The 56598-nt window shown below is 68.7% G+C and carries 54 protein-coding genes (1 of these 54 only partly in view); 36 read left to right on the top strand and 18 right to left on the bottom strand.

Annotated features, from left to right (window positions below; all coding sequences use genetic code 11):
- The 24 genes from V6D00_11210 to V6D00_11095 form a co-directional block, all read left to right on the top strand.
- Positions 1-1002 carry the 3' portion of a flagellar hook-length control protein FliK gene (locus V6D00_11210; protein HEY9899740.1) on the top strand. It extends 477 nt beyond the left edge of the window, so 1002 of the gene's 1479 nt are visible here — the last part of the coding sequence; its start codon lies off the left edge, out of view; its stop codon occupies positions 1000-1002.
- Between the two features lie 28 nt (positions 1003-1030).
- A complete protein-coding gene (locus V6D00_11205; protein ID HEY9899739.1) occupies positions 1031-1459 on the top strand; it encodes a flagellar hook capping FlgD N-terminal domain-containing protein in 429 nt (142 codons plus the stop codon).
- 128 nt (positions 1460-1587) lie between these two features.
- Positions 1588-2904 (top strand): flagellar hook protein FlgE, encoded by a 1317-nt coding sequence (locus V6D00_11200; protein ID HEY9899738.1) that lies wholly within the window; start codon positions 1588-1590, stop codon positions 2902-2904.
- 119 nt (positions 2905-3023) lie between these two features.
- A complete protein-coding gene (locus tag V6D00_11195) occupies positions 3024-4595 on the top strand; it encodes a flagellar hook-length control protein FliK (GenBank protein ID HEY9899737.1) in 1572 nt (523 codons plus the stop codon).
- A gap of 8 nt (positions 4596-4603) precedes the next feature.
- Complete coding sequence (locus V6D00_11190; GenBank protein HEY9899736.1) at positions 4604-4891, top strand: EscU/YscU/HrcU family type III secretion system export apparatus switch protein; 288 nt, start codon at positions 4604-4606, stop codon at positions 4889-4891.
- Complete coding sequence (locus V6D00_11185) at positions 4888-5124, top strand: flagellar FlbD family protein (GenBank protein HEY9899735.1); 237 nt, start codon at positions 4888-4890, stop codon at positions 5122-5124. Before V6D00_11190 ends, V6D00_11185 begins: the two co-directional genes overlap by 4 nt.
- The gene (locus V6D00_11180; GenBank protein ID HEY9899734.1) at positions 5124-5912 is read left to right on the top strand and encodes a flagellar motor protein; all 789 of its coding nucleotides are present in this window, start codon (positions 5124-5126) and stop codon (positions 5910-5912) included. The genes V6D00_11185 and V6D00_11180 overlap by 1 nt, the downstream gene beginning before the upstream one ends.
- Before the next feature lies 1 nt (position 5913).
- Positions 5914-6708 (top strand): flagellar motor protein MotB, encoded by a 795-nt coding sequence (locus V6D00_11175; protein HEY9899733.1) that lies wholly within the window; start codon positions 5914-5916, stop codon positions 6706-6708.
- Between the two features lie 17 nt (positions 6709-6725).
- Positions 6726-7310 (top strand): flagellar basal body-associated FliL family protein, encoded by a 585-nt coding sequence (locus tag V6D00_11170; GenBank protein HEY9899732.1) that lies wholly within the window; start codon positions 6726-6728, stop codon positions 7308-7310.
- A gap of 9 nt (positions 7311-7319) precedes the next feature.
- Complete coding sequence (fliM, locus tag V6D00_11165) at positions 7320-8336, top strand: flagellar motor switch protein FliM (GenBank protein ID HEY9899731.1); 1017 nt, start codon at positions 7320-7322, stop codon at positions 8334-8336.
- Positions 8333-9439 (top strand): flagellar motor switch phosphatase FliY, encoded by a 1107-nt coding sequence (fliY, locus tag V6D00_11160; GenBank protein ID HEY9899730.1) that lies wholly within the window; start codon positions 8333-8335, stop codon positions 9437-9439. Before fliM ends, fliY begins: the two co-directional genes overlap by 4 nt.
- A gap of 10 nt (positions 9440-9449) precedes the next feature.
- Positions 9450-10055 carry a flagellar biosynthetic protein FliO gene (locus V6D00_11155; GenBank protein HEY9899729.1) on the top strand — a complete coding sequence of 202 codons (606 nt, stop codon included), beginning with the start codon at positions 9450-9452 and terminating at the stop codon, positions 10053-10055.
- On the top strand, positions 10052-10789 hold the full coding sequence (gene fliP, locus V6D00_11150) for a flagellar type III secretion system pore protein FliP (GenBank protein HEY9899728.1): 738 nt from the start codon (positions 10052-10054) through the stop codon (positions 10787-10789). The genes V6D00_11155 and fliP overlap by 4 nt, the downstream gene beginning before the upstream one ends.
- A complete protein-coding gene (gene fliQ / locus V6D00_11145) occupies positions 10786-11055 on the top strand; it encodes a flagellar biosynthesis protein FliQ (protein ID HEY9899727.1) in 270 nt (89 codons plus the stop codon). The genes fliP and fliQ overlap by 4 nt, the downstream gene beginning before the upstream one ends.
- 4 nt (positions 11056-11059) lie before the next feature.
- The gene (gene fliR, locus V6D00_11140) at positions 11060-11839 is read left to right on the top strand and encodes a flagellar biosynthetic protein FliR (protein ID HEY9899726.1); all 780 of its coding nucleotides are present in this window, start codon (positions 11060-11062) and stop codon (positions 11837-11839) included.
- Positions 11836-12903, top strand: a complete 1068-nt coding sequence (flhB, locus tag V6D00_11135) for a flagellar biosynthesis protein FlhB (GenBank protein HEY9899725.1) — start codon at positions 11836-11838, stop codon at positions 12901-12903. The genes fliR and flhB overlap by 4 nt, the downstream gene beginning before the upstream one ends.
- A 115-nt stretch (positions 12904-13018) precedes the next feature.
- On the top strand, positions 13019-15436 hold the full coding sequence (locus V6D00_11130) for a methyl-accepting chemotaxis protein (GenBank protein HEY9899724.1): 2418 nt from the start codon (positions 13019-13021) through the stop codon (positions 15434-15436).
- Positions 15437-15723: 287 nt separating this feature from the next.
- Positions 15724-16212 carry a chemotaxis protein CheW gene (locus V6D00_11125; GenBank protein ID HEY9899723.1) on the top strand — a complete coding sequence of 163 codons (489 nt, stop codon included), beginning with the start codon at positions 15724-15726 and terminating at the stop codon, positions 16210-16212.
- 5 nt (positions 16213-16217) lie between these two features.
- Positions 16218-18050: a hypothetical protein gene (locus V6D00_11120; protein ID HEY9899722.1), complete on the top strand. Its 1833-nt coding sequence runs from the start codon at positions 16218-16220 to the stop codon at positions 18048-18050.
- A 4-nt stretch (positions 18051-18054) separates the two neighbouring features.
- The gene (locus tag V6D00_11115) at positions 18055-18546 is read left to right on the top strand and encodes a chemotaxis protein CheX (protein ID HEY9899721.1); all 492 of its coding nucleotides are present in this window, start codon (positions 18055-18057) and stop codon (positions 18544-18546) included.
- A gap of 6 nt (positions 18547-18552) precedes the next feature.
- Positions 18553-18918, top strand: coding sequence for a response regulator (locus V6D00_11110; protein HEY9899720.1), 366 nt, complete (start codon positions 18553-18555; stop codon positions 18916-18918).
- A gap of 27 nt (positions 18919-18945) precedes the next feature.
- Positions 18946-21057, top strand: a complete 2112-nt coding sequence (locus V6D00_11105) for a chemotaxis protein CheA (protein ID HEY9899719.1) — start codon at positions 18946-18948, stop codon at positions 21055-21057.
- Positions 21058-21072: 15 nt separating this feature from the next.
- Positions 21073-21936, top strand: coding sequence for a protein-glutamate O-methyltransferase CheR (locus V6D00_11100; GenBank protein HEY9899718.1), 864 nt, complete (start codon positions 21073-21075; stop codon positions 21934-21936).
- Positions 21933-23051, top strand: coding sequence for a chemotaxis response regulator protein-glutamate methylesterase (locus V6D00_11095; protein ID HEY9899717.1), 1119 nt, complete (start codon positions 21933-21935; stop codon positions 23049-23051). Before V6D00_11100 ends, V6D00_11095 begins: the two co-directional genes overlap by 4 nt.
- 61 nt (positions 23052-23112) lie before the next feature.
- Here V6D00_11095 and V6D00_11090 read toward each other — a convergent pair whose 3' ends face one another.
- Both V6D00_11090 and V6D00_11085 read right to left on the bottom strand, forming a co-directional pair.
- Positions 23113-24123 carry a hypothetical protein gene (locus tag V6D00_11090; GenBank protein ID HEY9899716.1) on the bottom strand — a complete coding sequence of 337 codons (1011 nt, stop codon included), beginning with the start codon at positions 24121-24123 and terminating at the stop codon, positions 23113-23115.
- A 9-nt stretch (positions 24124-24132) separates the two neighbouring features.
- Positions 24133-26190 (bottom strand): methyl-accepting chemotaxis protein, encoded by a 2058-nt coding sequence (locus V6D00_11085; GenBank protein ID HEY9899715.1) that lies wholly within the window; start codon positions 26188-26190, stop codon positions 24133-24135.
- A 188-nt stretch (positions 26191-26378) separates the two neighbouring features.
- On the opposite strand from V6D00_11085, the gene flhA reads away from it, so the two are divergent.
- The 6 genes from flhA to V6D00_11055 all read left to right on the top strand — a co-directional run bounded on the left by flhA (position 26379) and on the right by V6D00_11055 (position 31746).
- The gene (gene flhA / locus V6D00_11080; protein HEY9899714.1) at positions 26379-28472 is read left to right on the top strand and encodes a flagellar biosynthesis protein FlhA; all 2094 of its coding nucleotides are present in this window, start codon (positions 26379-26381) and stop codon (positions 28470-28472) included.
- Positions 28473-28484: 12 nt separating this feature from the next.
- Complete coding sequence (locus tag V6D00_11075; protein ID HEY9899713.1) at positions 28485-29198, top strand: PilZ domain-containing protein; 714 nt, start codon at positions 28485-28487, stop codon at positions 29196-29198.
- Positions 29195-29527 (top strand): hypothetical protein, encoded by a 333-nt coding sequence (locus V6D00_11070; protein HEY9899712.1) that lies wholly within the window; start codon positions 29195-29197, stop codon positions 29525-29527. Before V6D00_11075 ends, V6D00_11070 begins: the two co-directional genes overlap by 4 nt.
- Before the next feature lie 133 nt (positions 29528-29660).
- Positions 29661-30464, top strand: coding sequence for a FliA/WhiG family RNA polymerase sigma factor (locus tag V6D00_11065; protein HEY9899711.1), 804 nt, complete (start codon positions 29661-29663; stop codon positions 30462-30464).
- 2 nt (positions 30465-30466) lie between these two features.
- The gene (locus V6D00_11060) at positions 30467-30631 is read left to right on the top strand and encodes a hypothetical protein (GenBank protein ID HEY9899710.1); all 165 of its coding nucleotides are present in this window, start codon (positions 30467-30469) and stop codon (positions 30629-30631) included.
- Positions 30628-31746 (top strand): DUF3326 domain-containing protein, encoded by a 1119-nt coding sequence (locus V6D00_11055; protein ID HEY9899709.1) that lies wholly within the window; start codon positions 30628-30630, stop codon positions 31744-31746. Before V6D00_11060 ends, V6D00_11055 begins: the two co-directional genes overlap by 4 nt.
- A 166-nt stretch (positions 31747-31912) precedes the next feature.
- Here the strand turns inward: V6D00_11055 and V6D00_11050 are convergent, their stop codons facing one another.
- From V6D00_11050 to ruvC, 6 genes are all read right to left on the bottom strand, one after another.
- The gene (locus V6D00_11050) at positions 31913-32809 is read right to left on the bottom strand and encodes a C1 family peptidase (protein HEY9899708.1); all 897 of its coding nucleotides are present in this window, start codon (positions 32807-32809) and stop codon (positions 31913-31915) included.
- 251 nt (positions 32810-33060) lie between these two features.
- A complete protein-coding gene (locus tag V6D00_11045; protein HEY9899707.1) occupies positions 33061-34416 on the bottom strand; it encodes a carboxypeptidase regulatory-like domain-containing protein in 1356 nt (451 codons plus the stop codon).
- Positions 34417-34605: 189 nt separating this feature from the next.
- A complete protein-coding gene (locus V6D00_11040; GenBank protein HEY9899706.1) occupies positions 34606-35568 on the bottom strand; it encodes a branched-chain amino acid transaminase in 963 nt (320 codons plus the stop codon).
- Between the two features lie 151 nt (positions 35569-35719).
- On the bottom strand, positions 35720-36811 hold the full coding sequence (gene ruvB / locus V6D00_11035; protein ID HEY9899705.1) for a Holliday junction branch migration DNA helicase RuvB: 1092 nt from the start codon (positions 36809-36811) through the stop codon (positions 35720-35722).
- Positions 36812-36853: 42 nt separating this feature from the next.
- On the bottom strand, positions 36854-37462 hold the full coding sequence (gene ruvA / locus V6D00_11030) for a Holliday junction branch migration protein RuvA (protein HEY9899704.1): 609 nt from the start codon (positions 37460-37462) through the stop codon (positions 36854-36856).
- A 1-nt stretch (position 37463) separates the two neighbouring features.
- Positions 37464-37973, bottom strand: a complete 510-nt coding sequence (gene ruvC / locus V6D00_11025; GenBank protein HEY9899703.1) for a crossover junction endodeoxyribonuclease RuvC — start codon at positions 37971-37973, stop codon at positions 37464-37466.
- Between the two features lie 338 nt (positions 37974-38311).
- Here ruvC and V6D00_11020 point away from each other — a divergent pair, with 338 nt between their 5' ends.
- Together V6D00_11020 and V6D00_11015 are read left to right on the top strand one after the other, a co-directional pair.
- Complete coding sequence (locus tag V6D00_11020) at positions 38312-40762, top strand: Rne/Rng family ribonuclease (protein HEY9899702.1); 2451 nt, start codon at positions 38312-38314, stop codon at positions 40760-40762.
- Positions 40763-40764: 2 nt separating this feature from the next.
- Positions 40765-41685, top strand: coding sequence for an RluA family pseudouridine synthase (locus V6D00_11015; GenBank protein HEY9899701.1), 921 nt, complete (start codon positions 40765-40767; stop codon positions 41683-41685).
- A gap of 6 nt (positions 41686-41691) precedes the next feature.
- Here V6D00_11015 and V6D00_11010 read toward each other — a convergent pair whose 3' ends face one another.
- Genes V6D00_11010 through V6D00_11000 form a run of 3 tightly spaced genes read right to left on the bottom strand, consistent with a single transcriptional unit; the run spans position 41692 to position 44419 of the window.
- Positions 41692-43116: an N-acetylmuramoyl-L-alanine amidase gene (locus tag V6D00_11010; protein ID HEY9899700.1), complete on the bottom strand. Its 1425-nt coding sequence runs from the start codon at positions 43114-43116 to the stop codon at positions 41692-41694.
- A gap of 18 nt (positions 43117-43134) precedes the next feature.
- Positions 43135-44166, bottom strand: coding sequence for a GerMN domain-containing protein (locus V6D00_11005; GenBank protein HEY9899699.1), 1032 nt, complete (start codon positions 44164-44166; stop codon positions 43135-43137).
- A gap of 4 nt (positions 44167-44170) precedes the next feature.
- The gene (locus V6D00_11000) at positions 44171-44419 is read right to left on the bottom strand and encodes a hypothetical protein (GenBank protein ID HEY9899698.1); all 249 of its coding nucleotides are present in this window, start codon (positions 44417-44419) and stop codon (positions 44171-44173) included.
- Between the two features lie 306 nt (positions 44420-44725).
- Between V6D00_11000 and V6D00_10995 the strand changes: the two genes are divergently transcribed.
- Positions 44726-45037 (top strand): HU family DNA-binding protein, encoded by a 312-nt coding sequence (locus V6D00_10995; protein ID HEY9899697.1) that lies wholly within the window; start codon positions 44726-44728, stop codon positions 45035-45037.
- Between the two features lie 125 nt (positions 45038-45162).
- Here the strand turns inward: V6D00_10995 and fusA are convergent, their stop codons facing one another.
- The 7 genes from fusA to V6D00_10960 form a co-directional block, all read right to left on the bottom strand.
- Complete coding sequence (gene fusA, locus V6D00_10990; GenBank protein HEY9899696.1) at positions 45163-47244, bottom strand: elongation factor G; 2082 nt, start codon at positions 47242-47244, stop codon at positions 45163-45165.
- A 152-nt stretch (positions 47245-47396) separates the two neighbouring features.
- Positions 47397-50981: an ATP-binding protein gene (locus V6D00_10985; GenBank protein ID HEY9899695.1), complete on the bottom strand. Its 3585-nt coding sequence runs from the start codon at positions 50979-50981 to the stop codon at positions 47397-47399.
- Positions 50982-50985: 4 nt separating this feature from the next.
- Entirely contained in the window at positions 50986-51141 is a 156-nt protein-coding gene (locus tag V6D00_10980; GenBank protein HEY9899694.1) for a hypothetical protein, read from the bottom strand.
- Between the two features lie 291 nt (positions 51142-51432).
- Positions 51433-51699 (bottom strand): 50S ribosomal protein L27, encoded by a 267-nt coding sequence (gene rpmA / locus V6D00_10975; GenBank protein ID HEY9899693.1) that lies wholly within the window; start codon positions 51697-51699, stop codon positions 51433-51435.
- Positions 51700-51725: 26 nt separating this feature from the next.
- A complete protein-coding gene (gene rplU, locus V6D00_10970) occupies positions 51726-52037 on the bottom strand; it encodes a 50S ribosomal protein L21 (protein ID HEY9899692.1) in 312 nt (103 codons plus the stop codon).
- A 181-nt stretch (positions 52038-52218) separates the two neighbouring features.
- Positions 52219-52506, bottom strand: coding sequence for a stage V sporulation protein S (locus V6D00_10965; GenBank protein ID HEY9899691.1), 288 nt, complete (start codon positions 52504-52506; stop codon positions 52219-52221).
- Positions 52507-52674: 168 nt separating this feature from the next.
- Positions 52675-53520, bottom strand: a complete 846-nt coding sequence (locus V6D00_10960; protein HEY9899690.1) for a transporter — start codon at positions 53518-53520, stop codon at positions 52675-52677.
- A gap of 70 nt (positions 53521-53590) precedes the next feature.
- Here V6D00_10960 and ribD point away from each other — a divergent pair, with 70 nt between their 5' ends.
- The 3 genes from ribD to V6D00_10945 form a co-directional block, all read left to right on the top strand.
- The gene (gene ribD / locus V6D00_10955) at positions 53591-54697 is read left to right on the top strand and encodes a bifunctional diaminohydroxyphosphoribosylaminopyrimidine deaminase/5-amino-6-(5-phosphoribosylamino)uracil reductase RibD (protein ID HEY9899689.1); all 1107 of its coding nucleotides are present in this window, start codon (positions 53591-53593) and stop codon (positions 54695-54697) included.
- A gap of 56 nt (positions 54698-54753) precedes the next feature.
- Positions 54754-56253, top strand: coding sequence for an aldehyde dehydrogenase family protein (locus tag V6D00_10950; protein HEY9899688.1), 1500 nt, complete (start codon positions 54754-54756; stop codon positions 56251-56253).
- A gap of 152 nt (positions 56254-56405) precedes the next feature.
- Positions 56406-56598 (top strand): hypothetical protein (locus V6D00_10945; GenBank protein ID HEY9899687.1); only part of this gene is annotated, 193 nt, incomplete at its 3' end.

Below are 56598 nucleotides of genomic sequence, written 5' to 3'. Positions count from 1 at the left end.
GCTCCCGTGACGCCTGCCCAGCCCCAGGTCGCCGAGGCCGCCCTGAACCCACTCGCGGCGGCGACCGTTGTCGCGCAGGCCGTCTCGGAGGCCGTCGATGCCCCTACTGCCGAGGCGTTGCCCGAGGAGGCCTCCGAGGGCGAGGAGCCGGCGGCCGGCGATCAGATGCCCAGGGTTCCCGTGAGCCCGGTGGCGCGCCAGCACGTGCCCGAATCCCTCGAGACCGTCAAGGCGACCATGAGCCTGACGGCCCACGACGCCCCCCTGAACCGCAAGCACCAGGAGGCCGCGGCGCGCGCCACGGCGCAGGCGCCGATCCCCACCGAGTCGAAGCCGGTCGCGGCCGAGGCCTTGACCAAGGCGCTCGAGACGCAGAACGTCCCCGCCGGCCCCGCAGCGAGCGCTCAGGCGAGCCCCGCGCCGGAGGCTGCGGTCCAGCCGTGGGAGCTGCACCACCCCGTTCAGGCGGCGGAGGTCGCCGTGCCCCAGGCGCGGGTTCTCGATGGCGATGCCCCTCGCGCGGAGGCCATGCCCATGCGCGAGGCCCTCAAGACCTCCTTCGAGCAGGCGGCCCGCGAGCCCGGCAAGCCGACCGAGCTGCGCCTGCAGCTCAGCCCCGAGCATCTCGGCCGGATGCAGATCCGCGTCGTCTCCCACCAGGGCACGCTCAGCGCCTCGATCCGGGTCGAGCAGAGCGCGACGCGCGACATGATGCAGGTCCAGATGGCCGAGCTGCGCCAGACGCTCGCCGATCAGGGCATCAAGATCGACCGCCTCGAGGTCAGCGTGGGGCAGGATCAGCGTCGCCCCGAGCAGGGCTTCGATCTCTCGGGCGGTTACCAGCAGCAGTCCCAGCAGCAGTCGCAGCAGGACGCGCAGGCGTCCGGCCGCCCTCGTTCCCTCGGCTTCGACGACGCGGGCGAGCCCGTCGCGGAAATGACCCCGGAGGAGGCGGCGGGCGAAGCGTCCGCCGTCGCCGAGCGCATCGATTACCAGGCTTAGACGCCCTTAGTTCAGGAGGCGAATCCCCATGGCAGAGACCGGAGCCGTTTCGGGCAGCAGCAACAACAACCCCGTCCAGACGACCACCAAGAAGAACTCGGATCTCGGCAAGAACGACTTCCTCAAGCTGCTGGTCACCCAGCTGCGCTTCCAGGACCCCATGAACCCCATGGAGGACAAGGAGTTCATCGCCCAGATGGCGCAGTTCAGCTCGCTCGAGGAGATGCAGAACCTGAGCAAGACCCTTTCCCAGCAGGCCGAGCTCGGTCAGCTGAGCCAGGCCTCCGGCCTGATCGGCAAGAAGGTGGCCGTGCGCACCGACGACGCCCACTTCGCCGGCCAGGTCGTCGAGGCGCGTCGCGTGGACGGCGCGATCAAGCTCATGGTCAAGCCCGACGGGGAGGCCGACGGCGCCCTGGTGCCGGTCGAGATCCAGCACATCGAGCAGATCGCCTAAGCGGCCACAGCCGCCCCTAAAGGTCTCGCTTGCGTGGCCGATACCAATACTAGTCGGAAGGTTTCGCCTTCCTGGCGGCCGAAATTTTCCCCGATTGCCTCGCGGTGACCCCATAAGGAGGAGTCCAGATGCTTCGTTCACTCAACTCCGGCGTGTCCGGTCTGCGCAACCAGCAGATCCGCTTGGATGTCATCGGCAACAACATCGCCAACGTGAACACCATCGGCTACAAGGCGCAGCGGGTGAACTTCCAGGAGCAGTTCCTGCAGACCCTGCGCGGCGGCTCGGCTCCCAGCGGCGCTTTGGGCGGAACCAACCCCAGCCAGCTGGGCCTCGGCGTCACGGTGGGCTCCATCGACCTCCTCATGGGCCAGGGCTCGCTCAATCCGACCGGCAAGAGCACCGACATGGCCATCAGCGGCGAGGGTTTCTTCGTCGTCAGCGACGGCAAGCAGCAGGTCTTCACCCGCGACGGCTCCTTCGACTTCGACCGCGAGGGCAACCTGGTCAAGATCTCGAACGGCTTCAAGGTCATGGGCTGGAACGCCACCTCGCAGCCGGATGGCACCTACAAGGTCGAGACCGCCCGCCCCCCCGAGACCCTCAGGGTGCCCGCCGGCGTCACCCTGACCCCCCAGGCCACCCAGAACATCCGCATCGGCGCCAACCTCGAGGCCCTGACCCCGATCGATCCCGATCCCAACAGCAAGGCCAAGAGCTCGGTGACGATCTTCGACTCCAAGGGCAACGTCCACAAGGGCAACGTGGAGTTCACCAAGACCGCGACCAACACCTGGACGGTGGCCTTCGTGCCGGACAAGGCCGACTCCTTCCAGGGGGGCGCCACCTCCTACGACCTGGGCACCCTGACCTTCGACAACAAGGGCGTCTTCGCGAGCTACGACCAGCCGACCCTTACCCTGGACCCCGCCAACGCCGGCGACTTCGACCAGCTCAACATCAAGCTGAACCTGGGCAAGCCCGGCGACACCAGCTCCATGACCCAGTACAACGACCCCAGGACCGACGAGTCGAAGAGCTTCTACAACAGCACCGCGGTCATGACCGACCAGGACGGCTACTCGTCGGGTTCGCTGACGGGCGTGGCGGTGGACGCCGCGGGCTCCATCCAGGGCGTCTTCTCGAACGGCCGCACCCGCGTCCTCGGTCAGGTGTCGGTCGCGACCTTCACCAACCCCGTCGGTCTTCTGGTCAACGGCGACAACCTCTTCTCGGCGACGCCCAACTCGGGCGAGCCCCAGGTGGGCGTCGCGGGCGCGGGCTCGCGCGGGCTCATCGCCCCCGGCTCGCTCGAGAACTCGAACGTGGACCTGGCCTCGTCGTTCGCCGACATGATCGTGGCGCAGCGCGGCCTGCAGTCCAACTCCAAGATCATCACCACCTCGGACGAGGTGCTCCAGGAGCTGATGTCGCTCAAGCGCTAGCGCTCGCGACTCGGCTTCGCAGGACCTGACCCTTGGAGGTGCATGGCGTCGGCCCGGTGGTCCCGGGCGGAGTTTTCCCGGCTTCGGGGGGGATTTCCCCGGAGCCGGGCGCTTCGCTTGTGGGCGAGCACGTCCGGTCGCGCATCGAGGCCCTCAAGGGAATGGCGATCGACCTCATCGCGGACGTTCTCAGCGACGGTCATCTGGCCCAGGAGGTCGAGAAGCTCGGCCTCCCGCCCGAGCCCACCCGCCTACTGGCCGCCCGTGCCCTGGTGGCCGAGCAGGGGCGCCTGGACCCCATGCTGCTCAAGGAGGTCGAGCGAGGTCTCTCGCGCCTCGAGCGGCCCGAGCCTCGCGACGCGGCGGCGATCGCCTTTCTGGTGGTGAGGCGCTTGCCGGTGACCCCCGAGACGGCGCTGATGGTCCTCGGTCGCCACGACGCCCCCCAGACCTCGGGGGAGCGCCTCAAGCTCATGGTCGAGCAGGTCTCGCTCCAGTGGGGACCCGAGGACGAGTCGCGGCTGCCCTCGCGCGAGGCGCAGACCTCGCGCGTGCCCCATCTCGCCGAGGGCCTGGAGCGCCTCTTCGCCACCATCGCGCCCGAGCGCCGAGAGGCCCTCGCGGAGGCGGTGACACGCCTGCTCGCCGCCTTCGCGAGCCCGGCCGACGAGGCGCCAGAAGGGGAGGCTCACGATCCGAGCGCCAAGGCTCCGAGCGTCTCGATCCCGAGCGCCCCGGCCCAGCCCTCGGCCCCGGCGTCCCTGTCCCCGGCCCGGCCCTCGGCCCAGCCCCCGGCGTCCCTCTCCCCGGCGCCCCACCCGGGGACGATCGAGGCTGACGGCGCCCAGCCGTCGCTCCACGAGGCGATCGTCCGGGCTTATCGCGCCTTGCCTGCCGCCAGGCAACCCGCCTTCGAGGCCGCGCTCGATGCCCTCTTGTCGGACTTCCTGGCCGAAGCCGGCGCTCCGATCGAGGTCCGCCACGACGAGCCCCCCGCCCCGGCGCCGCTCGCCCCGAAGGCCGAGGCCCTCGCGAGGCTGCAGGGCCTGGCGCTGCCCGAGGGGGGACGCACCGAGGTCGAAGCGGCCCTTCGTCGCCTGGTGGCCGCCCTGGTGCCGCCCGAGGCGGACCTGGCCCGCATGGCCGAGCAAGCCCCCGAAGAGGCCTCTAAAGAGGCGGCCGTGCCGCGCGAGCGCCTGGCCGAGGTCCTGGAACGGGTGGTGGATCGTCACCCGGTGGACGCCGATGCCCGGGCCCTGCGCGACGAGATCCGCTTCGGCCAGCTGCGCGCGGCGGGCGACGAAGGGCTTGCCTTCACGATTCCTTTATGGTGGAGTAGGGGAAGCGGCGAGATCCGGGTACATGAGCGCCAGGGGGAGGGCGATTCCACGGCCAGCGGCCCCTCCGGGGCCACGCGCGTGGTCATCGCCCTCGATACGCCTCACTTGCACGGCATCCGGATCGATTTACTTTTGAATCAGCGCCAGGTAAACTGCCAAGTCTCCCTCCAGGATCCGGCCGCGGCGGCCTTCCTGGAAGCACGCCTCCCGGAGTTGCGAGACGCAATCGAGGGGGTCGGGGTCCGGGTCGGGACCATGGGCCTGCGCAAGGAGGCCCAGCGCCGCAAGGCGCCAGGGACGGCCCCCGCCTCGGGTGTCGCGGGTGCCTCGGGCGTGGACTTCTATGGCTAGGAGCCGTCATGACCACCGGTGAGGACGCCGAAAAGCGCGCCGTGGCGCTGCGCTACGAGACCGAGCACGACGAGGCCCCGACGGTGGTCGCGAGCGGCCGCGGGCTCACGGCCGAGAAGATCCTGGCGCTCGCCGCCGAGCACGGGGTCGCGGTCCACCACGACCCGCTTCTGGTCGAGAGCCTCTCGGTCCTGGAGCTGGGCGAGGCGATCCCCGCCGAGCTTTATCCGGTGGTGGCGGAGGTCCTGGTGTTCGTGCAGCGGATGAACCGCGAGAAGGGAGAGGCAAGGCAGTGATCAAGCTCACCCGCCTTAACGGGATCGCGTTCGTGATCAACTGCGACCTGATCGAGTCGGTCGAGGCGACGCCCGACACCATCGTGGCGCTGACCTCCAACCAGCGCTACGTGGTGCAGGAGTCCGTCGACGAGGTGATCGAGCGGGTGGCCGCCTTCAAGCGCCGCTGCCACCCCGATGTTCGCTTGATTCTTGGGGCCGCGCCCGGCGCGGCCGTCGTAGCGGAGGCCTAGTGGAAATCGCAACCATTCTCGGACTGCTCCTCGGGTGGGGGGCCATGCTCGTCGCCAGCGCGATGGAGTCGGGCGGCATCCACGGCCTCACCGCCCTCTGGCAGCTGACGGCCTTCATCATCGTGTTCGGAGGCACCTTCGGCGCGGCCCTGATCGCCTTCCCCCTGAAGGACGTCCTCAACCTGCCCCGGATGCTGTCGTTGACCTTCACGGCCAACCCCTACGACCCGGTCTCCTTGATCCCGCAGCTGGTCGGCTACGCCGAGAAGGCCCGCCGCGAGGGGCTGCTCGCCCTCGAGGCCGACGTGGCCGAGGCGGGCGACGACTACCTCCAGAAGGGGATGCAGATGGTGGCCGACGGCATCGACCAGCACACCGTCCGCGACATGCTCGAGACCGAGCTGAGCTTCATCGCCAGCCGCCACGCGGCCTCCTTCGGCATCCTCGAGGCCATGGGCGGCTTCGCGCCCACCATGGGCATCATCGGAACGGTCATGGGCCTGATCCACGTGCTGGGGAATCTCAGCAACCCCTCGGGTCTGGGCGGGGCGATCGCGGTGGCCTTCGTGGCGACCCTCTACGGCGTCTGGACCGCCAACCTCCTCTGGCTGCCGCTGGCCACCAAGCTCAAGCGTCGCAGCGAGCAGGAGGTCCTGGTCCGCGAGATGATGCTCGCGGGGATCCTCGCCATCCAGGCGGGCGACAACCCCCAGATCGTCGAGGAGAAGCTCAAGAGCTTCCTCTCGCCCGAGATGCGGCGCGCCCTCAAGCCCGCCGAGGAGGTCTAGCTTGAGCGGTCGGCGCGCGCGCCGGGCACACGGCGGGGGCGGCCACGGCGGCGGCTCTTCCGAGCGCTGGCTGTTGACCTACGCCGACCTGATCACGCTGCTGCTGGTCTTCTTCGTCGTGCTGTACGCCCTCTCCCAGGTCGACGTGGCCAAGTACGAGAAGCTCAAGGAGTCGCTCAACAAGTCCATGGGCGCGAACAGCACCGTGATCGATCTGAAGGGTGCGGGTCACCGCGAGAACACCCTCCTGGACGGCGGAAAGGGCGTGCTGCCCCACGAGCAGCTCATCGTGCCGCCCGAGCAGCTGGAGCTCGAGCGCCTCTCGACCGAGGTGGAGCAGATGGCCGAGGAGGCGGGCCTCGCCGACGAGCTGGAGGCGACCGTCACGAGCGAGGGCCTGGTGGTCTCGATCTCGAACGCCGGCTTCTTCATGCCCGGCGACGCGGGCCTGCGCCCCAAGGCGGTGCCGACCCTGGACCGGATCGCGCGCATGCTCAGGACCTTCGACCACACCATGCGGATCGAGGGTCACACCGACAACACCCCCATCTCGACGGCGCGCTACCCCTCGAACTGGGAGCTGTCGGCGTCCCGCGCGACCAACCTGGTGCGGTTCCTGATAGAGCGCCATTCCTACGAGCCGCGCCGGTTATCAGCGGCGGGGTACGGGGAATACTACCCCAAGGTTCCCAACGACACCGAAGCCCACCGTGCCCAGAACCGGCGCGTCGACATCGTGGTCCTGCGCGCCGCGCAGCCCCCTGTTCCGCCCTCCCCTGACACGACTCGCTACTAGGAGGCACCACCCGAACCATGGCCAAGCAAGCTGCTGCGAAGAAACCGCCGTCGGACGGACCGATGAACGGCAAGGTGATCATGGCGGCGGTCGGCATCGCCCTGATCTCGAGCCTCAGCTCGTTCGTCGCGATCCGCTTCGCCATGCCCAAGCAGGTGATCATCGAGAAGCACGTGATCACCGAGAAGGGCAAGGTCGTCGAGGACAAGCAGCACGAGGAGGCGCCCGCGCCCGTCACCGAGATCTACCCGGTCGGCGAGTTCATCGTCAACCTCTCGGACCCGGGCCGCCACTACCTCAAGACCACCGTGGCGCTCGCCATGGCCGGCGAGGCCCACGCCGATGGCGAGAAGAAGGGCGGCGGCGGCCACGGCGGCGGCGCCGAGGAGGACCCCTCGGCTGCGATCAAGGCGGCCATGGCGACCTACGAGCCCCTGTACAAGGACGCGATCATCGCCACCCTGTCGCGCCAGTCGATCGCGCGCCTCAAGGCGCCCGGCGGCCGGGACCTGATCAAGGACGAGCTCAAGGTGACCCTCAACCGCATCGCGCCCGACAAGAAGGTCATGGGCGTCTACTTCACGGATTTCGTGATCCAGTAAGGACCTCGCATGTCGGAGATTCTCTCGCAATCGGAGATCGACGCGCTGCTGTCGGCCCTCTCCTCCGGGGATCTGACCCCGGAGAAGGCGACGGCTGCGGCCGCGATCCCTGAAGAGGAGCACGTCCGGCGTACGGTCAAGATCTATGACTTCAAGCGCCAGAACAAGTTCTCGAAGGATCACATCCGCACCCTGTCGATGATCCACGAGGCCTTCAGCCGCCTCTTGAGCACCTCGCTCTCGGGTCAGCTCCGGATGCTGGTCCAGATCGAGGTGGTCTCGGTCGAGCAGCTCACCTTCGACGAGTACTCGCGCTCGCTGCCCTCGCCGACCATCCTCAACGTCTTCACCATGGAGCCCCTGGTCGGGACGAGCCTGTTCGAGATCAACATCGACATCACCTCGGCCATCATCGACCGCCTCCTGGGCGGCCCGGGCCGGGTGACGCGCATCCGGCGGGATCTGACCGACATCGAGCGGACCCTCATTTCCAGCATCACCCAGCGCCTCTTGAGCACCCTCAGCGAGGCCTGGCAGAACATCCTGACCTTCAGCCCCAAGCTGGAGACCATGGAGATGAACCCGCGCTTCGTCCAGATCGTGCCGCCGACCGACCCGGTGGTGCTCATCACCTTCGAGGCCAAGTTCGGCGAGAACACGGGGCCCCTGTCCCTGTGCATCCCCTACATCGTGCTCGAGCCCGTCATGAGCAAGATCTCGGCCCAGGCCATGTTCGCCACCCAGCGCCAGAGCCAGTCGACCGAGTATCGCGCCAACCTTCAGGGGCGGGTCAACGCGACCTACGTGCCCTTCCAGGTGGTGCTCGGCGAGGCCGAAGTGACGGTCTCGGACGTGGTATCGTTGGGCATCGGCGACGTTTTGCCCCTTTCGACCTCCGTCGAGGCCGAACTGTCCGTCCTCGTGAGCGAGCAGCTCAAGTTCAAGGGAAAACCCGGGACACTCCGAAACAAAATGGCCATTCAAATTACCGAAGTGGTGGATAACGCGGAAGGGGAAGAAGCATGAGCGATGCCTTGACGCCCGAGCTTTTGCGCTCGCTGGAGGAGGTCGGCGCGCTCGCGCTCGGTTCGGGAGCGACCACGCTGTCGATCCTCCTCAACAAGCAGGTCACGATCGCCTCGCCGCGCGCGACGGTCGTGGCGAGCAACGAGCTCGGGACGGTCCTGAAGGAGCCGGTGGTGTACGTGGACGTGCCCGCCAGCGTGGCGGGGGATCCGCTGACCATGGCGTTCGTCCTGACTCAGAACGACACGTCGATCATCACCGACCTGATGATGGGAGGCGAGGGCACCCCGCCCTCCGCCATCATCGACGACCTGCAGCTCTCCGCCATCTCCGAGGCGATCAACCAGATGCTCGGCATGGCGGCCAACACCCTCAACTCGACCTACGGCAAGAAGCTCGAGATCCAGCCGCCTCAGGCGGGGGTGATGGACAACCCCGAGGACAACTCGCTGCCCCCCTCCTACCAGCAAGGCTCGCTCGCGGCGGTGGCCTTCCAGCTCTCGATCGAGGGGCTGGTCACCAGCACGCTGGTGCAGCTGTTGCCCGAGGAGTCGGCGCGCGTCATGGGCGAGGCCTTCGCCGCCCAGGCGGCGAGCGAGAAGACGGTGCCGGCCGCTGCCCCCCCGGCGCCCAAGGCGGCCCCCGTCCCCCAGCCTGCGCCGCCTACCCAGGCGCCGCAGCCTGCCCCGCAGCCGGTCCACGCGCCGGCTCCGCAGCCTGCGTACGCGGCTGCTCCCCAGCCGGCCTACGCCGCGCCTGCCGCTGCCCTGGCCGTTCCCGTCAACGCGCAGGCCGCCCAGTTCGCGCCCTTGGGTGCCGCGAGCCAGACCATGGCCCCGCCCTCGGGCCTGGACCTGGTCATGGACGTGCCGCTCAAGGTCACCGTCGAGCTGGGGCGCACCCGGATGCAGATCCGAGACGTGCTGGAGCTCGGCAAGGGCTCGGTGGTCGAGCTGGACAAGCTCGCCGGCGAGCCGGTCGACCTTTTGGTCAACGGCAAGCTCATCGCGCGCGGCGAGGTGGTCGTCATCGACGAGAACTTCGGCATCCGCGTCACCGACATCGTGAGTCCCGCGGAGCGATTCACCTCGTTCCGGGCGTAAGAGGACAATCTTGGCTCTAGGCGTTCTGAAAGCACCAGGCTTCAAGCGGTTTTTCGCCGCGCTACTGCTCGTCCTCGGCCTGTGGGCGGGTGTCGATCGTGGCGTGGCCGAGGCGCGCCGCGAGGTGCCGCAGCCGCCGATCGTGGCGGCCACCGAGTCGGCCGAGGGCTTCGACTGGAAGGACTACGAGGATCCCGGCCTCAAGCGCGACGAGGGCAACCCCATCGCCAATGCCGTCCTCTTCGCCTTCAAGTTCAGCCTGGTGATCGGGATGATCTTCGGTGCAGCCTGGCTGTACAAGCGCGGCGTCATCTCGAAGCTCGCCCTCGGCACCACGGGCTTCACCCCCTCGGGCACCGGCATGAAGGTGCTCGAGAGCATGCCCCTCAAGGGGGGGCAGTCGCTGCACCTGGTGCAGGCGGGCGGGCGCTACCTGGTCGTCGGGAGCAACGGCCGCGAGACCCTGGTCAAGCTCACGGAGTGGGAGGCCGCCCCTGGCACGGCCCGCTTCGAGGCGCTCGTCGATCGCGTCGAGGACGACGCTTCGGGGGACTTCTCGGACGCGCTGGAGTCCAGCCTGCGCCAGGTGATCCGCCGGCCCAAGGAGCAGCCATGAAGCACCTGAACGCCCTTTCCCTGGCGCTCGGGAGCTGGGCCCTCGCCCAGGCGCCGGCCCTCGCCCAGGTGCAGGTGCCGCGAATCCCCATCTCGGGCGCCCCCCAGGACGTGGCCGCCAACCTCCAGCTCCTGGCGCTCTTGACGGTGCTTAGCCTGGCCCCTGCGATCCTGCTCCTGATGACGTCCTTCACCCGGATCGTCATCGTCCTCTCCTTCACCCGCCAGGCCATGGGCACCCAGATGATGCCGCCCAACCAGGTGATCATCGGGCTGGCCATGTTCCTGACCTTCTTCGTCATGGCCCCGACCCTGGGCGAGATCAACACCAAGGCCCTCCAGCCCTACATGGCCAACGAGATCTCGCAGACCGTGGCCCTGGATCGGGCGCAGGCCCCCATCCGCAAGTTCATGTTCAAGCAGACGCGCCAGAAGGACCTGGCCCTGTTCGTGCACATGGCCAAGCTCCAGCGCCCCCGCAACCCCGGGGACATCCCGACCTACGTGCTGGTGCCGGCCTTCGTCATCTCCGAGATCAAGACCGCCTTCCAGATCGGGTTCGTCATCTACCTGCCGTTCCTCGTGATCGACATGATCGTGGCGAGCCTGCTGATGAGCATGGGCATGATGATGCTGCCGCCCGTGATGATCTCGCTGCCCTTCAAGCTGATCCTCTTCGTGCTGGTGGACGGCTGGCACCTGCTGAGCCGCGCGCTGGTCTCGAGCTTCCAATGAGCCAGACGGTCTTCTACGAGCTCTGCCAGCGGGCCCTGTGGCTGACCATCACCGTCGGCGGCCCGATCCTCATCGTGAGCCTCGCGGTCGGCCTATTGGTCAGCATCTTCCAGGCGGTGACCTCGATCAACGAGGCGACCTTGACCTTCATCCCCAAGATCATCGCGGCCGTCGCCGTGCTGATCTTCGCCGGGCCGTGGATGGTGCAGTCGATCCTCGACTTCATGGCGCAGCTCCTGATCGACCTGCCGCGCTTCGCGAGGTAGCGCCGTGGACCTGGCGGCCCTCATGCAGCTGCCCCCCGGCGGGCTCGAAGTCGCCCTGCTGGTCCTGGTTCGGATCTCGGCCCTGTTCGTCATCGCGCCGGTGTTCGGCAACCAGGTCCTTCCCATGCGCTTCCGGGTGGGCCTCGCGGTCCTGGTGACCCTCCTGATCCTGCCGATCGCGCTCTCGGGGCCCCGGCCCGCCCTGGATGGTGCCAATGCCCTGGCGCTGGCGGTCGGCCGAGAGCTTGCCGTCGGGCTCCTGATCGGCTTCGTGGCGATGACCTTCTTCTACGCGGTGCAGTTCGCGGGCCACCTCCTGGGGCTGCAGATGGGCTTCGGCATGAGCATGATGTTCGACCCCACCACCCGCAGCCAGACCTCCGAGATCGCGGTGCTGCTGCTGCAGCTGGCCACCGTCTGCTTCCTCGCGCTCAATGCGCACCACTGGTTGCTCGCCGCGGTGTGGCGCTCGTTCGAGACGGTGCCCCTGGCGACCTTCACCCCGAACGGGGTTCTGCTCGATCGGGTCATCGCCGAGGTCAGCGGCATCTTCGACACGGCCTTGACGATCATGCTGCCCATCACCGGCATCATCCTGGTCATCGAGCTGGCACTCGCCATCCTCAACCGGGTCATCCCCCAGATGAACGTCTTCTCGATCAGCATGGGGGTCAAGGTCCTGCTCGGGCTGGGCACCCTGGCCGCGACCCTGCCCTTGATCGGCGGCACCTTCGACCTGCTCGTCGATAGGCTCAACCACCGCCTCCTGGAGCTCTTCCGGTGAGCGCGGACAAGGATCAGAAGACCGAGGACCCTTCAGGCAAACGCCTGGGCGATGCCCGCAAGAAGGGCAACATCCCGCGCAGCATGGACGTCAACGCGGCCGTGGGGCTCATGGTGGCGGCGATCCTGCTTTACTGGCAGTGGCGCAACATCGTCGAGCTCACCCGCAACCGCATGGTCGAGAACCTGAGCGCTTTCCCGCAGGGGGACCTGACGATCCCGGCCCTGCAGGTGATGGCCCTGACCCTGACCCGCGAGACCCTGCTTGCGATCGCCCCTTTCCTGGCGGGGATCCTCCTGGTCGGCCTCCTGGCGAGCTACGCCCAGGTGGGCCTTCTCTACACCCTCGAGCCCCTCAAGCCGTCGTTCGCCAAGCTCAACCCGATCCAGGGCATGAAGCGCATCGTCTCGCTGCGCGGGGTGGTCGAGACCCTCAAGGGCCTGCTCAAGATCGCGGTGGTGGGCTCACTGAGCTACGCGGTCATCCAGGAGCGCTACGTGCCGATCGTGACGGCGGTCCAGGCGGGCAGGGCGCAGCTCGGGGCGCTATTGGCCGATACCGCCTGGACCATCGCATGGCGCTCGGCCCTGGCGCTCTTCGTCCTGGGCCTGCTGGACTACGCCTACCAGCGCTGGGAGTGGTGGCGCAACCTCAAGATGACCAAGCAGGAGGTCAAGGACGAGGCCAAGCAGCAAGAGGGCTCGCCCGAGGTAAAGGGCGAGATCCGCAAGCGCCAGCGCCAGGCCGCGCGCCGCCGCATGATGCAGGAGGTCCCCACGGCGACGGTCGTCATCACCAACCCCACCCACTTCGCCGTCGCCCTCAGGTACGACCGGGACGCGATGGAGGTGCCGGTGGTGGTCGCCAAGGGGACGGACCTGGTGGCCAAGCGAATTCGCGACGTGGCGCGCGAGGCGATGGTGCCTCTGGTCGAGAACAAGCCGGTGGCCCAGGCCCTCTACCGCCAGGTCGAGGTCGGCGACGAGATCCCCCCCGACATGTACGCGGTGGTGGCCGAGATCCTGGTGGCCGTGACCCGGGCGGATGCCAAGGCGCGCATCTGAGCGCGAGCGGCAGATCACGTTTTGCGGCAAGGTCGGGACCAAAGTCCCTCCCCTGCTTGCGGCTGATTCGTTATTACTAAAGGTGTGCCCCATCGTCCCCCCTCCAGGAGGCCCCATGCGCAGCATCAAGCACGAGATCACCCTCCGGCTTGGAGCGGGCATCGCCCTGCTCTTCGTCGCCCTCTTCGCCTTCGTCGCCGTCTCGGTGCGCCAAGACCAGATCGTAGCCAGCGAGAAGTACGGCAAGGCCATCACCACCGACATCGCCGATCGCATGAGCGCCGACAATGCCCGCATGCTCAAGATGGTCGACCTGATGGCGGATCACCAGCTCACCGGGGCCTTCGGAAGGCGGGCGATGACTGCCGATTACCTGCGCAGAATCGCCGAGGGCAACCCCGACGTGCTCGGCGCCTACGTGGGCTACGAGCCCAACGCCGATGGCAACGACCAGGCGTGGGGCGGCGCGCGCGGAGCCGATAAGAGCGGGCGCTTCATTCCCTATTACAACCGCCTCAAGGGCGGGATGAACCTCGATCTGCTGGTGGGCATGGAGACCGACGCCTACTACCAGCTCCCCAAGAAGCTGGGTCGCCCGGTGGTGGTCGATCCCTACCTCTACGATGGGGTCATGATGACCTCCTTCGTCACCCCCCTGCGCAAGGATGGGCGCTTTGCCGGCATCGCCGGCGTCGACCGCGGCCTCGGGGACATCCAGAGGAAGCTCAAGGAGCTCAAGCCTTACCAGTCCGCCATGTTCCTGCTGCTGAGCCCCCGGGGCGGGGTCGTCGCGGCACCCGTCGATGCGCTTCTCGGCAAGGACATCACCAAGGACGAGAAGTTCGGTCCCATCTTCAAGGACCTGGTCGGCACGAAGAAGTCAGGCGTGCGCGACGTGCACGATCCCATCACGGGCAAGGACGGCTGGATGTTCTACCACCCGGTCGAGCAGGGCGAGTGGATGCTTGCCATGTACGTCGACCAGGGCGAGGCCCTGGCCTCGGTCAACCGCATGATGCTGGTGCTCGGGTTGCTCGCCGCCCTCGGGGTCGCTCTCGTCGCCGGTCTCCTGCTCTGGATGATCGGCTCGGCCGTCAAGCCGATGGAGCGCCTGACCAAGGCGTGCGAGGCGATCGCCGAGGGCGATCTCGGCCAGGTGCGCGTCCTGGTCCCCGAGACCGAGGTGGTGAAGGGCCAGAACGAGTTCGCCCGCATGACCCTGGCCTTCCGCGGGGCGATCGGTTACCTCTCGGCCGTGGCCGGCCACATGGACCGCATCGCCCAGGGGGACCTCAGCCGCTCGGTCGAGGCCAAGAGCGAGCGCGACCAGCTCGGGGTGGCCCTCTCGCGCATGTCCACCGAGCTGCAAGAGGTGGTGGGCCGGGTGCGATCGGCCGCCGACGAGGTGGGCGCCGGCGCCGTGCAGATCAGCAGCTCGAGCGCGGAACTCAGCCAGACGACCTCGGTCCAGGCCTCGAGCGCCGAAGAGACCTCGGCGGCCATGGAGGAGATGGCGGCCAACCTCAAGTCGGTGGATTCGAGCGTGCAGCGTCTGGGCAGCAAGGTGAGCCTGGTACGGGGCCAGTCGGACGAGCTCGCCGCCGCCGTCACCCAGACCAGCAGCTCCATCTCGGAGCTTGCCGCCAGCATCCAGCAGGTGGCCGGCAACGTGGAAGGGGCCAACCGGGTGGCCGGTGAGGCCTCTGTCGCAGCGGAGGCGGGTGATGCGGCGGTGACCAAGACCATCGCCGGCATGAAGGCGATCGACGAGACCATGGCCGGCATCCGGGAGACCATCCAGATGCTCGACCGGCGCTCGGGCGAGATCGGGGCGATCATCGAGGTGATCGACGACATCGCCGAGCAGACCAACCTCCTGGCCCTCAACGCGGCCATCGAGGCCGCCCGAGCCGGCGAGGCCGGGCGCGGCTTCGCGGTGGTCGCCGACGAGGTGCGCAAGCTCGCCGAGCGCTCGGCCAAGGCCACCCGGGAGATCGGGGACCTCATCAAGGGCATCCAGGCCGAGACCTCGCAGGCGGTGCACGTGACCCGAGAGGGCGCGGGGAAGGTGCGAGAGGGCGCCGAGCTCGCCGAGCGCACCGGCGAGGCCCTGGCCCGGATCAAGCAGGCGGCCAGCCAGGTCAGCAGCCTCCTGGGCGAGGTCACCGGGGCGACGAGCGAGCAAGCACGAGCCAGCGCCTCGATCGTGACGGCGACCGAGCAGATGGCCGCCATCAACGACCAGGTGACCGGCGCGGTGGCCGAGATGGACGAGCTGACGCGCAGCGTGACCTACGCGACCGCCGAGCAGCGCCAGGGCTCGGATCAGGTGGTGATCGCGGTCGAGAGCCTCAACCGCAGCTCCCAGGAGGCCTCCGGGGCCACGGACCAGGTGGCCCGCACCGCGGACGAGCTGAGCCGTCAGGCCCAGCAGCTCCAGGAAGCGGTGGCGTTCTTCCAGGTCGCCCCCGAAGCGCTGAAGGCGAGCGGGCGGCAGGTGCCCAAGGTGCTGGCGCTGCCGCAGCGGCGCTAGATCGCTCCGCGATCGCTCAGGGTTCTTTCAGGGGGGTCGCCTAAGCTCATCCTTTGGGCGATCCCTGGCGAAGTTAGGTATTTTGTCCCAATTCAAACCGGGCGAACGAGGTATACCCTAGAGAAGCGAGTTTGCGCGCGCCGTGGACCGCTTGCTATCGTCGATGCTCGAAAATGCCCGCCAGATCCTTCTTTCCGGCGTGTTGGAAGGATACAAACCGGGGTATAAAAAGCCGCACGGGAGACAGCGCGACCCGCACGGTCGCGCCACTAAGCGAGGGATTCTGAATGTCCGAAACCACCATCGAGCGCCAAGCTTCGACCTTGCTTCAGCTCGCCAGCTTCCGCCTGGCCGAGGAGGAGTACGCGGTCGACATCTCCGCGGTCCAGGAGATCGTGCGCATGTCCTCCATCACCCGCGTGCCCCGCGCCCCCTCCTTCGTCGAGGGCGTGGTGAACCTGCGCGGAAAGATCGTGCCCGTCATCGACCTGCGCCGGCGCTTCGGCATGGCCTCGGCCGAGCCGACCAAGGCGACCCGCATCATCATCGTGGACGTGGCCGGCAAGACCGTCGGCCTGATCGTCGACGCGGTGCGTGAGGTGCTTCGCCTCGACTCCGAGGCCGTCTCGGCGACCCCCGAGCTCGTGGCGAGCGGCATCGACGCCGCGTTCTTCAAGGGCGTCGGCCAGCTCGGCGATCGCCTCATCATCCTGCTCGACCTCCAGCGCTTGCTCAGCATGGAAGAGATCGCCGCCTTGGATAAGGCGCCCGTCTAGCCCCCATGTCGACGACGGGTTGGTTCGACCGGATCACGGCATCCTTCGCCGCCGTCCTGCGGCGGCGCGGCGGGCTCGACGGGCATGCTTCCTCGCGCGCCGAGGAGGCGGCCCCCGAGGACCGCGTGCGGGCCTTGATCCCGATCGTCCGAACCAACTTCGGCGAGCGGGCGGGGGACGATCCCGACGTCGGCGCGTTCGAGGCGCGCGTCCACGACGAGGCCTCGTTCAACGCCTGCGTCGAGGTGATCGCGCTGATGGGCCTCGAGGGCTTCGCCTACGACCCCGAGCGCCTGATCGCCTGGCTGGATCTGGGCATCTCCGCCTCCACCCTTTACGGCGTCTTCGACCTGACCCGACCCAAGGACCTTCACGACCTGGACGCCCTCTTGGGCGTGCTCGGCGCGGAGCCGGCCAGGGTGAGCGTGGAGTCCCTTCGCACGGTGGCCTCCGTCTACCAGCAGCTCGGCCGCCCGGTGGCGATCCACAACCTCCAGAAGGCGATCGAGCGCCTCGGCGGTGCCGGTGGCACGCCCGCCATCGCGACCTTCCTGGGCTGCGCGTCGGCCTACGAGGCCCTGGGGCCGGTGGACGCCTCCTTCGACGCCTTGCTGCTCGATCGGGTCGTCGACGAGGAGGCCATGGCCGCCACGGCCGCGCTGCTGGACCTTGTGGCGCTCAGGGTCAAGCGGATCGAGCGCTACGACGACATCCGGGGCCTGGTCGAGGGGGTCCGCGACCGGATCACCGTGCGCCGCCTCTCCAAGACCCTCAACCTCTTCGAGGAGTACGAGGTCCAGGTCGGCGATCTGGACACCTTCCACCTCTCCTTCGCCGATTCCCAGGCCGAGCTGGAGTGGCTCGATCGCGCCCTCAAGGGCATGACCGAGCTGGGACGCTCGGTCGATCGGGTGGTCCTCATGCAGCTGCGGGAATGGGCGCCCGAGATCGGCGCGCTGGGGCGGTACCTGACGGCGGTGCGCGCCTTCCAGAGCTCGGGGCTGAGCGTGGACGACATCGATCGACTGGTCCTCAAGCGGGTCGAGTCCGAGGAGCGCAGCCAGGTGCTCGGCCTGGTGGGCGAGCTGTGGTTCCGGCTGGGGCTCGGGGATCTGAGCTTCGAGCGGGCCGAGCACCTCGCCAACACCCTGACGGATCGCGCCCGCCTGAAGCGCTACGAGACCGCCGTCCTGCTCTTCAAGGAGCTCAAGCTCAGCGCGGGCGACGTGGAGGCCCTGGCCGAGCAGTTCATCTCGAGCGCCGACGACATCTACTGGCTCGAGGCGGTGCTCGCGAGCGCCGGCGACTCCGAGGAAAAGCTCGGTCGCATCAAGATCCTGCACCTGCGCGAGCGCTGCCCCGAGCCCCCTTTGCTGTATCGCTACTTCCGGCTGAAGCGGGCTTTCGACTGGCTCAACGCCGACCCCCAGGCCTTGGATGCCTGGCTCATCGACGCGGCCCCCCAGCCCGAGCGTACGGCCTGTCTGCTTGCCCTTTCGGAGATCCTCCAGGGGGACCATCGCATCACCCTGGACGAGGTCCAGCGCCACGAGGCGGCGTTCCCGACGCTCGAGCTGATCGAGGCCTACGGGGTCTGCGTCCACACCTTCAACGGCGACTGGCGCCGGTTCAGCGTGCTGCTCCATCAGGTCCGCCAGAGCGGCGATCTCGAGACCTGCTTCGCCATCATGAGCCGGACCTTCGAGGATGCCCGCTTCTCTGCGAGCCAGTTCCAGCGGGCGCTGGAGCTCCTGGTGGCCCAGGAAGCGGACGCTGCCGCCGATTCTTCATCCGATCCGTCCATCCCCCTTGTTCAGCCACTGAGAGAGGAAGCCTGAACCCATGGTAAACGATCAAAGGAGCCCCGCCAGCCTGGATTACGTTCGGGCGTTCGTCCAGGCTGCTGAGCGCGTCCTGGGCGAGGTGATCGGGGAGGTGCCCGGCAAGGGCACGCCGATCTTCCAGACGGCGCCCTCCATCGGCCTGCAGGAAGTCAACGTCACGGTGGGCATCACCGGCGACGTGCAGGGCCAGGTCAACTACGGCATGGACATGGCCACCGCGCTCGCCATCGCCTCGACCATGATGATGGAGCCGGTGGCTGCCCTCGACGAGATGTCGATCTCGGCGTTGCAGGAGCTGGCGAACATGATCTCGGGCAACGCGCGCTTCCACCTCAACGACCTGGGAATCACCTCGGACATCACCCCCCCCACGATGCTGGTCGGCAAGGACATGAGCGCGACCTGGCACCGGATCCGCGCGATGGCCGTCCCCCTCGACCTCAGCGCGGGCAAGATCCTCGTGACCGTCGGCATTCGCCAAGGAGCATAGTGATTCATGAGCATCCGCATTCTGATCGTCGATGATGCCCCCTTCATGCGCCGCACCCTCGCGAAGCTCTTCGACGAGAAGGGCTGGGAAGTGGTCGGTGAAGCCGCCAACGGGGCCGAGGCGGTCACGCAGTTCGCGTCATTGCAGCCCGACATCGTGACCATGGACATCACCATGCCCGAGATGGACGGCATCACGGCGGTCAAGGAGATCGTCGCGAAGCATCCCGCAGCGCGGATCATCATGTGCTCGGCCGTCGGCCAGCAGGACATGATCGTCGACGCGGTCAAGGCCGGCGCCAAGGACTTCATCGTCAAGCCTTTCCAGAAGGACCGCGTTCTCGCGGCCGTCGAGGGAGCGCTCAAGAAGTAAGGGGGGTAGCGATCGAGGAGTAGCGCGATGAGTTTCGAATTTAGCGACGAGGATTTCAAGCTCTTCCTGGAAGAGGGAAGGGCCCACCTCCAGACCCTGGAGCAGAGCCTGCTGGTCTTGGAGGACACCCTCGGTGAGCCCCTCGATCTCGCCCTGATCAACGAGATGTTCCGGGCGGCGCACTCGGTCAAGGGCGCGGCCGGCATGCTCGGCCTCAAGACCATCCAGGCCCTGACGCACCAGCTCGAGAACCTGCTCGGCCGCATGCGAGAGGGCAAGATCGGCACCGACCCGGAGCTGCTCGAGGGCCTCTTCGAGGCGGTGGACGTGCTCGGCACCCTCATGGTCGAGATGGGCGGCCAGGACCGGACGACCCGGACCGACACCGCCCCCACCACCCAGCGCCTCAAGGACCTCCTCTCGGCCCGCGAGAACGCCGGACCCACCACCGAAGACGCGAAGACCCTGCTGCCCTTCCACCTGGAGCACGGGCTCGAGGCCTCGCTCGACGCCAAGGCCATGGAGACGGCCAAGCGCGCCATCCGCGAGAAGCGCTACCTGTACGAGGTCAAGCTCGATCTCGAGGGCTGTCGCTGGGTCGAGGAGAGCATCGATCACGACGTCTTCCAGAAGCTCGCGGCCATCTCCGAGGTGATCGCCCTGCACTCGGACCCCGCCCCCCCCGAGCAGGGCAGCACCGAGGCGTTCGCCCTCAAGGGCCACGCTCTGGTCCAGTCCTCGGCGGACCCCATGATCCTCTCGATCCTGGTGCCGATGGGCCCGGACGAGCTGCGCCTGGTCTACGATCCGAGCAGCGCCCCCGAGGACGCGCCCGCCGCGCCCCAGGAGGCCGCTGCGGTCGTGAAGGCCAGCGAGGCTCCCAAGCCCGCCGCCAAGCAGGCGGCACGGGCGGGCGGCGCCGCTGCTGCCCACAGCCAGAGTATCCGCGTCGACGTGGAGCGCCTGGACGACCTGATGAACGTGGTCGGCGAGATCGTCATCGGCAACACCCGCCTCTCGCAGCTCGGCGGGGTCCTGGAGGGCCGCTACGACCGCGACGTGACCGTCCAGCAGCTCACCGAGAGCCTGGGACAGCTCGGGCGCCTGGTGGGCGACCTGCAGATGACGGTCATCCGGACCCGCATGGTGCCGGTCGAGCGCGTCTTCTCGCGCTTCCCTCGCCTCATCCGCGACCTGGCCCGCAACCTCGGCAAGGAAGCCAAGCTCGAGATGAGCGGCCAGGAGACCGAGATCGACAAGACCGTCAGCGAGGAGCTGGAGGATCCCCTGGTCCACCTGCTGCGCAATGCCATCGACCACGGGGTCGAGACGCCCGACAGGCGCGAGGCCAGCGGCAAGCCCCGGACGGGCACCATCAAGCTCTCGGCCCACCACGAGGGCAACCACATCGTGATCCTCCTGGAGGACGACGGCGGCGGCATCGACCCGGCCAAGATCCTCAAGAAGGCCCGGGACCTGGGCCTGGCGAGCCCGGATGCCGTCTACAGCGATCACGACGCGGTCCAGTTCATCTTCGCCCCGGGCTTCAGCACCGCCGAGAAGGTCACTGACGTCTCGGGCCGCGGGGTCGGCATGGACGTGGTCAACCAGAACATCCGCAAGCTCAAGGGCTCGGTCCACGTCGAATCGACCAAGGGCGAGGGCTCGAAGTTCATCATCAAGCTGCCCTTGACGCTCGCCATCACCAAGGCCCTCCTGGTGCGCGCGGGCGGCGAGACGTTCGCCATCCCGCTCGAGAGCGTCCGCGAGAGCATCCGCCTCGCGCCTTCGGCCATCAAAACCATCAACGGCAGGCCCGTGACCCAGGTCCGCGACGAGGTGCTTCCCCTCTTCAAGCTGCAGGAGGCCTTCGGCTTCGGCTCGGACGGCCAGGAGGCGCGTCACCTGCCGGTGGTCGTGGTGGGCAGCGGCAAGGAGCAGCTGGGCCTGATCGTCGATCGCCTGGAAGGCGAGCAGGACATCGTGGTCAAGAGCATGGGCAACTACCTGGGCGAGATCCAGGGCGTCGCTGGCGCGACCATCCTGGGCGACGGCCGCGTGGCCCTCATCCTGGACGTGGCGACCCTCATCGACGAGGGCGCCCGGCGCGCCGGGCTCGGCGCGACGAGCGCCGGTTAGGGGGCGCGGCGCACCATGCTGGACCCCAAGACCCACGGCGAATTGCTGCGCCTGCGTGACCTGATCCAGGCGCATGCGGGCCTGAGGCTCGAGGAGGCCAAGCTCCAGGCGCTCGTCCCCAAGTTCGAGGGGGTGATGCGGGAAATCAATTGCCCCAGCCTCTCGGCGCTGGGGGACATGCTCATGCGCGAGATGGCCTTCGGGGCGGGCAAGGCATGGACGGCGGTGATCCCGCTGGTGACGATCAACGAGACCTACTTCTTCCGCGAGATGCACCAGCTCGAGATCTTCCGCGCCCACCTGGTCCCCGAGCTGCAGAGGCGCAACGCGACGCGCCGCCACCTCAAGATCCTGAGCGCGCCCTGCTCGACGGGCGCCGAGCCCTACACCCTGGCCATGCTCCTGGAGCAGACGCCGGCCAACATGGTGGGATGGAACGTCGAGATCCACGGGGTGGACATCGACGGGCCGGTCGTCGAGCAGGCCAAGGAGGGCCTCTACCCCAAGGCGGCCTTCCGGGCCACCGACCAGGCGCAGCTCGACCGCTGGTTCAAGGCCGAGGGCGATCGCTACCGCATCCTGGAGCGGGTGCGCAAGGCGGTGGCCTTCCGGCAGGGTAACCTGCTGGAGATGAACAAGTGGCCGGGGTTCAAGGGCTTCGACGTGATCCTGTGCCGCAACCTGCTCATCTACTTCGACCAGGCGACCCAGCGCCGCCTGGTGGACCTGTTCTACCAGGCCCTCAACCCGGGCGGGTACCTGCTCCTGGGGCACTCCGAATCGCTGCTGACGCTTGGGACCTCGTTCTTGCCCGACCCGGTGCACCGTGCCATGGTCTACTACAAGCCGACCGCTGAGATTGAGAAGGTCATGCGATGAGCGACTCCATTCGCGTTCTGATCGTCGACGACTCGGCCTTCATGCGCCGGGCGATCGCCCGCATGCTCGCGGCCGATCCCGAGATCGAGATCGTCGGCAGCGTGGGAGACGGCGCCCAGGGACTCGAGGCGATCAAGACCCTCCAGCCGGATGTCGTCACCATGGACATCGAGATGCCGGTCATGGACGGCTTGACCGCCCTCAAGCGGGTCATGGACGAGATGCCGCTGCCGGTCATCATGATGAGCACCCTGACCCAGAACGGGGCGACGGCCACCCTGACGGCCCTCTCCCTCGGGGCTTTCGACTTCGTGCCCAAGCCCGAGTCGTCCATGATCGACGTGCTCGGGGTGGAGCGCGAGCTGCGCGAGAAGGTGAGGGCGGCGGCCCACTCGCGCCGCTCCCGCCGTCGCCTGTCGGGTGGTCACGGCCCGGCCGCGGTCCATGCGGCCACGCTCGGCCACCAGGCCTCGGCGCCGGCTCCCGCGAAGCCCCCTCAGCCCCTGCTGGTCGCCCCGGCCGCGCGCTCGGGCCAGCGGGTGCCCGAGGTGATCGGGATCGGCATCTCGACGGGCGGCCCCCCCGCGCTCCAGTCGCTCTTCAGCGCCCTGCCCGGCGACTTCCCGGTGGGGATCGTGGTGGTCCAGCACATGCCGCCCGGCTTCACCAAGCCCCTGGCCGAGCGCCTCAACCGCATCTGCCCGCTCACCATCCGCGAGGCGGTGGACGGCGAGGTGGTGGAGCCCAAGAAGGCCCTGATCGCCCCGGCGGGGACCCACCTGGTCCTGAAGCGGGAGGGCAGCCACCTGGTCTGCCGCACCATGGACGCCTCGACCACCAAGACGTGGCACAAGCCCTCGGTGGACGTCCTCTTCGCCTCGATCGCCCAGGTGGTCGGTCCCAAGGCGCTGGCGGTCATCATGACCGGCATGGGCAACGACGGCACCGCGGGGGCTGGCGCCATCAAGAGCCGCGGCGGCGAGATCTGGGCCCAGGACGAGGCCACCAGCGTCGTCTACGGCATGCCCCGCACGGTCTTCGAGGCGGGGGTGGTGGATCGGGTCCTGCCCCTCGGCTCCATCCCTACGGCCCTGACCACCCTGGTCGACGGCTAGGTCGCGTTCCGGCACGATGCCCCGGGCGGTATAACCGCCCGGGGCATCGTCGTGCTGAGCGTTAGAACGCCAAGCTGGTGTGCAGGGCGACCACGTTGGCGTTGGTGGTCGTGGCGCCGTAGCGGGTGATGTTCTGGTTGTCGAGCACCAGGGTGACCCCCTTGGCGGGCTTGAAGGAGAGGCCCGCGATGGCCTCGAGGCGCTCGTCGCCCGCGGTGATCTCGCTCGGCTCGATGTAGTCGCCGCGCAGCAGCAACTCGACCCCCGGCACGCCCGGGATCGGCAGCGCGGCCACTTCGTAGGCGCTCAGGACGTGGCCCATTCCGAAGGGGCTTGTCTCGCTGGCCTGGTCCCAGAGGCGGGTGCCCTGGAGGGCGCAGCGGAAGGTGTCGCTCCTGAAGCCCAGCAGGACCGAGGCGCGATCGCTGACGAACTTGGCCGCCGTCCGGCTCCGCTCGCCGAGCGCCGTCAGCTCCATGCCGAAGGGGGCGACGAGGCTCACGCGCCCCTGGGCGGACTTGAAGCCGTCGGTCTCGCCGGAGCGGAAGCCCTCCCCGTTGTAGACCGCCAGGGCGTAGTCGAGCGGGCCGTTGCTGCCCAGGGCCTTGAGGCCCTTGTCCCAGGTGCCGACGTAGGTCTGGCCCTTGCCGATGCCGCCGGCGAGCGGCACGGTGCCCAGCATGCGGTAGCCCCAGAAGCCATACTCGTACTCGGTCCAGGGCAGGGTCACCATCCCGAGCTGCAGGCTACCGCCGGGATAGAGGCCGTCCGCCTGGAGGTAGGCGTTCTGGAGGAGGACGTCGTGGGGCTCGGTCGAGCCGCTAGGCAGGGGCTCGGCGTAGGGGTTGAGGGTGATGACGCCCGACCAGACGTTGTCGATCCGGACCTTGCCCGTGAGGAAGGCCCGGGTCAGGTTGAAGCCCGCGAGCTGGCCCGAGGTGGGGGCGCTGTAGTCGGCGAAGACGACCCCCGAGACGGAGGCCTCGGGCTTGGCCTCGGCGGCCGGGGCCCAGAGGGGGATGAGCGCCGTGAAGAGCGCCAGGCAGGAGGGAAGGGTCGAAGAGAGGGTCATGGGGGCTCCTTATCGTGAGGGGCGAGGCGCCGCGAGGGCGAGGGGACGCTCGGCGCCCAGCGCCGTCTGAGGATCCTGGGAGTCGAGCTTGAAGAAGGAGATGGCCTCCTGGAGCCGGCGCGCCTGCTCGGTGAGGTCGTCGGCCGTGCGGGCGACCTGATCGGTGGCGGCCGAGGCCTCGCGCGAGCTGCGGTTCAGGCTCTCGACCGCGACCACGACCTGCTCGGAGCCCTGGCGCTGCTCGCCGGTGGCGTAGGAGACGCCCCGGGCGAGCTGCTCCATCTCGGCCACCGCGCCGGTGACCTGGTCGTTGATCGCAGCCATCTGCTCGGTGGCCGAGACGATCGCGCCGCCGGAGCGCGCCTGCTCGTCGGTGGCCGTGGCGACCTCGGCCAGGAGCCGGCCGACGTGGCTCGCCGCATCCCGCATCCGCCCGAGGGCCTCGCCGGTACGGCTCGCCAGCCGCGAGCCCTCTTCGACCTTGGAGGCGCCCTCGTGGGTGACGCCGACCGCCTGGGTGGTTTCCTGCTGGATGGCCCGGATGAGGTCGCCGATCTCCTTGGTGGCCTTGGCCGAGCGCTCGGCGAGCTTGCGCACCTCGTCGGCGACCACCGCGAAGCCCCGGCCCGCGTCGCCGGCGCGGGCGGCCTCGATGGCGGCGTTGAGCGCCAGGAGGTTGGTCTGATCGGCGATGTCGTCGATCACCTCGATGATCGCCCCGATCTCGCCCGAGCGCTGATCCAGCAGCTGGATGGTGGCACGGATGCCCCCCATGGTCTCGGCGATCGCCTTCATGCCGGCCACGGTCTGGTTGACGGCCTCTTCGCCGGCGTGCGCCGCCCCGGAGGCCTCCTCGGCCACCCGGTTGGCGTTCGAGACGTTGCCCGCCACCTGCTGGATGCTGGCCGCAAGCTCCGAGATGGAGCTGCTGGTCTGGCTGACGGCCGCGGCCAGCGCGTCCGACTGGCCCCGAACCAGGCCCACCTTGCGATCCATGGTCTGCACGGTCGAGTCGACCGAGTGGAGGCTGGCGTTCATCTCCACCATGGCCGCCGAGGTCTCTTCGGCGCTGGACGCCTGGACGGCGACCGACGCCGCGAGCTCCGCGCTGGAGCTTGCGATCGCATGGGCCTCCGCGCCCACCGCGTCGGAGGCGGCGCGCACCCGCTGGACGATGCCGCGCAGGCTCTCGACCATCTGGGCGACGGCGGTGCCGAGCCGGTCGCTCGGGCTCTTGGGGGTGAGGCTCCGGCTGAGGTCCCCCTGGCTCATGGCGCTCGCGACCGTGGCGACCTCCGTGAGGTAGCGGGTCATGTCCTGGAAGCTCTGCGCCATGGCTCCGATCTCGTCCTGGCGACGTTCGCGCACGTCCTGGTCCAGTTCGCCTCGCGCGATCGCCTGGGCGGCGCGCTGCATGCGCTGGATGGGGTTCACGATGGAGCGGGCGAGGACCCACGCCATCGCGAGGGCCGCCCCGAGCGCGACGACGATGAAGCCGACGGTCAGCGCGAGCGAGCGCTGGGCGTCTTGCACCGAGGCCTCGTAGCGCGCCTTGCTCTCGGCCTGGATCCGGTCGTGGACCTGCTGGATGGCCTCTTCGGCCTTGAGGAAGTGATCGCGCCCGTCGCGCTCCATCAGCCAGGCGGCCTCGACGGCCCCGCGCGTCTGCTTCTCGACCATGGCCTGCCTGACGATGGAGATGAAGGCGTCGGTCTCGGCCTTGAAGGCGCTCAGCTCGACCTGGCCTTCCTTGACCGCGTCGAGCCCCTCGAGCGCGGTGACCATCTTCTGGAAGTCGGTCAGGTCGCCGTCGAGGGTCCCGGCGATCTTCTCCTCGCGCTGCGGGGTGGGGGCGCCGACGAAGCGGTGGGCGCCCACGCGCAGGTTGTGGAGCTGGGCGAGGGTCTCGGCGCTCTGGTTCAGGCCGGCCAGGTCCTGCCGGTAGGTCGCGGCCAGAAGGCCCTGCACCCGCTGGACCGAGAAGACCGAGGCCACCCCGAGGGCCGCGATCAGCGCGATCATGAGCAGGAAGCCAGAAAAGATGCGGGCGCGGAGCGTGAGGCGCATGGCTGCTTCTCCTTGTGGTGCGGGCGCGGTAATTTTATCACTATAGGGGGCGCAAGCTCCGCCGCCTTGGGACTTTAGTCCCGAATTTTCGTCCGGGAGAGCGCCCTTGCGCCTCGCTTGGTTGTACAATGGTCCAGGCGCGGCAGGCAGTGCGTTTAAGGAAACGGTATCGCGCGTAAGATGCAATCATGGCAACCGGCGCAGCAGTAAAGACCCCAGCCTCCGGGCTCACGCGGATGCTCCAGCAGAGCGACCTGGTGCTTGCGGTCGTGATGGTGGTGATCGTGGGGATGCTGATCATCCCCTTGCCCACCGCCATCCTGGACGTCTTCCTGGTCCTGAACATTACGGGCAGCCTCTTGATGCTGCTCATCTCGCTCTACGTCCTGGAGCCCGTCCAGTTCAACACCTTCCCGTCGCTGCTCCTGGTGCTGACGCTCTTTAGGCTCGCGCTGAACGTCTCGACCGCGCGCCTGATCCTCCTGCACGGCGAGGCCGGTCACGTGGTCGAGGCCTTCGGCAACTTCGTCATCCAGGGCAACTACGTCGTCGGGATCATCATCTTCTTGATCCTGACCGTCATCCAGTTCGTGGTCATCACCAACGGCTCGGGCCGCATCTCGGAAGTGGCCGCCCGCTTCACCCTGGACGCCATGCCGGGCAAGCAGATGGCGGTCGACGCCGACCTCAACGCGGGCCTGATCAACGAGGAGCAGGCCAAGGAGCGCCGCAAGGCCCTCCAGCAGGAGGCCGACTTCTACGGCACCATGGACGGCGCCTCCAAGTTCACCAAGGGCGACGCGGTCGCGGGCCTGGTCATCACCGCCGTCAACATCGTGGGCGGCATCCTGATCGGGGTGTTCCAGCAGCACCGCGACATCGTGCAGGCCCTCCAGACCTACACCCTGCTGACGGTCGGCGACGGCCTGGTCTCGGCGATCCCGGCCCTGCTCATCTCGACCGGCACGGGCATCCTGGTCTCGCGCGCGGCCTCCGACGTCAACCTGGGCCAGAACATCTCGCGCCAGCTGCTGGCGAACCCCAAGCCCCTGATGATCGTCTCGGCCATGCTCGTGGCCATGGCCATGGTGCCGGGCCTTCCCACCCTGCCCTTCCTCATGGTGGGCGGCGGGATCGGGGCGCTGGCCTTCGCCCTGCGCCGCAACGAGCAGACCGTCGCCCAGGAGGCCGAGGCGGCCCGGGCCAGCGAGGCCGAGGCCGCGGTGACCCCCAAGGGCCCCGAGAACGTCATGAACCTCCTGAAGGTCGATCCCATGGAGCTCGAGATCGGCTATCGCCTGATCCCCCTGGTGGACGCGGCGCAGGGGGGCGACCTGCTGGATCGCATCACCATGATCCGGCGCCAGACGGCTATCAAGCTGGGCCTGGTGCTGCCTCCCATCCGCGTGCGCGACAACCTCCAGCTCAAGCCCAAGGAGTACCGCATCAACCTGCGCGGCATCGAGATCGCCCGCAGCGAGATCCAGATCGACCACTACATGGCCATGAACGCCGGGATGGCCGTCGAGCAGATCGACGGCATCCCCACGGTCGAGCCGGTCTTCGGCCTGCCGGCGGTCTGGATCACCGAGGACCTCAAGGAGCGCGCGGAGCTTGCGGGTTACACCGTCTTCGACGCGTCGAGCGTGGTGGCCACCCACCTGACCGAGGTGATCAAGGCCCACGCCCCCGAGATCCTCACCCGCCAGGACGTGCAGGGCCTCCTGGACAACATCAAGCAGGATTCGCCGGCGGTGGTCGCCGAGCTGGTCCCCGACCTTCTGGGGGTCGGCGACATCCAGCGGGTGCTCCAGAACCTCCTCAAGGACCGGGTCTCGGTCCGCGACCTCTTGCCGGTGCTCGAGAGCCTCGCCACCAACGCGCGCCTCACCAAGGACCTGGACATGCTCACCGAGCATGCGCGCGCGGCCCTCGCGCGCTCCATCTGCAAGTCCGCCCTCGGCCACGACGGCGCCCTGTCGGTGGTGACCCTGGACCCCGGCCTCGAGCAGCTCCTGGGCAACTCCATCCAGGTCACCGATCAAGGGGCCTTCGTCGCCCTGGAGCCCGGCACCGCGAGCCGCCTCATCCGCAACATGGGCGAGCTGGTCGAGCGCCTGATGGCCCAGGGCCACGTGCCGGTGGTGCTCTGCTCCTCGAAGGTCAGGCTGGTTTTCAGAAGATTGATCGAGAGGAAGTTCCCCAACCTGTCCGTGCTCGCTTACAATGAGGTGGTTCCGCCTCAGACCGAAGTTCGCTCGCTGGGCGTGATCGCTCTCTAAGGGATCATTGGGATGAAGCTACCGATTCAACCTGGCCAGACCCTCCAGATACTCGTTCCCGTCGGCGCTCGCACCGTGCCTTGCCAGGCTGTCGTCCTGCGGGTCGGGAACCGGACCTTCGACACGGGGCTTCCCCAGCGCCACGGCCTCAAGATCCCGGTGGAGGTGGACCACCTCACCGTCTCGCTCACCCTGGCCGACGCGGTCTACACCCTGAAGTGCCCGGTGGTCGTGGTCAACTCGGAGGGCCTGTCGCTCGGCCTGCCGCCCGAGGACGACGTGCGCCGCGTGCAGCGCCGCGAGTTCGTCCGGGTGCCGACCTCGCTGCCGTGCCAGGTGGAGCCCGAGCTCAGCGAGGAGGCGATCGCCCTGCAGCGCGAGCAGCTGCCCGAGGGCGTCGACCCCGACGAGTACGGCGCCCCCTTGCCGGCCTACGTCCAGGACATCTCGGGCGGCGGTTGCTCGCTTTTGATGCCGATGGACCTGCCGCGCAACAGCCGGATTCGCATCACCCTCGAGCTGCCCCAGGAGGGCGAGGTCCTCGTCTTCGGCGCCGTCGTCCGGACCTCCAGCGTGCAGACCCGCAAGGGGACCCGGTTCCTGATGGGGGTCGACTTCGGCAAGCTTGACCAGGCCATCCGTACGCGCGTCGTGCGCTACGTCTTCGCCGTCCAGCGCGAGCTGGCCCGCAAGGCCCGCCTCGATCGGGAGGGCCTCGAGCGGTGAGCGATCGCAACTGGAGCCTGGTGCTCGGGGTCATCAGCACCTTCGTGATCTTCGGGGTTGCCCTCTTCTCGGGGGTATCCGAGGAGACGGCCGTGATCCGCGGGCTGGTGGGCGGGCTGGTGGGCGGCTTCATCGGCATCGGCCTCAACTACCTCGGTGCCGCCGCCGTCCCTGCGCGGGGGACCAAGGGCAACTCCTTCGACGTGGTCCTGCCCGAGGCCAGCGGGGGGGTGGAGCCCCTGGATCTCACCCCTCGCCCCGAGCGCTTCGTGCCCATGGACTTCGCCCAGGCGGCCCGGGTCGTTCAGCAGACCATGCACGAGGACTAGCGCGTCTAACAAAGCTGTTCCTTCAAGCCGCCGACGGCGGCCAACGGTCGTAACATGCCTGGTTTCGTTGGATGCTCTTTGCTCTGCGCGGGTATGATGGGGCGGGACCCTCACGCGTTCCACAGGAGGTTGAATGGCGGCCACCGGCACCGCTGAGCTCTGGAAGAAGTACACGACCGAGGGCGACCGGGAGAGCCGCGAGCAGCTGATCCTCCAGTATGCCCCCATGGTCCGTTACGTGGTGGGCCGCCTGGCGGTCACCCTTCCTGCGACCATCGACCACGACGACCTCTACGGGTACGGCGTCATCGGGCTGATCCACGCCATCGAGCGGTTCTCGCCCGAGCGCGGCGTCAAGTTCGAGACCTTCGCCATGACCCGGGTCCGGGGGGCCATCATCGACGAGCTGCGCAGCCAGGACTGGGTGCCGCGCTCGGTGCGCGCGCGCGGCCGGGAGCTCTCGGCCGTCATCAGCCAGCTGGAAGGCGCGCTCGGGCGTCACGCCACCGAAGCCGAGATCGCCCAGGCCATGGGCGTCTCGACCGACGAGCTCGCGGGCATGATGGCTGCTGCGACCTCGCCCTTCCTCTCGCTCGACGAGCTGGTCCAGGTGGGCGAGGACGGCCAGAGCCTCAGCTGGGTCGACACCATGGTGGACGACCGGCCGGGCCCGAGCGCCCAGCTGGAGGACCGCGAGTTCCGCGAGCAGCTGGCCTCGGCCATCGACGCCCTGCCCCCTCGCGAGAAGCAGCTGCTGGCCCTCTACTACCACGAGGGCCTGACCCTCAAGGAGATCGGCCAGGTCCTGGGCGTCACCGAGTCGCGCGTCTGCCAGCTCCACACCCAGGCGGCCCTGCGCCTGCGGACCGCCATCAATCGCTATCTGGGCATCGAGGGCGCCGCCAAGCCCGCGCGCTCCGCTCGCGCCAAGTCCTGAGCATGATCCGTCACGCCACCGTGCACCTGCCCCGCCCCGAAGGAGCGCTCGATCCGGCCTGGATCGAGGATCGCCTGCGCGCCGAGACAGGGGCCATCCCCCTGCGCTGGGCCGTCACGGCCCTCGAGGGCGATCGCCTGCGCGTGGAGGCGGCCCTCCAGTCATGACCCCCTTCACCGCCCTCATGATCGTCCCCACCGGCCTCGGGGCCGAGGTCGGAGGCTACGCCGGCGATGCGACGCCCGCGGCCAACCTGCTGGCCGCCGCCTGCGATCGCCTCGTCACCCACCCCAACGTCGTCAACGCCGCGAGCCTGTTCGCGGCCCGGTCCAACGTCTGGTACGTGGAGGGCGGGATGCTCGATCGCTTCTGCCTGCGAGAAGGGGTGCTGCGGCCGGTGCGCGCGAACCGGGTGGGCCTCCTGATCGATCGGACGATCGTTGATGCTGACCCCGAGGGGCTCCTGCACCTGCTCACGGCGGCCGATGCCTGCCGGGCGGTCCAGGGGGTGCCGATGGTGGGCTGGCTAGCGACCTGCGAGCCGGTGCGATCTCGGATCGTGCTCGGCGCCATGGGCGCGAGCTCGGGCGAGGTCGAGAACCCCGAGGTCCTGCTCGAGGGGGCGCGGGCGCTGTTGGCGCAAGGGGCCACGGCGATCGCCCTGGTCACCCGCATGCCGGAGCTGCCCGAGGCCGAGACCGAAGCGTACCTGGCGGGTTCTGGGCCGGACCCCATCGGGGGACTCGAGGCGATCCTCTCCCACATCGTGACGCGCGCCCTGGGGGTGCCGTGCGCGCACGCCCCCTACGAGTCGCCGGATCGCCCCATGCGGGTGGACCCGAGGGTGGCGGCCGAGTCCGTGGGCTTCACCTTCTTGCCGTGCATCCTGGAGGGCCTGCGCCGCGCGCCGCGCCTGGCGCCCCTCGCCCAGAAGGAGCGCGGCGATCTTGCTTTCGAGCAGGTGGACGCGGTGGTCGCGCCGTGGGGGGCGTGCGGGGGCATCCCGGTGCTCGCGGCCCATCACCGGGGGATCCCGGTGATCGCGGTGAAGGGCAACGCCGTCGCCTCGCAGGCGGACCCCGTCAGCCTGGGACTGTCGGGCGTCCTCGAGGTCGGCACCTATCTCGAGGCCGCAGGCGCGCTCTTGGCCCTCAAGGAGGGCCTCTCCCCCCAGTCCATCCTGCGCCCCCTGTCCCCCTTGCCCCCTCTCCCCGCCCCCCGGTGGGGCGGGGGTGGGGGATCTAAACGTTCCGAGCCCCCATCGAGGGCGCAAGGAACTTGATTTTCACATCTAACAAAACCGGGCATGTGTCGTGGTGGCCGCTGTAAGCGGCTTGAAGGAGCAGTTTCGTTAGACGTTCACCCTAACCCCGTCCCACCGGGAGGCGGGGAATAAAACGAGTCGCCCCCGGACCGAGGTCCGGGGGCGACTTCAAGCTGCGTGAGGCTTAGCGGTTGCTGGCCTTGGCGACGTAGATCTCGTCGACCTTGTCGGCCGTCACGTAGGCGTAGGGCATGTAGAAGTAGCCCTTGTCGCCCCAGCCGCCGCCCCAGCTGTTCTTGATGATGAGCACCTGCTTGGCGTCGTCGTAGCCGACGATGAAGACCGCGTGGCCGCCGAGGATCTGCTCGCCGGGCTTGGGCATCGGCATCATGCCGGTCTTGGCCACGGTCGGGCTCATGAAGCTCTTGTAGACGGTGTAGCCGAAGACCGCGGGGTTGCCCTTGGCGAGCTCGGCCTTGAGCTGGTCGAGGCCGTTGAGGAGGGTGAAGTCCTCGATCTTGAAGCCGGCGGCTTCGGCCTCGGCCTTGGCGCTGGGAGCTTCCTTGAACTTGGCGACGTTGTAGGGCATCGTGCTGTCGAGGGCGGCACCGTTGGCCTTGAGGACCTCCATGCCGTCGACCATCATCGCGCCGGAGTCCTCGTTGATGGTGCCCATCCGCTCGCGCTCCTTGTAGTAGACGTACATGGCGCTGAGGGACTGCGAGGGCTTGCCGGAGATGTTGGTCAGGGTCTCGCGGAGGCCCTTGCCCATCGCGAAGGCGGTGCAGGCGCCGAGCTGGCCCTGGTCGTACACGGGGCTCACCTTGCCGCTGGTGCGGAGGTCGGCCATCGCGGGGAGAACCGCGCGGTTGGGAAGACCGATGCCGGGCATGCCCAGGTGGCCGCCGACGAACTTGTAGCCGAACCGGCGGGCCACGCCGTTGCCGTCCGCGAAGATCTTGGCGGTCTTGCTGACGGTCGCGTCGCCGTTGATGCCGACGCCCGAGTTGATGCCGCAACCGGCGAGGATGCCGGCGAGGACGACGGTGGACGACAACCAGGCAAAGGCTTTGGTCTTCACTGCGGCGATTCTCCTAATGGGGGGCGGGGCCCCGAGGGTGAGTAGGTTAAGAGGTTGATTTTTGGTTAAGGTGCTTCGTTGCTCCACAACCTTCTCTTAACTTTGTGGGTTCACTATACGATCGATCGAGGGTCGAGGTCAAGGACTTTTCGTCGAATTGGCCAATTTCTTTTTTCGGTTCCGACCCACTAATAAGGAAGGGCCCGGCCCCTCGATCCGAGGGGCCGGGCCGGGTGCGTTCTGGGTGGGACCTAGAAGCTCTGGCCGACCTGGCGCAGGGGCGAGGGGGCGAACTTCATGATGCGGTTGTTCTTCGTGTCGCTGACGTAGAGGTAGCCGCCGTTGTCGATGACGATGCCGGTGGGGCTGTTGAACTGGGCGACGTTGCGGGCGGCATCCGCGGCGCTGCCCATCCCGCCGAACTCCGAGAGGTAGGTGCCCTGGCTGCTCAGCCGCACCACGCGGTTGTTGCCCGAGTCGACCACGTAGATGTCGCCGTTGCGGTTGTCGACCGCGATGTCGGTGGGGCCCGTGAACTGGTTGGCGCCGCGGCCGCCGATGGTGCCGGTGTAGAAGACGGGCTGCTCGGGGGTCGCCGACTTCAGGTCGTACTTCTTGATGACCGAGCCCTGGCCCGCGTCCACCGCGTAGAGGTTGTCGTCCTTGTCTGCGGCGATGGCCTTGAGGGTGGTGCCGACGGCGATCGTCTTCTTGAGGGTGAGCGACGAGTCGTAGACGAGGATCTTGCCGAGGGTGTTGACCACCGCGTAGCCGCCGCTCTTGGGGAGGGCCGCGATGTCGAGGGGCTTGCCCACCTGGCTGAAGCTGTTCTGGATGGGGGGGATGATCTCGCCGTTCAGGTCATAGCGCTTGATGGGGTTGTCGGGGCCGGTGAAACCCTGGGGGTCGCAGAGCAGGACGTTGCCGCCCTGGTCGGTGGTCATCCCCTCCGGCTGGAAGATGTGCTTGGAGATGGAGGTGACATACGTAGCGCCGAAGGACTTGAGGACCCCGCCGTTGGTGTCGAAGCGCTGGATCTGGTCGTACTCGATGCCGAGGTTGACGCCGGTGAGGGGATCCTTGGTCGTGACGGTCGCGGCGTAGATGTGGTTGCGGGTGGCGTCGAAGGCCAGGTACTTGGGGAGCTTCACGCCGGAGAAGGCGCCGACGAAGGCGTTGGTCTGCAGGTCGACCCCTTCGCTCATCAGGATCTGGGGGGCGGTGACGCTGGTGCCGGCCATCACGTCGACGACCACGTCGCCGTTCGACGCCAGGTAGGTGAAGCCGGCCTTGCTGAGGCTGAGCTTCTGCTTGGTGGCGGGCACCTGGGTGAGGGTGAACTCGCCCGCGCCGTCGGTGGTGGTGCTGCGGTTGCCGCCGATCGCCGAGCCCATCAGGGTGACGGTGACCCCGGCGATGCCGAGGTTGCTCTGGGCGTTGACGACGCGGCCGCGGATCTCGCCGGTGGGGACCTGGGAAATCTGGCCGAAGCCGCCGGTGCTGCTGCCGTCTCCCTCGAAGGGCTGGGTGGGGACGCGTCCGCATCCGACGACCGCCGAGACGGCCAGCAGCGTGGTGATGATGTTGAGCAAGCGGCGTGCGTTCACCTGACTCACCTTTCCCTTCCCGTTCGAGGACTGTGTCTTTAAGGCGGTGTTAATTGCCTTGAATTACTTATCGGGAGGCGGATCCGGGATCTTGCGAGGAGATGGCTAATTCCAGGTTAAGAATTGAGGAGATTTCAAGTAAAAGCGCCCGCCGGATCGATCCGGCGGGCGCTCGAGCGAGCTCAGCTGCTAGGCGTGGCTTGCGGCGGCCTTGTCGGCGGCCGGGGCCTGGGCGCCGTAGACGGGCTTGACCCAGTGGCCGTACCGGGGCAGGTTGCCGCGAACGGCGTCGTAGTAGATCTCGCGGATCTTGTGGGTGATGGGCCCCATGGTGCCGTCGCCGATCGAGCGGTTATCGACGCTCTCGACCCAGGCGACCTGGGCGCCGGTGCCGCAGAGCAACATCTCGTCGGCGATCATCAGCTCGGTGCGGTCGATGGGGCGGCAGTCGGTGGTGAGCCCCAGCTCCTTCTCGGCGATCTCCATGATCGCGCGGCGGGTCACGCCCTCCAGGATGTTGTCGTACTGGCCGGGGGTGACGAGCGTCCCCTCGCGGACGATGAAGAGGTTCTCGGCGGAGCCCTCGCAGACGTGGCCGTCGGCGTTGAGGAAGATCGCCTCGTCGAAGCCGCGGTGGAAGGCCTCGGTCTTGGCGAGGGCCGAGTTGATGTAGCCGCCGACGACCTTGGCGCGCGCGGGGATCGCGTTGTCGTCGATCCGGCGCCACGAGCTCACGCCGCACTTGAGGCCGCGGTCCACGTCCACGTAGGTGCCCATGGGGATCACGTAGATGCAGAGGTCATCCTTGAGGTTGTGCAGGCGGACCCCCATCACCGGGTCCGCCTTGTAGAGGGTCGGACGGATGTAGATGTCCTGCCGGTAGTCACACTGACGGATCAGGTCCATCGTGATCTCGACCAGCTCGGTCAGGGAATAGGGGACCTCCATGAAGAGGATCTTGGCCGAGCGGAACATCCGGCGGTAGTGCTCCTCGAGGAAGAGGGCGAACATCTCCTCCTTCTCGGGGTTCCAGTAGCCGCGGATCCCTTCGAAGCAGCCCGTGCCGTAGTTGAAGGCGTGGGTCAGGATGCTGATGTTTGCCTCTTCGATGGGAACGACCTTGCCCTTGAAGAAGGCCAGCTGTTTTGCCATTTGTCTTACCCTTTCTGCATCCGGCTCAAGGGCCGGACCCCAGGAAGTGGGCTCCGCTCCGTTGCGGCTGCCCGTTCGCTCAAGACTAAGGATACCACGCTTTGGCGCGCGCCGTCAGAGGCCGAGGCCGCTGCTGGAGCCGATCGAGGGCTCAGCCCTCGAGGTCGGCGAACAGCCCCTGCGCCTCGCGGGGCACCTTGATTCCCAGGTGCTTGTAGGCGAGGGGGGTGACCATTCGGCCGCGCGGAGTACGGCTCAGGAGGCCGGATTGCAGGAGGTAGGGCTCGTAGACGTCCTCGATGGTGGTGGCGTCCTCGCTGATGGCGGTCGCGAGCGTTTCGATGCCGACGGGACCGCCGTTGAACCCCTTGATGATGAGCTCGAGCAGGTGCCGATCGGTGGGATCCAGCCCCAGCGGGTCGATCCTGAGCTTGTCGAGGGCCTCGGCGGCGATTTCGGCGCTCACCGTGCCGCCCGCCTTGACCTGGGCGTAGTCGCGCACCCGCTTGAGCAGCCGGTTGGCGATGCGCGGGGTGCCGCGGCTGCGGCCAGCGATGACCTCGGAGCCCTCGGGCGTCAGGTCGACCTTGAGGATGGCGGCCGCGCGGCTGAGGATCATGGCGAGCTCCTCGGGGCGGTAGAACTCGAGGCGCTGGATCAGGCCGAAGCGATCGCGCAGGGGCGCGCTCAGGGCACCCGCACGGGTGGTCGCCCCGATCAGGGTGAAGCGCCTGAGGGGCAGGCGCTTGATGCGCGCCGTCTGGCCCTTGCCGATGGTGATGTCGAGGCTGAAGTCCTCCATGGCCGGGTAGAGGATCTCCTCGGCCAGGCGGTTGAGGCGGTGGATCTCGTCGATGAACAGGATGTCGCCCGGCTGTAGGCTGACCAGCAGGCCCGCGATGTCGCGCGGGCGCTCCAGGGCGGGCGCCGAGGTGATCCGGATGTTGACCCCCATCTCCTTGGCGATGATGAGGCTGATCGAGGTCTTGCCCAGGCCGGGCGGCCCGTAGAACAGGAGGTGGTCGAGGGGCTCGGCGCGGTGCTTGGCCGCGTCGATGGCGATCCGCAGGCTCTCCTTGAGGCCCGACTGGCCGGTGTAGTCGTCGAGGGACTGGGGGCGCAGGGAGGTCTCGAGGGGGGTCTCCTCGACGGCCGGCGCCGGGTCGAGGACGGCGCGCTCGACGGCGTCGGGCTTGGGCCGCTCGGGCATGCCTTTGGAGCCGAGGGATGGGACGATGGCCACGGGAACCTCCTGGGCGGGATGCTACTCGAACAATTGTACCACCTAGGGCCCGGAAAGCGCCTGGATGGCCTGCCGGATGGCGTCCTCGACCGAGGTGCCCGCGGGGATCCGCGAGAGGGCGCCTGCGATCTCGTCGGGGTCGAAGCCGAGGCTCAAGAGCGCAAGCTCCGCCTCGGCGAACGCGTCGGCGACCGGGGCGTAGGAGGCGCCCGCGGGCAGCGGGGCCAGGTCCCGGTAGGCGGATCGCTTGGCGCTCAGCTTCTCCTTCAGCTCGAGGATGATGCGCTCGGCGGTCTTCTTGCCGACCCCCGGGGCCTTGGCGAGGCGCTTGGCATCCCCCATCGCGATCGCCGACACCACCTCGGGCGCGTCCATGATCGAGAGGACCCCGAGGCCGGTCTTGGTGCCCACCCCGCTGACCGAGGTCAACATGAGGAAAAGCTCGCGCTCCTCGAGCGAGGCGAAGCCGTAGAGGAGCATGGCGTCCTCGCGGTGGACCAGGTGGGTGAAGCAGGTGAAGGGCTGCCCGATACCGGGCAGCCGAGAAAGCACCCGGGCGCTCAGATAGACCTGGTAGCCGACGCCCCCCACGTCGAGGATGGCGTAGTCGAGGCCGGCGTGGGCGAGCTCGCCTCTGAGTCGGATGATCATGTTATAGAACCGCCTGGTCGGAGACCGCGACCATGTGCCCCTCGAGGTACTGGGCGTGGGTGAGGGCGAAGGCGAGGGCGTCGGCCGCGTCGTCGGGCCTGGGGATGGCCTGGAGGTTGAGCATGTCGCGGACCCGCTCCTGGATCTCGGGCTTCTGGGCGCGGCCGTAGCCCGTGATGGTGAGCTTGACCTCCATGGGGGTGTACTCGGCGATTCGGCAGCCGGCCTGCTGGCTGGCGAGCAGGATCACCCCGCGGGCCTCGGCCACGCTGATGACCGTGGTGACGTTGCGGAAGGCGAAGAGCTTCTCGACCACCACCACGCCGGGCCGGTAGGTTTCGATCAGCTCGGACACGTCGTCGTGGATGATGCGCAGGCGCTCGGGCATCGGCAGCTTGCTACTGGTGGTGACCACCCCGCAGGCGACCAGGGTGCAGCGGTAGTCGTCGTCCATGTCGACGACGCCGTAGCCCACGGTGGCGGTCCCCGGGTCGATTCCTAACACGCGCATGGCGGCTATCATAGGAGCGCGGCGGGGGGCTTGGCAAGCGCCCTTTCAACCAAGCTCTCTTGACCGTTGTAAAGCCCCCTGTTACACTGAGCCCAAACGTTTTGTTCCTGTGCTCCCGTCCCACTTTTCCGTGGTCGCGCCCTCGATTCGAGCGCCGAAGAACCTCAGACGGAAGAGATGAAAGGAAGGGATGACGTTTCGGGCCCGACCGGCCCGGGGCTGTGCGGTTGAGCGCGGGAACCCTCCACCCACCAGGCAGGCGCCGGGCCTTCCGTGCCTACGGCCCCCTCTCTTCGGAGCCCCGCTCCGCCTGTCTCTTTCTTCAATAGGAAGTCTTCGTGAAAAAAGAAATCGTGATCAGCGAGGCGGATGACCTGGCCGTCGTGTTCGAGGACGGGAAGGCCGTCGAGTTCGTGCTTCGCCAGGGCGAGCAGCTCGTCGGCGACATCGTGCTCGGCCGCGTCGAGTCGGTGGTGCCCGCCATCGAGGCCGCCTTCATCAACATCGGCCACGACAAGAACGGCTTCATCCACATGGCGGACCTGCCCACCGCCATCAGCCCGCGCAAGCGCTCCAAGCCCCAGCCCATCCGCACCGGCGAGAAGCTCCTGGTGCAGATCGCGAAGGCCCCCACGGGCACCAAGGGAGCGCGCCTCACCGGCCGCCTCTCGATTCCCGGGCGCTACCTGGTCTTCGTGCCTCACGACAACCGGGTCTGCATGTCCCGCATGATCACCGACGCGCAGGAGCGCGAGCGCCTTCGCCGGATCGCCTCCGAGCTCAAGGACCCGGGCCACGGCCTGATCGTCCGCACCGAGGCCGCCGGCTGCTCGGAAGAGGAGCTCAAGCGAGACGTCGAGGAGCTGATCGAGAAGTGGACCGAGATCCTCCACGGCGCCCAGCTCAAGAACCCGCCCGCCCTGCTCTACCGCGACAACGACCTCTTGACCCGCGTGCTGCGCGATCGCCTCACCCACGACACCGAGCGCATCGTCGTCGATAGCCAGGACGCCTTCCAGCGCGCGCGATCGATCCTCTCGAGCTGGATGCCCGAGATGGTCCGCAACCTGATGGTCCACCGGGCCCGCACCCCCCTGATGCCCCACTACCGCATCGCCAGCGAGATCGAGTCGGCCCTCAAGCCCAAGGTCAACCTGCCCTCGGGCGGCTCCGTCGTCATCGAGGCCACCGAGGCCCTGACCGTCATCGACGTCAACTCGGGCAAGCTCACCAACTCCAAGAGCCTCAACGAGACGGTCCTCAAGACCAACCTCGAGGCCGCGGTCGAGATCGCGCGTCAGATCCGCCTGCGCGACATCGGCGGCATCATCATCGTCGACTTCATCTCCATGGACTACCAGGCCGACCAGCAGAAGGTCATCCAGGCCATGAACGAGGCGATCAAGTCCGACAAGAGCCGGCCCCAGATCACCAGCCAGTTCTCCGAGCACGGCCTGATGGAGCTCTCGCGCCGTCGCCAGGGCCAGAGCCTGCTCGAGCAGCTTACCAAGACCTGCCCGACCTGCCTGGGTCTCGGCCGCCTGCGCAACGAGGTGCTGCCCGCCGAGCACGTGGCCCTGCCCACGGCCCGCGTCGAGACCCGCCCCGCTCGCAACGCCGAGGAGGCCGCCGTCGAGCTGGTCGAGGAGATCATCGAGGAGCCCATCGTCATCGAGGCGCCCGCCTATCCGAGCGTCGGTCCCCGGATGGATCTCGCGGCCGAGGCCGAGGAGGAGAACCAGCGCCGCCGTCGCCGCCGTCGCGGCCGGGGTCGCGGCCGGGGTGGCGAGCGCGCCGAGGAGGGCACGCAGGTCCTGACGACCTCCTTCGCCGGCGAGGAGGAGGAAGAGGAGCCGTTCATCGAGCCCGCCGCGAGCGCGCCGGCTCCGAGCGTCCCGGGCTTCTCCTTCGAGGCCATGGAGCTCGAGGCCTTCGCCCCTTCCGAGGAGGAGCTGACCGAGCGTCATGCGCGTCCCGAGCGCCAGGACCGGGAGCGCGGCCGCGGCCGCGAGCGCGGCCGTGAGCGCGGCGAGCGCGGCGAGCGCGGCGAGCGCGGCGAGCGCGGCGAGCGCGGCGAGCGCGGTGAGCGCGGTGAGCGTGGTCGCGGTCGGGACCGGGATCGCGAGCGTCCCCGCTTCGAACCCCGCCCCGAGGCCCCCGTCGAGGTGGCTCCCGTAGCGGCCCCCGTGGTCGCAGCGGGCCCGTCGCCCTGGGGCGAGGCCGCTCAGGCCCCCGCTCCGGCGGTTGCCGAGCCGGTCGCGGCTCCGGTCCGGGTGTTCCGGCCCAAGTCCCGTCCACGCCCCAAGATGCAGATGATCGAGGTCGCCCCCGGCGTCATGCAGCTGGTGCCGGTCGAGGAAGGCGCCGAGATCCCCGCCCCGGTCCTCGAGGCGGCACCCGCCGCCGAGGCCCCCATCGAGGTGAGCGTGGTCGAGCCGGTCGTCGAGCCCGTGCTCGAGCCCGAAGCCGCGGCGCCGGCCGAAGAGGTCGTCGCCGAGCCCGAGGCCCCTGCCGTCGAGGAGGTCGCCCCGGTCCGCAAGACGGCCCGCCGTCGCCCCGTGAAGGGCCGCGCCGCCAAGGCGGCAGCCGAGGAGACCCCCGAGGCGAGCGAGGAGCCCGTTGCGGTGGAAGCGCCCGTCGAGGTCGCGCCCCCCGTGGCCGAGCCGGTGGAGGCCCCCGAGGCCGAAGCGGCCGAGGCCGAGGAGGGCGCCGAGGAGGCCGAGGCCAAGCCCGCGCGTCGCGCTCCGGCCCGGCGCCGGACGACCCGGACCCGCAAGACCAAGGAGTAATCGTGGACGAGCCGCTCTTGCTCTCGGTGCCCTTGGAGGCGAAGGGGCAGCGGCTCGATCACTTCATCGCGGGCCACGTGCCCGACGTCTCTCGATCCCGCCTTCAGGAGCTGATCCAGGCGGGATCGGTCTTGCTCGAGGGCCGCTCTGCCAAGCCCAGCGCCCGCCTCAAGGGGGGCGAGAAGGTGACGCTCGACGTGCCGCCGCCGCGCGAGCTGAACGTGTTGCCCCAGGACATCCCCCTGGACGTGGTCTACGAGGACTCCGACCTGCTGGTGGTCAACAAGCCCCAGGGGATGGTCACCCACCCTGCCCCCGGCGCCTGGGAGGGGACCCTGGTCAACGCCCTGCTGCACCACTGCAAGGACCTCTCCGGCATCGGGGGGGTGGCCCGGCCTGGAATCGTGCACCGCCTCGACAAGGACACCTCGGGCCTGCTCGTGGTGGCCAAGACGGACCTGGCGCACCAGTCGCTTTCGGCCCAGATCGCGGCCAAGACGGCCCGGCGCGAGTACCGGGCGATCGTCCACGGGGTGATGGCCACCGACGCCGGCAGGGTGGAGGCGCCCATCGCGCGCCATCCCAGCGAGCGCGTCAAGATGGCCGTGGTGCCGGGCGGCCGCGAGGCCCTGACGCACTGGCAGGTGGCGGAGGCCTTCCGGGACGCGACGCTGCTCGATTTGCAGCTCGCAACCGGTCGCACCCACCAGATCCGGGTCCACATGGCCCACCTGGGGCATCCCATCGTGGGGGATCCGGTCTACGGGCCCGCCAAGGTGCCCTTCCCGGTCAAGCTGAGCGGGCAGGCCCTTCACGCCTTCCGGCTGTCCTTCGACCACCCGCGCACGGGCGCGCGAATGACCTTCGAGGCCCCCGTGCCCGAGCGCTTCGAGGCCCTCCTGCGCTACCTGCGGTCCCGCTGATCGACCTTACTGCTTGAGCGATCGCGTCCGGAAGTAGTCCTGGACGCCCACGAGGATGGCCTCGGCGGCCCGCTGCTGGTACTGGGGACTCGTGAGAAGGCGCTCCTCGGTGGGGTTCGAGAGGTACCCGAGCTCCACCAGCACCGCGGGCATCTTGTTGTACTTGACCACCACGAAGTTGTTGCGGCGGATGCCGCGATCGCGCCGCTGCAGCGCGTTGACCAGCCGCTTGTGGACCGAGCGGGCCAGGGGAAGCGACTTGGGGGTGAAGTAGTAGGTCTCGATCCCCGACACGCTCGGGTCGCCCACGTGGTTGGCGTGAATCGAGATGAAAACGTCCGAGTCGAAGGCGTCGCCAATGTCGACCCGCGGCCGGAGCATGATCTGCATGTCCTCGGTGCGCGTCATCTGGACCTCCATCCCCGAGTCCTGCATCAGCTTGCGCAGGCGAAGGGCCATCTGGAGGGTGATGTCCTTCTCGAGGGTGCCGTGGGCGCCGATGGTGCCGGGGTCCATCCCCCCGTGGCCCGCGTCGATGGTGATGCGCTTCTCCTCGGCGCTCTTGCGCGCGCTGGCGGTCGCTCCCTTGTCCAGCACCGCCGCGCCGAGGCTCAGGGTGAGGACGCGGCGGTTCTCGCTCAGGTCGAGGGCATGCTTGATGGGCTGGTCGAACTCCACGGTGACCCGGTGGGTTCGGTCGCCGAGCGGCGCCACCCGGACGCGCGCGATCAGCCCGTTGTCAACGTACAGGCTGTCCTTGGGCAGCTCGGCGCCCGCCCCCTGCAGGTCGAAGATCACGCGGTCGGCACGGGTGCGGGGCGAGAGGACGTAGGTGACGGGCTGCTGGGTGGTGATGGTCAGCTCCCAGCCGTCGCCCACCCGGTGAAGGGCGAGGCCCGCGGATCGCGCGGGGGCCTCGGTGGCGCGCGGCTGCGGGCTGCGGCGGATCACCGGGCGCGGCGTGGCGGTGCGAGGGGTCGGCTCGGGCGAGGCGGGCTCAGGGGGGGGCGTCGGCGCCTGAGCCTGCGGGGCGGCCACCTTGAAGGCCAGCTTGTGGCTGCCGGGGCGGGGGATGGTCGCCACCTGCGGGAACTCGGCCTTGCGCGACAGGTCGAAGACCAGCCGGGCGGTGCCGCTCTTGAACAGGGAGAGGCGCACGCCCCGGACGGGGGTGCCCGCGATCGGGCCGAGGTTCTTGGTGAGCCCCGAGTAGCGCGTGTTCGGCAGATCCACCACCCAGCGGTAGGGGTGGTCCAGGTGGAAGGCCTTGGGGGCCAAGGGGGCGTCGGCGTAGAGCACGACCTCGCCGCTGGCGCGCTCGAAGCCGAAGAGGCGGATCTGGGCCTGTTCGGCGGCTTCGGCGCCGCTCGCGAGCGTCACGGCGGAGGCCACGACGCTCACGAGCGCGAAGATGCTGGCGATGCGGCGCAACGGGACCCTCCCTGGGGCTTAAACGGCGAGCCCGGCGCGAGCCTGCTCGCCCCTGAGCGCGAGGGGGCCCGTCGCCGGTCTAACGGTCATACCCGGGGCGCCGAGCACCGACACCTTGTCGTCGAGCGGGTTGATCGCCTCGGGGCGCGGGACGGGACGGCCCAGGTCGAAGGGACCCACCTTGGTCGCGAGGGGGCCTGCTTCCGTGTCGATGCGCACCGCCCGGATGCCTTCTCGCTCGGTCAGGGTGAGGGCCAGGGCGCGGATGGCGAGCGGCTGCGGAGGCTCGCTCCCCTTCCACAGGATGCGGGCGGTGGTCCCCTCGAGGCCGTTCCAGCGCCAGGCGCCCGGCAGGCTGGGGGAAAGGAAGGCGGCGAGCGCCGGCGGCGGGCCGTCGAGCAGGAGCGCGAAGCCACCCTTGAGCGGTTCGTTCTGGTAGGCGGCCGGCAGGGGGACCCGGACGGGGACCAGGTAGGAGGAGCGGGGCACGCGGTAGTAGATGGTCACGGTCAGGCCGTTGCCGCCCTCGAGGTAGAGGTTCTCCATGCCGGGGTCCGTGGGCGAGAGGGGCTGCGAGAGGTCCAGGTGCTCGCTCGCGAGCGGCTTGCCGTCGGGGCCCTCGAGCGAAAGGGCGACCTCCTGGATCCCGTCGATGGCCCCGGCGGTCCGGACCACGGCGGCGGCCATCAGCTGCTCGCCGCCGCTGCCCGGGGCAGCGCCCGAGAGGCGAAGGGTGACCCCCGCCTTTCCGTCCTTGATCCCACTGACCGTCGCTCGGGTCATGGGGGGAAGGGCGCTCGCGAGGCCCGGCGGGACGTCTTCGAGCCGATCCAGGGCCGCTTGCAGCGCCCGGTCGGTGCCGGGAGGCAAAGGAAGGCGGCGGCTGACGGGGACCAGGAACATGGCCTGGGGGTCCAGGTAGTAGAGGGTCACCTCGCGCGCCCCGGCGCGCTCCGCGGGCTTGCCTTGCCTCCAGAAAGCGACGAGCCCCGCCCCCAGCGCGAGGGCGAGGGCGAGGGCAGTGAGGGCGACGCGCGGCGAACGAGCCATGGGGCTAGGCCAGCGCCGGGAGGTCGGCCATCAGCGCGTCGGGCAGCTCGAAGTTGGAGCAGACGCGCTGCACGCCGTCGAGCTTGACCTTGTCGATGGCCTGGCACAGGCGGAAGTTGCCCGCGGGGTCGGAGCCCCCGGTCCTGGCGGCGATGATGATCTCGCGCGACATCTCGGTGAACACGGCGCCTTTTCGGGCGTCCTGCTTCGCCTTGGTGTGCTTGATGTTCGCCCACTTTGAATGGCCGGCGATGGCGTTAACCCTCCGTGACAGGCCGGGATCTCGGGCCGGGAGGGGCGAGATCCGGGCAATCGTTTTTCTTCAGTATAGCACCGCGGCACCCCCCCTGAAAGGGCCGCCCTTGGCCGTGTCGGGGGCGGCGATAGGCAGGGGTGAGGCGCGCTTGTAAAATTTTTTTTCCGAAAAAACGCTCGACCCCTTGCTTTTTCAGAAGTGGGTTCCTATAATCACACTCAAGTTCATTAAACTTTGTTACGCCGTTCAGGAAAGGCGCCCCATCCCACACTCTTCATCTCACACTAGGAGGAAAGACCCGCTATGAACAAGGAAGAGCTCATCAAGGCCATCAGCACCAAGGCGAAGGTTTCCCAGAAGGAAGCCGGCGAGTGCCTCAACGCCACCATCGAGGCCATCTCGCAGGCCCTGTCGCGCGGCCACAAGGTGACCCTGGTCGGCTTCGGCACCTTCCAGGTCCGCCAGCGCGCCGCCCGCGAGGGTCGCAACCCCCGCACCGGCGCCGTCCTCAAGATCCCCGCCAAGAAGAGCCCGGTCTGGACCGCCGGCAAGAACCTCAAGGAGCGGATCGAGGGCCGCAAGAAGCAGCTCGCCGGCGCCGGCCGCGGCCGCTAGCGCTTGATCGAGAGCCCCGGAGGCATTGCCTCCGGGGCTTTTCGGCGTTCTAGAGAGGCTCGATGGGTTCACATAAGTTCAGGGTCGACCGAGAGGGAATTGCAAACTTTCGTGACGGCCGCCCCTCAGTGGGCGGCCGTCTCCGCCTTCAGCTCAGAGAGCAGCCTGGCCTGCAGGTGGGGCGGAACCTCCTGGTAGTGGGCGAAGGTCGACTCCAGGGTCCCCTGGCCGCGGGTGATGCTCTGCACCGCCGTCACCAGGCCCGCGAGCTCGGCAAGGGGCACCTTGGCGCGGATGGAGGTGCCCTCCATCCCCTCGATGTGCGCGCGCCTGCCGTTGAGATCGCCCATGACGTCACCGAGGGCCTCCTCGGGGGCCGACACCTGGACGTCCAGGATGGGCTCAAGCAGCAGCGGTTGCGCCTCGGCGAACACCTTGCGCATGGCCAGGTGCGCGGCCATCTTGAAGGCCATCTCAGAGCTGTCGACCGAGTGGGATGAGCCGTCGTACAGCGTCACCTGGACGTCGACGATGGGGTAGCCCGCGACGATCCCCTGCTCCAGGGTTTCGCGCACCCCCTTCTCGACCGCGGGGATGAAGTTGCGCGGCACGGCCCCGCCCACCACCGCGTCCACGAACTTGAACCCCGCCCCGCGCGCAAGGGGCTCGATCCTTAGCCACACGTCCCCGTACTGGCCGCGCCCGCCGGTCTGCTTCTTGTGCTTGCCCTGCCCCTGGGCGCGGCCCGCGATCGTCTCGCGGTAGGGGACCTCGGGCTCGGCCTGCGAGACCTCCAGGTTGTAGCGGTTGGCGAGCTTGGCCAGGGTCACCTCCAGGTGGGTCTGCCCCTGGCCGCTCAGGACGGTGCGGTGGGTCCGGCCCTCCACCGAGACCCCCAGGGCGGGGTCCTCCTCTCGGAGCTTGGCAAGGGCGATCGCGAGCTTGGCCTCGTCGTTCTTGGAGAGGGGCGAGATGGCCACCGACCAGATGGAGGTCGCAGGCTCCGGCATGGGATAGGCGAGCCGCCGCTGGGAGTGACCCTCGGCCACCAGCGTGTCGCCGGTCTGGGTCTCCTTGAGCTTGGTGGTGGCCCCGATGTCGCCCGCCAGGAGCCGATCGACAGGCGTCTGCTTCTTTCCGACGAGCTTGAAGAGGCGGCCCAGCCGCTCGGGGGCCTGGCGCCGGGAGTTGAAGAGGTGGGAGTCGGAGGAAATCGTCCCCGACAGCACCCGGAAGACGCTGATCTTGCCGAGGTAGGGATCCGCGAAGGTCTTGAGCACGACCGCCGCTGCCGGCGCGTCCGGGGTGGGGGCCACCGGGACCTGGGCCTGGGTGTCGAGGTCGATCACGGCCGGGGGCCTGCGATCGAGCGGCGAGGGCAGAAGGTCGACGATCGCATCCAGCAGGGGACGCACGCCGGCGTTGCCCAAGGCGGAGCCGCACATGACCGGGACCAGCTTGTTTTCGAGGGTGTCGGCGCGCAGCAGCGCCGCAAGCTCCGCCTGTGCCGGCTCCTGGCCGCCCAGGTAGCGCTCGAGGACCTCGTCGTGAAGCTCGGCGACCCCCTCGACCATGGAGGTGTGGTAGCGCTGGACCAGCTCGGCGAGCTCCGGCGGGGTGTCGGGGACCTCGGTGACCTCGCCCGACTCGGGGGCGAAGTACCAGGTCCTGAGGCCGACCAGGTCCACGTCGCCCTTGAAGGTCCGGCCCCTGCCGACGGGCAGCTCGAGCGGCACCGCACCGGGGGTCAGCCGCTCGTGGATCTCCTGCAGGATCAAGGGGTAGTCCTTGGCCGTGTCCTGCTCGACCCCGTTGATGAAGATGAAGACGCTCAGCCCCAGCTCGCGGGCCGTTTCGAAGGCCTTGCGGGTGTTGGCGTCCACCCCCTTGCCGGCGTTGACGACGAGGACGGCCGCGTCGGCCATGGCCATGGCCAGCCGGGCGTCGGTCGAGAAGTCGTGGCTGCCCGGCACGTCGAGCAGGTTGATGGCGTGGTCGCGCCATTCGCCCGAGGCGATGCCCGTCTGGATCGACATCTGGCGCAGGATCTCCTCGCTGTCGAAATCGGTGGCGGTGTTGCCCGTCTCGATCCGCCCACGCTGCGGGACCATGGTCATGTCGAAGAGCATGCACTCGACCAGGGTCGTCTTGCCGACCCCGTGGGCTCCGATGACGGCGACGTTGCGGATCCTCGCGGTGGCGCTCATGGCTCGGCCCTCCCTCTCACGCTCGCGTTGCCTTTTCCCCTGCTCGCACGCTGGGCGAGCCGGGGTTTTCCGAGCCGATGATGCGATCGCAGCGCCCGGGGATCAATTCGCGAGGGGACGGAAGTGCTTGGCCAAACCGGAGGCAGGTTGCTTCAGGCCACGGGGAGGGTGAAGCGGAAGGTCGTGTCCTTGCCCGGGGTCGATTCGACCCAGACCTCGCCGCCGTGGGCCTCCACCAGGCTCTTGACGATGGAGAGGCCGAGCCCGGTGCCTCCCGCCTGGCGCCCCGACTCGGTCTGGAAGAAGCGCTCGAACATGTGGGGCAGGGCCTCGGGGGGGATCCCGGGGCCGTCGTTGGCCACCTCGAGCACGACGCTTTGCCCGCGAGGATGGGCGCTCACCCGGATTTCCCCGCCCGGGGGGGTGAACTTGACGGCGTTGGAGAGCAGGTTGCCCAGGATCTGGGTGATCCGGTCGGGGTCCGCCGAGACCTCGGGGAGCTCCGGGGCGATCGCCGCGCTCAGGGTGACTCCCTTCTTGTCGACGGCAGGCCGAAAGCCCGCGATCGCCTGCGGGACGAGCTCCGCGAGATCGAGCGCGCGCGGCTCGATCGCGAACTGGCCGGACTCCATCCGGGCGTAGTCCAGGAACTCGTTGAGCAGGCGGGTCATTCGCCGGGACGCCTCCATGATCTGGGTCACGAAGTCCAGCTGCTGCTCGCCGAGCGCTCCGCCGATCCCCTCCTCCAGGAGCTCCGCATAGCCGACGATGCCGGTGAGCGGGATGCGCAGGTCGTGGGAGACGGCGTTCACGAAGGCGGCCTTCACCTTCTCCAGGCTGCGGAGGTCCTCGAGGGCCGCCGCGAGCTTCTCGTTGGCGCTCTTGAGGAGGTCCCGCTCGCGCGAGAGCTCGGTGGTTCGCTCTTCGACGCGCTCCTCGAGGGCCTCCTTGAGCTGGTAGATCTCGGTGATGTCCCGGATGACGGTGACGGCCTGGATTGCCGTCCCCTTGGCGTCGAAGATGGGGACGCTGGAGATGCTGACGACGTAGCGCCGGCCTTGCAGCCCCGTCCAGCACGCCTGGAGGTCGATCTTCCTCCCCTTCAGGGCCTGGAAGGTCGCGCTGCGCTCCTGGGGGATCGCCGTCCCCGAGAGGTCCCTGAGCGCGACCGTCGCCACCAGCTCGCCGAGGCTCATGCCGAGGAGGCGTTCCTTGTCGCTGGCCTGGATGAGCCCGGCGAACGCGTCGTTGATCAGGACGATGCGGCCGTCTTGCTGGACCACCGCCACCGCGTCCGCCAGGTTGTCCAGGGTGACCTCGAGCTGCCGCCTGAGCTGGTCCTCGCGCTGCCGGTGCAGGGCGTTGGCGATCGCAAGGGCGAGCTCGCTGGCGATCGCGCTCAGGAGGTTCTTGAACTCGGGGGAGACGTGCCGGGGCGTGCCCCGGATGCCGCAGACGAGCATGCCGATCAGGTTCTCGGGCAGCGAGATCGGGACGTAGACCAGGGTCTCGAGCCCCTCGCCTCGCATGAAGGGATCGCGCGGGTCCACCTCCAGAGGCAGCGTCAGGACCCGGAGCGCGCGCGATCGGATCGCTTCTTCGAGCACCGAGCCCTCGGGAATCCTGAACGAGCGATCGTCGCTCGCCCTGAAGCCGTGCCGGCCGCTCAGGCGCCCCTGGTCGCCCTCGATAAGCAGCGTGCCCACCAGGTCGAGCTGGAAGCTGTCGCTCAGGAGCGCGCCGACCTCGGCGAGCATGCGCTCGGGATCCCGCTCGGCCACCAGGCGCTCGGCCACCGCGTTGAGGACGCCCATCTCCTTGAGGCGGTTGATCAGGTCCGCCCGGTTGAGGGCGAGCGCCTGCTCCATCGTCTTGAAGGCCTCGAGGGCGTCCGGGACGGGCTCTTCCGCGATGGGGAAGTACTGCCGGACCACGGCGCCGGCGATCGCCGGCCCGAGCGGTCCGCTCAGGACGCGCTCGAGGTCCTGGCGGGCCATCAGCTGCCTGGTCTCGAGGGGCAGATCGACCGTCTCGAGGGTGCGGCGGATCCGCGCGAGCTCGGAGTCGGCCTGATCCGGTTCCAGGAAGCGCCTCAGGACGGCCTCCATCTCCTCTGGCGAGATCGCCTTGAGGAGCCGGCGGTGAAGGCCGAGCGAGCGCTTGTCACCCTTCAGCAGCGCGATCGCGCGCTGCTCGCGCTCGGTCGACAGTGGACGCCGCAGCGCGCACAGGAGGATCGCCCCCATGTTCGCCGCCAGGCACCAGAAGGCCGCATGGACGTAGGGGTCCAGCCCGCTCATCCCGAACATGGCCGTGGGGCGAAGCCAGTCGATCCCCCACGGTCCGCGCGCGACGATCGCCGATAGCAGGGGGATCTTGCCGGCGAGATTCGGCAGCAGGGCGGTGTAGAGCCAGGGGAAAATTGAGAGCCCCAGGCCCCACGTGACCGCTCGCCCCGGCAGCCCGGGCCAGACCAGCCCCAGGAAGAAGGCGGGAGCGAGCTGAGCCGCGGCGATGAAGGAGACCAGGCCGAACTGGGCGAGGAAGGCGACGTCGGTGAGGGCCCACATCCCGAAGGCCGACAGCGCGACGCCGAGGATGATCCCCCACCTCAGCGGCCGCAGGTAGGGCCCCAGCGCGTGCACGTGGCGCCTGAGGGCGGGCAGCAGCAGGTCGCTCATCACGATGTTGGTGAGCGCCAGGACCGTGACGACGGCCATCCCCGAGGCCGCGGCGATCGCCCCCAGGTAGGCGAGCAGGCTCAATTGGAGCGAGCCCGCTTGCCAGGGCAGCACCAGGACGGAGGCCTGCACCCCGGCGCCGGAGAGGCCGGCGAGGGCCCCGCCCAGGGCGATGGGGATCAAGAGGGCGTACAGGACCAGGGAGTGGAGGGGGAAGGCCCACCGGGCCGTCACGATGTCCGCCTCGCGGGTGTTCTCCACCACGCACACGTGAAAGATGGAGGGCAGCAGGACGACCGCGCCCATGCTCAGCAGCAGGTAGCCCATCCAGTTCGAGAAGGTGTTGTCGGGGGTGCTGCCGATCGTCAGGTGGGGCCAGACCGCGGGGTCGGCGAAGGGCGAGGGGAAGCGCCGCAGGGAAAGCAGGGCGACGGCTGCCAGGGCGATGAGCTTGAGCGCCGCGTGGATGGCGAGGGTCACGACCAGCCCCGCGTGGCGAAGGGTCGGATCGGCCCGGCGGGCGCCGAACAGGATGGAGAAGACGGCCAGGAGCATCGTCAGGCTCAGCACCAGCGCGTGCGGAGGCCGGGCGATGATGGCGCCCCCTTCGGACGTGAGCACCTGGAAGGCATAGGCGGCCGCCCCCAGTTGCAGGGCGATGTAGGGAAGGGTTCCCGCGAAAAGAAAGCACGCCACCAGCACGGGGAGGAGTCTCGACCCCCCGTACCTGAGCGCGAGGAAGCCCGGGAGGGTCGTGACGCGGTGGGCCCTGGCGATCTGGACGGCCTTCAGGATCAGGGGCCAGCCGAACAGGAAGGTGAGGCCGGCTCCGAGCTGGATGGCCAGGTAGGGCAGCCCCTTGTCGATCAGCCCGCCCGCCGCGCTCAGGTAGCTCCAGCCGGTGATCCAGACCCCGGAGAGGGCCATGAGGTAGGTGAACGTGCGAACGTGCGACGGGGCGAACGCGGCCTGTCGCCGCTCGACGCGATAGGCGATCAGGAACAGCAATAGGAGGTAGCCCGCGGCGACTCCAACCAGCAGAAGGGGCGAAACCATGGCCCTAGTCGGTCGATTTCATCGTCGCCGAGATCGCGATCAAGAGGGCGGCCGTCCCGAAGAGGTAGAGCAGGATCAGGGGAATTCCCAGGATCAAGGTGCGGTGATTGAAAAGGGAGAGCCACGGGGCGCTGAACAGGAACAGGGACATTCCCCACATCGCGGCCCAGCGCGGGGGGTGGGTTGGCTTGATGGCTTGGGGGGGCTCGATCATCGGGCACCGCTGCTCTTGCTCGTGCCGTCTCGTCGAGAGACGCCGGCTATCACTGGACGCGCGGGATGAGTGGTCCTCGCGGCAGGTCGTGATTTGTTATCCTGCCTTGCGTTGGTTGAACATCTCCGAACACCAGTCTACCACCCAATCATCCGTCCGTCGCAAGCTCTTTTCCCGGCTATTCGCAGACGAACGGCCCGCCCCAGCTGGGGCGGGCCGTTGCGACGGGTTCAGCGCTTACGCGTTGGCGACCGCGGGGCGGACGCTGATCTTCTGGCGCTTGGCGCCGAAGCGCTCGAAGGTCACGAGGCCTTCGACCAGGGCGAACAGGGTGTGGTCCTTGCCCATCCCGACGTTGACGCCGGGGTGGAACTGGGTGCCGCGCTGACGAACGATGATGTTGCCGGCGATGACCTTCTCGCCGCCGTACTTCTTGACGCCGAGGCGCTGGGCGTTGGAGTCGCGGCCGTTACGGGTGGAGCCTACCCCTTTTTTGTGTGCCATTTTTCGATGCGGTCCTTTCTAAAGGCTTAGAAGCTGATCGACTCGACCATCACCCGGGTGAAGGGCTGACGGTGGCCGTTCTTGCGACGGTAGTGCTTCTTGGGGCGCATCTTGTAGACGATCAGCTTGGGCCCCTTGCCGTGCTTGACGATCTTGCCGGTGACCTTGGCGCCCGAGACGCTGGGGGTGCCGACCTGGAACTTGCCGTCCTTGGAAACGAGCAGGACGCTGTCGAAGGTGACGGTGTCCCCTTCGTTGCCGGCGATCAGCTCGATGTCGACGAAGCGGCCTTCCTCGACGCGGATCTGCTTGCCGCCGGTGGCGATGATGGCGTACATGATTGGGCTTTCTCCTCAGTTGCGAGACGCGCCGCATCCGGTAGCCGAGTGCCTCTCGGGTCTTTGAGACCGGATCCGAGCGGTACCGCCCGAATGACGTTGTCCGGCGCGTAGACGCCTGGACAGGTCGTCGATTATAGCGCCAGTGCCGAGCGACCGTCAAGCTTGGGCTAAGGCGATGTTAAGTCCGGCGCGGCTCGATCACGAACTTGATGGCGGTGCGCTCCTCGCCCTGGATCTCGATGTCGAGGAAGGCCGGGACGAAGACCAGGTCCATCCCGCCCGGGGCCACGTAGCCCCGGGCGATGGCGATCGCCTTGACGGCCTGGTTGATGGCCCCCGCTCCGATGGCCTGCATCTCGCAGCGCCCCTTCTCGCGCAGGGTCCCGGCGATGGCGCCCGCGACCGAGGCGGGGTTGGAGGTGCTCGCGACCTTGAAGAGATTCGTCCCGAAGTTGGGGTGGTTCATGGCGTTTTGCTCCCTTCTTGCGTGCTTGATGGAGCATTCGCTGAAACGGCCTTTCGCGCCTAGGCGACATTGGCCAAGCATCTTTAGGTCGTTTTAAACCCGGCGATGTGAGCAAGCTCTCAGGCGAGCTGTGACCTTCGGCTCGAAGGGCGAAGCGCCTCGTGCTCCTCAGAAGTCGAGGCAGACGCCGGCCATCCCGCCGTAGGGGTAGGAGTCCTGGTACCCCCCGCGCAGCAGCGGGAGCTGCAGCGAGGCCTGGAGGCAGACGGCGTCGCTGAGCGACCAGCTGAGCCCGGGGGCGAGGGTGAGGGTCGTGGCCCCCGACTCGGGCTCGGGCCTGCGATCCGCCTCGCTGTGCCCGTCGAACTGCCCCAGGGCCTCGAGCACCAGCCCGATCGAAGGGGTCAGGGCATAGTCGAGCCCCACCCCGAAAGCGAGGCCGTGCCCCTGCCAGCTGGTGCGCGGCAGGAGGGTCTCGGCGTCGGCGACGGTCTGCTGGAGGTTGTAGCCGTAGTTGAGGTTGAGCGTGGCGCTCAGCACGTCCTGGATCAGCTGCTGGCTGAAGATGGTGTCCACCCCCACCGCGGCGACCCCCGCGCCGAGCGGCCCCACCGGGAAGCTCGCCTTCAGGCGGGTCTTGAAGCTGCCCAGCTCGTTGCTCCACAGCTTGCGCCCGAGGGCCAGCGTCAGGTCCCCGAGGCCGCTCTGGCGCTCGGCGCCGTCGAAGGACTGGCTCAGGTCGTAGGGGGCGATGATCGTCATGCTGGTGTCGGCCACCAGGCCCACTTCGAGGCTGTTCCACGCCTCGAGCCAGTGGTAGGCCGAGCCCTCGGGGTTGGCCGAGTAGATGGCCCCGCCGAGGACCTTCAGGGTGTAGGGCGAGTAGGAGCCGTAGGAGAGCAGCTCGACGTGGCCGGGGTCCGGCATGTAGTCGCTGTTCAGGTTGATGACGTAGGCGTCGGCTGGCATGGCGACGGCCAGGACGGACGCGAGGGCGATGGCCCATCGGCGCATGGCGATACCTCCAGGATGGATGTAAGCTTGTTCTACCACGTTCCCCCCCATGTCAAAGGCCCGCGTGAAGATGATCACAACCGACCAGGACCGTCGCTGGATGCTGCGCGCCCTCGAACTCGCCCGTCAGGGGGCGGGCTGGAGCGCCCCCAACCCCATGGTGGGCGCTGTGATCGTCCGGGACGCGGAAGTGGTCGGCGAGGGCCACCACCCCCGGGTGGGGGCGCCGCACGCCGAGGTGTTCGCACTCGAGCAAGCCGGCGATCGCGCCCGGGGCGCCACCGCCTACGTGACCCTCGAGCCCTGCAACCACCAGGGCCGCACCGGCCCCTGCACCCGGGCCCTGATCGACGCCGGCATCGCGCGGGTCGTGTTCGCCGTTCCGGATCCCAACCCCCTGACGGCCTCGCAGGCGGCCGGCGTGCTGAGCGAGGCCGGCGTGAAGGTCGCCTGGGGCGTGTGCGCCGAAGAGGCCCAGCGCCTCAACGAGGTCTTCTTCAAGCACGTCCGCACCCGGCTGCCCTTCGTCGTCATGAAGATGGCCATGACCATGGACGGCAAGATCGCGACCGAGGCGGGCCAGAGCAGGTGGATCAGCGGACCGGTCTCGCGGGAGTTCGTCCAGGCCCTGCGCGCCGAGCTCTCGGTCGTCATGGTGGGGATCAAGACGGTGCTCGCCGACGATCCGCGCCTCGACGCCAGGCTCCCGGGGGCGCACCAGCCCACCCGGGTGATCGTGGACCCGGGGGCCGAGACGCCGCTTTCGGCGCGTCTCTTCACCATCGACAGCCCGCTTCTCATCGTGGTCGGCCCCGAGGCCCCGCGAAAGCGCCGCGAGGCGCTCGGGGCCCAGGGGGCCGAGGTGCTCGAGGCCCCGGCACTGCCGAGCGGCCACCTGGATCTCGCCTGGCTGATGGCGGAGCTCGGGCGGCGCGACCTCTCGGGGGTTCTGCTCGAGGGGGGCGGGGGCCTCAACGCCTCGGCCCTGGAGCAGGGGGTGGTGGACAAGCTCGTCTACTTCGTCGCCCCCAAGCTGATCGGCGGGGCGCACAGCCCCACCCCCATCGAGGGGCGCAGCGCCCCGTCCATGGCCGATGCCCGCGCCCTGTACGGCCTGCGGGCCTACCCGAGCGGCGACGACGTGCGGCTGGAGGCCTATCTTCATCCCCAGGGCTAGCTCCGCCTTCCGGTACAATGGGGGTCTGGATCGCCGCACATGAGAAGGAGCCCGTCATGACCCTCACCGCCCGTCCTGGCCTCGATCTGAGCGACCTCAAGGCATGGCTTTCGACCGGACGCCTCAACCACGTGGCCGGCGAGTGGCGTTCGGCCGCCTCGGGGGCGACCTTCCCGGTCGTGAATCCCGCCGATTTCAAGGAGGTCCTCGCCGACTTCCCCGCCTCGAGCCCGGAGGACGTCCAGGCGGCCATCGAGGCGGCGAGCCAGGCCCAGCGCGGCTGGGCGAGCACGCCGGCCCCCCAGCGCGGCGCGGTCATCGCCCGGGCGATCGCCATGCTGCGCGACCAGGTCGAGCTCCTGGCCCACGTCCTGAGCTGGGAGTGCGGCAAGGTCATCGCCGAGGCCCGCATCGAGGTCAACCGGGGCATCAACGCCATGGAGTACCTCAACGCCGAGGCCCGGCGCCTGCACGGCCAGACCATCCCCAGCGAGCAGCCCGGGATGTTCGCCTACACCACGCGCCGCCCCGTCGGGGTGGTCGCGCTGGTCACCCCCTGGAACTTCCCTTTCGCCATCCCCGCCTGGAAGCTGGTTCCCGCGCTGGTGGCGGGCAACGCCGTGGTGCTCAAGCCGGCCGAGCAGACGCCCCTCTGCGCCGCCTTGATCGTCAGGGCCTTCGTCGAGGCGGGCCTCGGCGCGGGCGTGCTCAACCTCGTCCACGGCGACGGCCAGGTGGGTGCTGCCCTGGTGGAGGATCCCGGCGTCAAGGCCGTCTCGTTTACCGGCTCGACCGCGGTGGGCAAGCGGATCAACCAGGTGGCCGCAGGGCGCCTCGCCAAGGTGCAGCTGGAGCTCGGCGGCAAGAACGCGGCCATCGTCATGGCGGATGCCGACGTCGAGCTCGCCGCCCGCGAGATCGCCGTGGCAGCCTGGGGATCCACCGGCCAGCGCTGCACGGCCACCAGCCGGGTCATCGTCGATCGGCGCGTCGCCAGGCCCCTGGTCGAGCGCCTCATGGCCCACGCCCAGGCCATCAAGGTCGGCCCCGGCCTCGACGAGGACAACACCATGGGCCCGCTCGTCAACCAGGAGGCCCTGGAAAAGGTCGAGCGCTACATGGGGATCGCCCGCCAGGAGGGCGCGACTCTCGCCTACGGCGGCCACCGGATGGGGGGCGAGTACAAGAAGGGCTACTTCTTCGAGCCCACCCTGCTCACCGGCGTTCGCCCCGAGCACGCCGTGGCTTGCGAGGAGGTCTTCGGGCCGGTGCTCGCCGTGATCGAGGTCGACTCGATCGACGAGGCCCTCTCGGTCGCCAACGAGGTGGACTACGGCCTCTCCTCGGCGATCTTCACCCGGGACATCCACCAGGCCTTCGCCTACGCCGAGCGCGTGGCGACCGGCCTCGCGCACGTCAACTGCGCCACGGTCTTCAGCGAGGTGCACCTGCCCTTCGGAGGCATGAAGGACTCGGGCTTCGGCGGGCGCGAGATGGGCCCCTCGGCCCTCGACTTCTACACCGAGACCCAGACCACCTACCTCAAGCACGGCTAGTCGTCCGGACCAGAAGCGTTGGCCATGGGGCGCTAACGCTCGCCGCTTTCGAGGGCCTAACCTGAACATGCAGGCAGCCGCGCGTTCTGCCGCGTGTTCAGGGAGGGTCGTGCACGATGGACCGTAATGCTCGTCATTCGAACGGAAAACTGATGATCGCGGCGTTCGCAGGCGCCGTGGCGCTCGCGGGCTGTGCCCACGTGATGGGGCAGCGCCCGCAAGAGGAGGCCAAGGCCCCCGTGGTGCAGTCGGCCCAGTCTGTCCAGCCGGCGCCGGCTGCGCCCGCCAAGGTCAAGCCGCGCCAGGTGCCCCCTGCCAAGGCGCCCACCCCCACCAAGTCGCGCT

This window comes from Pantanalinema sp. (assembly GCA_036704125.1).
Lineage (GTDB): Bacteria > Cyanobacteriota > Sericytochromatia > S15B-MN24 > UBA4093 > JAGIBK01.
Note: the sequence above shows the minus strand (reverse complement) of the source record. Positions and strands in the feature narration are given on the sequence as shown.

What these genes read in the sequence shown, in the direction of transcription:
- V6D00_11205 (HEY9899739.1), top strand. Translation starts at nt 1,031, where the DNA reads ATGGCAGAGACCGGAGCCGTTTCGGGCAGCAGCAACAACAACCCCGTC.
- V6D00_11200 (HEY9899738.1), top strand. Translation starts at nt 1,588, where the DNA reads ATGCTTCGTTCACTCAACTCCGGCGTGTCCGGTCTGCGCAACCAGCAG.
- V6D00_11190 (HEY9899736.1), top strand. Translation starts at nt 4,604, where the DNA reads ATGACCACCGGTGAGGACGCCGAAAAGCGCGCCGTGGCGCTGCGCTAC.
- V6D00_11170 (HEY9899732.1), top strand. Translation starts at nt 6,726, where the DNA reads ATGGCCAAGCAAGCTGCTGCGAAGAAACCGCCGTCGGACGGACCGATG.
- fliM (HEY9899731.1), top strand. Translation starts at nt 7,320, where the DNA reads ATGTCGGAGATTCTCTCGCAATCGGAGATCGACGCGCTGCTGTCGGCC.
- fliY (HEY9899730.1), top strand. Translation starts at nt 8,333, where the DNA reads ATGAGCGATGCCTTGACGCCCGAGCTTTTGCGCTCGCTGGAGGAGGTC.
- fliP (HEY9899728.1), top strand. Translation starts at nt 10,052, where the DNA reads ATGAAGCACCTGAACGCCCTTTCCCTGGCGCTCGGGAGCTGGGCCCTC.
- fliQ (HEY9899727.1), top strand. Translation starts at nt 10,786, where the DNA reads ATGAGCCAGACGGTCTTCTACGAGCTCTGCCAGCGGGCCCTGTGGCTG.
- V6D00_11130 (HEY9899724.1), top strand. Translation starts at nt 13,019, where the DNA reads ATGCGCAGCATCAAGCACGAGATCACCCTCCGGCTTGGAGCGGGCATC.
- V6D00_11125 (HEY9899723.1), top strand. Translation starts at nt 15,724, where the DNA reads ATGTCCGAAACCACCATCGAGCGCCAAGCTTCGACCTTGCTTCAGCTC.
- V6D00_11120 (HEY9899722.1), top strand. Translation starts at nt 16,218, where the DNA reads ATGTCGACGACGGGTTGGTTCGACCGGATCACGGCATCCTTCGCCGCC.
- V6D00_11115 (HEY9899721.1), top strand. Translation starts at nt 18,055, where the DNA reads ATGGTAAACGATCAAAGGAGCCCCGCCAGCCTGGATTACGTTCGGGCG.
- V6D00_11110 (HEY9899720.1), top strand. Translation starts at nt 18,553, where the DNA reads ATGAGCATCCGCATTCTGATCGTCGATGATGCCCCCTTCATGCGCCGC.
- V6D00_11105 (HEY9899719.1), top strand. Translation starts at nt 18,946, where the DNA reads ATGAGTTTCGAATTTAGCGACGAGGATTTCAAGCTCTTCCTGGAAGAG.
- V6D00_11100 (HEY9899718.1), top strand. Translation starts at nt 21,073, where the DNA reads ATGCTGGACCCCAAGACCCACGGCGAATTGCTGCGCCTGCGTGACCTG.
- V6D00_11095 (HEY9899717.1), top strand. Translation starts at nt 21,933, where the DNA reads ATGAGCGACTCCATTCGCGTTCTGATCGTCGACGACTCGGCCTTCATG.
- V6D00_11090 (HEY9899716.1), bottom strand. Translation starts at nt 24,123, where the DNA reads ATGACCCTCTCTTCGACCCTTCCCTCCTGCCTGGCGCTCTTCACGGCG.
- V6D00_11085 (HEY9899715.1), bottom strand. Translation starts at nt 26,190, where the DNA reads ATGCGCCTCACGCTCCGCGCCCGCATCTTTTCTGGCTTCCTGCTCATG.
- flhA (HEY9899714.1), top strand. Translation starts at nt 26,379, where the DNA reads ATGGCAACCGGCGCAGCAGTAAAGACCCCAGCCTCCGGGCTCACGCGG.
- V6D00_11075 (HEY9899713.1), top strand. Translation starts at nt 28,485, where the DNA reads ATGAAGCTACCGATTCAACCTGGCCAGACCCTCCAGATACTCGTTCCC.
- V6D00_11065 (HEY9899711.1), top strand. Translation starts at nt 29,661, where the DNA reads ATGGCGGCCACCGGCACCGCTGAGCTCTGGAAGAAGTACACGACCGAG.
- V6D00_11060 (HEY9899710.1), top strand. Translation starts at nt 30,467, where the DNA reads ATGATCCGTCACGCCACCGTGCACCTGCCCCGCCCCGAAGGAGCGCTC.
- V6D00_11055 (HEY9899709.1), top strand. Translation starts at nt 30,628, where the DNA reads ATGACCCCCTTCACCGCCCTCATGATCGTCCCCACCGGCCTCGGGGCC.
- V6D00_11040 (HEY9899706.1), bottom strand. Translation starts at nt 35,568, where the DNA reads ATGGCAAAACAGCTGGCCTTCTTCAAGGGCAAGGTCGTTCCCATCGAA.
- ruvA (HEY9899704.1), bottom strand. Translation starts at nt 37,462, where the DNA reads ATGATCATCCGACTCAGAGGCGAGCTCGCCCACGCCGGCCTCGACTAC.
- ruvC (HEY9899703.1), bottom strand. Translation starts at nt 37,973, where the DNA reads ATGCGCGTGTTAGGAATCGACCCGGGGACCGCCACCGTGGGCTACGGC.
- V6D00_11005 (HEY9899699.1), bottom strand. Translation starts at nt 44,166, where the DNA reads ATGGCTCGTTCGCCGCGCGTCGCCCTCACTGCCCTCGCCCTCGCCCTC.
- V6D00_10995 (HEY9899697.1), top strand. Translation starts at nt 44,726, where the DNA reads ATGAACAAGGAAGAGCTCATCAAGGCCATCAGCACCAAGGCGAAGGTT.
- fusA (HEY9899696.1), bottom strand. Translation starts at nt 47,244, where the DNA reads ATGAGCGCCACCGCGAGGATCCGCAACGTCGCCGTCATCGGAGCCCAC.
- V6D00_10985 (HEY9899695.1), bottom strand. Translation starts at nt 50,981, where the DNA reads ATGGTTTCGCCCCTTCTGCTGGTTGGAGTCGCCGCGGGCTACCTCCTA.
- V6D00_10980 (HEY9899694.1), bottom strand. Translation starts at nt 51,141, where the DNA reads ATGTGGGGAATGTCCCTGTTCCTGTTCAGCGCCCCGTGGCTCTCCCTT.
- rpmA (HEY9899693.1), bottom strand. Translation starts at nt 51,699, where the DNA reads ATGGCACACAAAAAAGGGGTAGGCTCCACCCGTAACGGCCGCGACTCC.
- rplU (HEY9899692.1), bottom strand. Translation starts at nt 52,037, where the DNA reads ATGTACGCCATCATCGCCACCGGCGGCAAGCAGATCCGCGTCGAGGAA.
- V6D00_10965 (HEY9899691.1), bottom strand. Translation starts at nt 52,506, where the DNA reads ATGAACCACCCCAACTTCGGGACGAATCTCTTCAAGGTCGCGAGCACC.
- V6D00_10960 (HEY9899690.1), bottom strand. Translation starts at nt 53,520, where the DNA reads ATGCGCCGATGGGCCATCGCCCTCGCGTCCGTCCTGGCCGTCGCCATG.
- ribD (HEY9899689.1), top strand. Translation starts at nt 53,591, where the DNA reads ATGATCACAACCGACCAGGACCGTCGCTGGATGCTGCGCGCCCTCGAA.
- V6D00_10950 (HEY9899688.1), top strand. Translation starts at nt 54,754, where the DNA reads ATGACCCTCACCGCCCGTCCTGGCCTCGATCTGAGCGACCTCAAGGCA.